The sequence below is a fragment of the Nocardioides sp. ChNu-153 genome (assembly GCF_030466625.1).
Lineage (GTDB): Bacteria > Actinomycetota > Actinomycetes > Propionibacteriales > Nocardioidaceae > Nocardioides.
In genome coordinates, this window is sequence record NZ_JADEVT010000003.1 from 268,188 (window position 1) to 324,018 (window position 55,831).

The 55,831-nt window shown below is 72.3% G+C and carries 59 protein-coding genes and 1 pseudogene; 37 read left to right on the forward strand and 23 right to left on the reverse strand.

Annotation, left to right across the window (positions count from 1 at the left end; all coding sequences use genetic code 11):
• A partial coding sequence (locus INN71_RS07265; RefSeq protein WP_301800010.1) for an NAD(P)/FAD-dependent oxidoreductase occupies positions 1-673 on the forward strand: 673 nt, incomplete at its 5' end.
• 299 nt (positions 674-972) lie between these two features.
• On the opposite strand, the gene INN71_RS07270 is transcribed toward INN71_RS07265, so the two are convergent.
• Positions 973-1,617: a DUF305 domain-containing protein gene (locus INN71_RS07270; protein ID WP_277501333.1), complete on the reverse strand. Its 645-nt coding sequence runs from the start codon at positions 1,615-1,617 to the stop codon at positions 973-975.
• Between the two features lie 780 nt (positions 1,618-2,397).
• Here INN71_RS07270 and INN71_RS07275 point away from each other — a divergent pair.
• Complete coding sequence (locus tag INN71_RS07275; RefSeq protein ID WP_277501334.1) at positions 2,398-3,093, forward strand: DUF4396 domain-containing protein; 696 nt, start codon at positions 2,398-2,400, stop codon at positions 3,091-3,093.
• 197 nt (positions 3,094-3,290) lie between these two features.
• Here INN71_RS07275 and INN71_RS07280 read toward each other — a convergent pair whose 3' ends face one another.
• Genes INN71_RS07280 through INN71_RS07295 form a run of 4 tightly spaced genes read right to left on the reverse strand, consistent with a single transcriptional unit; the run spans position 3,291 to position 8,030 of the window.
• Positions 3,291-5,456, reverse strand: coding sequence for an MMPL family transporter (locus tag INN71_RS07280; protein ID WP_277501336.1), 2,166 nt, complete (start codon positions 5,454-5,456; stop codon positions 3,291-3,293).
• 35 nt (positions 5,457-5,491) lie between these two features.
• Positions 5,492-6,310 (reverse strand): TSUP family transporter, encoded by an 819-nt coding sequence (locus INN71_RS07285; protein WP_277501337.1) that lies wholly within the window; start codon positions 6,308-6,310, stop codon positions 5,492-5,494.
• Positions 6,307-7,710: a rhodanese-like domain-containing protein gene (locus INN71_RS07290; RefSeq protein WP_277501338.1), complete on the reverse strand. Its 1,404-nt coding sequence runs from the start codon at positions 7,708-7,710 to the stop codon at positions 6,307-6,309. The genes INN71_RS07285 and INN71_RS07290 overlap by 4 nt, the downstream gene beginning before the upstream one ends.
• Positions 7,707-8,030, reverse strand: a complete 324-nt coding sequence (locus INN71_RS07295) for a rhodanese-like domain-containing protein (protein WP_277501339.1) — start codon at positions 8,028-8,030, stop codon at positions 7,707-7,709. The genes INN71_RS07290 and INN71_RS07295 overlap by 4 nt, the downstream gene beginning before the upstream one ends.
• 147 nt (positions 8,031-8,177) lie before the next feature.
• Between INN71_RS07295 and INN71_RS07300 the strand changes: the two genes are divergently transcribed.
• From INN71_RS07300 to INN71_RS07310, 3 genes are all read left to right on the forward strand, one after another.
• Positions 8,178-8,594, forward strand: a complete 417-nt coding sequence (locus INN71_RS07300) for a DUF302 domain-containing protein (RefSeq protein WP_277501340.1) — start codon at positions 8,178-8,180, stop codon at positions 8,592-8,594.
• Positions 8,591-8,863 carry a metal-sensitive transcriptional regulator gene (locus INN71_RS07305; RefSeq protein ID WP_277501341.1) on the forward strand — a complete coding sequence of 91 codons (273 nt, stop codon included), beginning with the start codon at positions 8,591-8,593 and terminating at the stop codon, positions 8,861-8,863. Before INN71_RS07300 ends, INN71_RS07305 begins: the two co-directional genes overlap by 4 nt.
• A 146-nt stretch (positions 8,864-9,009) precedes the next feature.
• Positions 9,010-9,507: a hypothetical protein gene (locus INN71_RS07310; protein WP_277501342.1), complete on the forward strand. Its 498-nt coding sequence runs from the start codon at positions 9,010-9,012 to the stop codon at positions 9,505-9,507.
• Between the two features lie 432 nt (positions 9,508-9,939).
• On the opposite strand, the gene INN71_RS07315 is transcribed toward INN71_RS07310, so the two are convergent.
• A complete protein-coding gene (locus tag INN71_RS07315; RefSeq protein ID WP_301800013.1) occupies positions 9,940-10,251 on the reverse strand; it encodes an ATP-binding protein in 312 nt (103 codons plus the stop codon).
• 34 nt (positions 10,252-10,285) lie between these two features.
• On the reverse strand, positions 10,286-10,675 hold the full coding sequence (locus tag INN71_RS07320) for a heavy metal-responsive transcriptional regulator (RefSeq protein WP_007928756.1): 390 nt from the start codon (positions 10,673-10,675) through the stop codon (positions 10,286-10,288).
• A 105-nt stretch (positions 10,676-10,780) separates the two neighbouring features.
• Here INN71_RS07320 and merA point away from each other — a divergent pair, with 105 nt between their 5' ends.
• The 4 genes from merA to INN71_RS07340 all read left to right on the forward strand — a co-directional run bounded on the left by merA (position 10,781) and on the right by INN71_RS07340 (position 15,197).
• Positions 10,781-12,181 carry a mercury(II) reductase gene (gene merA / locus INN71_RS07325; RefSeq protein ID WP_017838447.1) on the forward strand — a complete coding sequence of 467 codons (1,401 nt, stop codon included), beginning with the start codon at positions 10,781-10,783 and terminating at the stop codon, positions 12,179-12,181.
• Between the two features lie 220 nt (positions 12,182-12,401).
• Positions 12,402-13,004 (forward strand): recombinase family protein, encoded by a 603-nt coding sequence (locus INN71_RS07330; RefSeq protein WP_094364518.1) that lies wholly within the window; start codon positions 12,402-12,404, stop codon positions 13,002-13,004.
• A gap of 1 nt (position 13,005) precedes the next feature.
• On the forward strand, positions 13,006-14,385 hold the full coding sequence (locus INN71_RS07335) for a Mu transposase C-terminal domain-containing protein (RefSeq protein ID WP_094364517.1): 1,380 nt from the start codon (positions 13,006-13,008) through the stop codon (positions 14,383-14,385).
• A 2-nt stretch (positions 14,386-14,387) separates the two neighbouring features.
• Entirely contained in the window at positions 14,388-15,197 is an 810-nt protein-coding gene (locus INN71_RS07340) for an AAA family ATPase (protein ID WP_277501346.1), read from the forward strand.
• Positions 15,198-15,318: 121 nt separating this feature from the next.
• Here the strand turns inward: INN71_RS07340 and INN71_RS07345 are convergent, their stop codons facing one another.
• From INN71_RS07345 to INN71_RS07365, 5 genes are all read right to left on the reverse strand, one after another.
• Positions 15,319-15,747: a (2Fe-2S) ferredoxin domain-containing protein gene (locus tag INN71_RS07345; RefSeq protein WP_277501585.1), complete on the reverse strand. Its 429-nt coding sequence runs from the start codon at positions 15,745-15,747 to the stop codon at positions 15,319-15,321.
• A gap of 112 nt (positions 15,748-15,859) precedes the next feature.
• Entirely contained in the window at positions 15,860-16,717 is an 858-nt protein-coding gene (locus INN71_RS07350; protein ID WP_277501586.1) for a F510_1955 family glycosylhydrolase, read from the reverse strand.
• A gap of 110 nt (positions 16,718-16,827) precedes the next feature.
• A complete protein-coding gene (locus INN71_RS07355; RefSeq protein ID WP_301800014.1) occupies positions 16,828-17,445 on the reverse strand; it encodes a DUF3152 domain-containing protein in 618 nt (205 codons plus the stop codon).
• A 378-nt stretch (positions 17,446-17,823) separates the two neighbouring features.
• Complete coding sequence (locus tag INN71_RS07360; RefSeq protein ID WP_277501588.1) at positions 17,824-19,956, reverse strand: heavy metal translocating P-type ATPase; 2,133 nt, start codon at positions 19,954-19,956, stop codon at positions 17,824-17,826.
• A gap of 113 nt (positions 19,957-20,069) precedes the next feature.
• Positions 20,070-20,276 carry a heavy-metal-associated domain-containing protein gene (locus tag INN71_RS07365; protein WP_277501589.1) on the reverse strand — a complete coding sequence of 69 codons (207 nt, stop codon included), beginning with the start codon at positions 20,274-20,276 and terminating at the stop codon, positions 20,070-20,072.
• A 992-nt stretch (positions 20,277-21,268) separates the two neighbouring features.
• Between INN71_RS07365 and INN71_RS07370 the strand changes: the two genes are divergently transcribed.
• On the forward strand, positions 21,269-21,931 hold the full coding sequence (locus INN71_RS07370; protein ID WP_277501590.1) for a DUF305 domain-containing protein: 663 nt from the start codon (positions 21,269-21,271) through the stop codon (positions 21,929-21,931).
• Positions 21,932-22,328: 397 nt separating this feature from the next.
• On the opposite strand, the gene INN71_RS07375 is transcribed toward INN71_RS07370, so the two are convergent.
• From INN71_RS07375 to INN71_RS07385, 3 genes are read right to left on the reverse strand one after another with little or no spacing between them, the layout of a single operon-like run.
• Positions 22,329-23,147, reverse strand: coding sequence for an AAA family ATPase (locus tag INN71_RS07375; protein ID WP_277501396.1), 819 nt, complete (start codon positions 23,145-23,147; stop codon positions 22,329-22,331).
• The gene (locus tag INN71_RS07380) at positions 23,144-24,541 is read right to left on the reverse strand and encodes a Mu transposase C-terminal domain-containing protein (protein WP_168916591.1); all 1,398 of its coding nucleotides are present in this window, start codon (positions 24,539-24,541) and stop codon (positions 23,144-23,146) included. Before INN71_RS07380 ends, INN71_RS07375 begins: the two co-directional genes overlap by 4 nt.
• A gap of 7 nt (positions 24,542-24,548) precedes the next feature.
• The gene (locus INN71_RS07385) at positions 24,549-25,145 is read right to left on the reverse strand and encodes a recombinase family protein (protein WP_010534181.1); all 597 of its coding nucleotides are present in this window, start codon (positions 25,143-25,145) and stop codon (positions 24,549-24,551) included.
• Between the two features lie 193 nt (positions 25,146-25,338).
• Here INN71_RS07385 and INN71_RS07390 point away from each other — a divergent pair, with 193 nt between their 5' ends.
• Entirely contained in the window at positions 25,339-25,698 is a 360-nt protein-coding gene (locus tag INN71_RS07390; protein WP_277501402.1) for a helix-turn-helix transcriptional regulator, read from the forward strand.
• On the forward strand, positions 25,695-26,297 hold the full coding sequence (locus INN71_RS07395) for a cadmium resistance transporter (protein WP_016997609.1): 603 nt from the start codon (positions 25,695-25,697) through the stop codon (positions 26,295-26,297). The genes INN71_RS07390 and INN71_RS07395 overlap by 4 nt, the downstream gene beginning before the upstream one ends.
• Before the next feature lie 371 nt (positions 26,298-26,668).
• On the opposite strand, the pseudogene INN71_RS18110 reads toward INN71_RS07395, so the two are convergent.
• Together INN71_RS18110 and INN71_RS07405 are read right to left on the reverse strand one after the other, a co-directional pair.
• Positions 26,669-27,583: pseudogene (locus INN71_RS18110) on the reverse strand (HAMP domain-containing protein); the annotation flags it as partial.
• 3 nt (positions 27,584-27,586) lie between these two features.
• Complete coding sequence (locus tag INN71_RS07405) at positions 27,587-28,264, reverse strand: response regulator transcription factor (protein WP_277501415.1); 678 nt, start codon at positions 28,262-28,264, stop codon at positions 27,587-27,589.
• Between the two features lie 72 nt (positions 28,265-28,336).
• On the opposite strand from INN71_RS07405, the gene INN71_RS07410 reads away from it, so the two are divergent.
• Together INN71_RS07410 and INN71_RS07415 are read left to right on the forward strand one after the other, a co-directional pair.
• A complete protein-coding gene (locus INN71_RS07410) occupies positions 28,337-28,993 on the forward strand; it encodes a thymidine kinase (RefSeq protein WP_277501408.1) in 657 nt (218 codons plus the stop codon).
• Between the two features lie 55 nt (positions 28,994-29,048).
• On the forward strand, positions 29,049-30,146 hold the full coding sequence (locus INN71_RS07415; protein WP_277501409.1) for an FAD-dependent oxidoreductase: 1,098 nt from the start codon (positions 29,049-29,051) through the stop codon (positions 30,144-30,146).
• Here the strand turns inward: INN71_RS07415 and INN71_RS07420 are convergent.
• Both INN71_RS07420 and sepH read right to left on the reverse strand, forming a co-directional pair.
• Positions 30,109-32,145, reverse strand: a complete 2,037-nt coding sequence (locus tag INN71_RS07420) for an SDR family oxidoreductase (protein ID WP_301800018.1) — start codon at positions 32,143-32,145, stop codon at positions 30,109-30,111. The two genes, INN71_RS07415 and INN71_RS07420, sit on opposite strands and share 38 nt — an antisense overlap.
• Positions 32,146-32,205: 60 nt before the next feature.
• Positions 32,206-33,330: a septation protein SepH gene (gene sepH / locus INN71_RS07425; protein WP_277501410.1), complete on the reverse strand. Its 1,125-nt coding sequence runs from the start codon at positions 33,328-33,330 to the stop codon at positions 32,206-32,208.
• A gap of 154 nt (positions 33,331-33,484) precedes the next feature.
• On the opposite strand from sepH, the gene INN71_RS07430 reads away from it, so the two are divergent.
• A complete protein-coding gene (locus INN71_RS07430; protein WP_277501411.1) occupies positions 33,485-34,126 on the forward strand; it encodes a trimeric intracellular cation channel family protein in 642 nt (213 codons plus the stop codon).
• Between the two features lie 28 nt (positions 34,127-34,154).
• Here INN71_RS07430 and INN71_RS07435 read toward each other — a convergent pair whose 3' ends face one another.
• Both INN71_RS07435 and INN71_RS07440 read right to left on the reverse strand, forming a co-directional pair.
• Entirely contained in the window at positions 34,155-35,465 is a 1,311-nt protein-coding gene (locus tag INN71_RS07435) for a D-arabinono-1,4-lactone oxidase (protein WP_277501412.1), read from the reverse strand.
• A gap of 11 nt (positions 35,466-35,476) precedes the next feature.
• Positions 35,477-36,709, reverse strand: a complete 1,233-nt coding sequence (locus tag INN71_RS07440; RefSeq protein WP_277501413.1) for an MFS transporter — start codon at positions 36,707-36,709, stop codon at positions 35,477-35,479.
• Positions 36,710-36,783: 74 nt separating this feature from the next.
• Here INN71_RS07440 and INN71_RS07445 point away from each other — a divergent pair, with 74 nt between their 5' ends.
• From INN71_RS07445 to INN71_RS07455, 3 genes are all read left to right on the forward strand, one after another.
• Positions 36,784-37,944, forward strand: a complete 1,161-nt coding sequence (locus INN71_RS07445) for a ferrochelatase (RefSeq protein ID WP_301800019.1) — start codon at positions 36,784-36,786, stop codon at positions 37,942-37,944.
• A complete protein-coding gene (locus tag INN71_RS07450) occupies positions 37,941-38,957 on the forward strand; it encodes an inositol monophosphatase family protein (RefSeq protein ID WP_277501168.1) in 1,017 nt (338 codons plus the stop codon). The genes INN71_RS07445 and INN71_RS07450 overlap by 4 nt, the downstream gene beginning before the upstream one ends.
• Positions 38,958-39,077: 120 nt before the next feature.
• Entirely contained in the window at positions 39,078-39,368 is a 291-nt protein-coding gene (locus INN71_RS07455) for a DUF4193 domain-containing protein (RefSeq protein ID WP_277501169.1), read from the forward strand.
• Positions 39,369-39,462: 94 nt separating this feature from the next.
• Here INN71_RS07455 and INN71_RS07460 read toward each other — a convergent pair whose 3' ends face one another.
• Positions 39,463-39,831 (reverse strand): DUF4235 domain-containing protein, encoded by a 369-nt coding sequence (locus INN71_RS07460; RefSeq protein WP_277501170.1) that lies wholly within the window; start codon positions 39,829-39,831, stop codon positions 39,463-39,465.
• A gap of 59 nt (positions 39,832-39,890) precedes the next feature.
• On the reverse strand, positions 39,891-40,349 hold the full coding sequence (locus INN71_RS07465) for a DUF3093 domain-containing protein (protein ID WP_277501172.1): 459 nt from the start codon (positions 40,347-40,349) through the stop codon (positions 39,891-39,893).
• An 87-nt stretch (positions 40,350-40,436) separates the two neighbouring features.
• On the opposite strand from INN71_RS07465, the gene dut reads away from it, so the two are divergent.
• From dut to INN71_RS07560, 19 genes are all read left to right on the forward strand, one after another.
• Positions 40,437-40,967 carry a dUTP diphosphatase gene (gene dut, locus INN71_RS07470; protein WP_346813333.1) on the forward strand — a complete coding sequence of 177 codons (531 nt, stop codon included), beginning with the start codon at positions 40,437-40,439 and terminating at the stop codon, positions 40,965-40,967.
• A complete protein-coding gene (locus tag INN71_RS07475; protein ID WP_277501174.1) occupies positions 40,968-41,606 on the forward strand; it encodes a DUF3710 domain-containing protein in 639 nt (212 codons plus the stop codon).
• 62 nt (positions 41,607-41,668) lie between these two features.
• Complete coding sequence (locus tag INN71_RS07480) at positions 41,669-41,983, forward strand: OB-fold nucleic acid binding domain-containing protein (RefSeq protein ID WP_277501175.1); 315 nt, start codon at positions 41,669-41,671, stop codon at positions 41,981-41,983.
• Positions 41,983-42,723, forward strand: coding sequence for a DUF3159 domain-containing protein (locus tag INN71_RS07485; protein WP_277501176.1), 741 nt, complete (start codon positions 41,983-41,985; stop codon positions 42,721-42,723). Before INN71_RS07480 ends, INN71_RS07485 begins: the two co-directional genes overlap by 1 nt.
• The gene (locus tag INN71_RS07490; protein WP_277501177.1) at positions 42,720-44,117 is read left to right on the forward strand and encodes a replication-associated recombination protein A; all 1,398 of its coding nucleotides are present in this window, start codon (positions 42,720-42,722) and stop codon (positions 44,115-44,117) included. The genes INN71_RS07485 and INN71_RS07490 overlap by 4 nt, the downstream gene beginning before the upstream one ends.
• Before the next feature lie 25 nt (positions 44,118-44,142).
• Positions 44,143-44,709, forward strand: a complete 567-nt coding sequence (locus INN71_RS07495) for a hypothetical protein (RefSeq protein ID WP_277501178.1) — start codon at positions 44,143-44,145, stop codon at positions 44,707-44,709.
• Positions 44,706-45,089 carry a DUF6167 family protein gene (locus INN71_RS07500; protein WP_277501179.1) on the forward strand — a complete coding sequence of 128 codons (384 nt, stop codon included), beginning with the start codon at positions 44,706-44,708 and terminating at the stop codon, positions 45,087-45,089. Before INN71_RS07495 ends, INN71_RS07500 begins: the two co-directional genes overlap by 4 nt.
• Positions 45,089-47,791 (forward strand): alanine--tRNA ligase, encoded by a 2,703-nt coding sequence (alaS, locus tag INN71_RS07505; RefSeq protein ID WP_277501180.1) that lies wholly within the window; start codon positions 45,089-45,091, stop codon positions 47,789-47,791. The genes INN71_RS07500 and alaS overlap by 1 nt, the downstream gene beginning before the upstream one ends.
• Before the next feature lie 10 nt (positions 47,792-47,801).
• Positions 47,802-48,260, forward strand: coding sequence for a Holliday junction resolvase RuvX (gene ruvX / locus INN71_RS07510; protein WP_277501181.1), 459 nt, complete (start codon positions 47,802-47,804; stop codon positions 48,258-48,260).
• Positions 48,253-49,485: an endolytic transglycosylase MltG gene (gene mltG / locus INN71_RS07515; protein ID WP_277501182.1), complete on the forward strand. Its 1,233-nt coding sequence runs from the start codon at positions 48,253-48,255 to the stop codon at positions 49,483-49,485. The genes ruvX and mltG overlap by 8 nt, the downstream gene beginning before the upstream one ends.
• Positions 49,460-50,302: a shikimate dehydrogenase gene (locus INN71_RS07520; protein ID WP_277501183.1), complete on the forward strand. Its 843-nt coding sequence runs from the start codon at positions 49,460-49,462 to the stop codon at positions 50,300-50,302. The genes mltG and INN71_RS07520 overlap by 26 nt, the downstream gene beginning before the upstream one ends.
• A gap of 11 nt (positions 50,303-50,313) precedes the next feature.
• Positions 50,314-51,057, forward strand: a complete 744-nt coding sequence (locus INN71_RS07525) for an A24 family peptidase (protein ID WP_277501184.1) — start codon at positions 50,314-50,316, stop codon at positions 51,055-51,057.
• Between the two features lie 13 nt (positions 51,058-51,070).
• A complete protein-coding gene (gene aroC, locus INN71_RS07530) occupies positions 51,071-52,270 on the forward strand; it encodes a chorismate synthase (protein WP_277501185.1) in 1,200 nt (399 codons plus the stop codon).
• Positions 52,267-52,791: a shikimate kinase gene (locus INN71_RS07535; protein ID WP_346813339.1), complete on the forward strand. Its 525-nt coding sequence runs from the start codon at positions 52,267-52,269 to the stop codon at positions 52,789-52,791. Before aroC ends, INN71_RS07535 begins: the two co-directional genes overlap by 4 nt.
• Positions 52,784-53,917, forward strand: coding sequence for a 3-dehydroquinate synthase (aroB, locus tag INN71_RS07540; protein ID WP_277501186.1), 1,134 nt, complete (start codon positions 52,784-52,786; stop codon positions 53,915-53,917). The genes INN71_RS07535 and aroB overlap by 8 nt, the downstream gene beginning before the upstream one ends.
• Positions 53,914-54,372: a type II 3-dehydroquinate dehydratase gene (locus INN71_RS07545; RefSeq protein WP_277501187.1), complete on the forward strand. Its 459-nt coding sequence runs from the start codon at positions 53,914-53,916 to the stop codon at positions 54,370-54,372. The genes aroB and INN71_RS07545 overlap by 4 nt, the downstream gene beginning before the upstream one ends.
• Positions 54,373-54,439: 67 nt before the next feature.
• Positions 54,440-55,003 carry an elongation factor P gene (gene efp / locus INN71_RS07550; protein WP_277501188.1) on the forward strand — a complete coding sequence of 188 codons (564 nt, stop codon included), beginning with the start codon at positions 54,440-54,442 and terminating at the stop codon, positions 55,001-55,003.
• Entirely contained in the window at positions 55,003-55,407 is a 405-nt protein-coding gene (nusB, locus tag INN71_RS07555; RefSeq protein ID WP_277501189.1) for a transcription antitermination factor NusB, read from the forward strand. Before efp ends, nusB begins: the two co-directional genes overlap by 1 nt.
• Positions 55,408-55,594: 187 nt before the next feature.
• Positions 55,595-55,831 (forward strand): hypothetical protein (locus INN71_RS07560; RefSeq protein ID WP_301800022.1); only part of this gene is annotated, 237 nt, incomplete at its 3' end.

Here is a 55,831-nt window from a genome sequence, read left to right on the forward strand (position 1 = left end):
CTCGGGCTACCGCAAGCTCGGCATCGACGGCGAGGACCTCTACTCCGGCAAGGGCGTGTCGTGGTGCGCCACCTGCGACGGGTTCTTCTTCCGCGAGCAGGCCATCGCGGTCGTCGGCGGCGGTGACTCGGCCGTCGAGGAGGCCACCTTCCTCACCCGCTTCGCCTCGAAGGTGTACCTGATCCACCGCCGCGACTCGCTGCGCGCCTCCGCGATCATGGCCGACCGCGCGTTCAAGGACCCGAAGCTCGAGGTGCTCTGGAACTCCGAGGTCGCCGAGATCCACGGCGGCGACAAGCTGGAGAGCGTCACGCTGCGCGACACCGTGACCGGGGAGACCCGGCCGCTGGAGGTCACCGGCCTGTTCGTGGCGATCGGCCACGACCCGCGCTCGGAGTTGCTCGGCGGTCAGGTCGACCTCGACGACGAGGGCTACGTGCTGGTGCGCCACCCCTCGACGGCGACGAACATCCCGGGCGTGTTCGCGGCCGGCGACCTGGTGGACCACCACTACCGCCAGGCGATCACCGCGGCCGGCACCGGCTGCGCCGCGGCGCTCGACGCCGAGCGCTACATCGCCGACCTGGACCACGCCGCGGTGACGCCGCAGGAGGCCCAGGACGCGGTCGCGGAGTCCGCCGCCGTCGAGACCGTGCAGACCGCCGGCCTCTGACGGCAAACACGCGGAAACAGCGGTGTCTCACAGGTGAGATTCGACCAAACTGGAGCTCACATTGGTCGTTTCTGACCCACCCTGTGGTTCTCGCTCGTGGCCGGTTCAACTGGTGTGCTGCGGGTGGGCAGGTTGTGAGCCGGCGGGAATGGTCGGGGGGATTTGCCGGTGGGTCCGGGCGACGGCCCGGTGGCGAGGTGCGGGGGGTGCGGCACGAATCGCGTGGGGTGATCGTGCCGCACCCTTCGTTGCATCCCGGACCGGACCCTCGTGTGGTGCGGACTTGTTGCCGCTGGGGGTCAGGAGTTGAGCAGGGCCTGCATGGTCTCGATCTCGGCGGTCTGGGACGCGGTGATGTCGGCGGCGAGGTCGATGGCGGGCTGGAACTGGCCGTTGTCCTGCTCGGCTTCGGCCATCTCTACTGCGCCGGTGTGGTGCTCGATCATCATCGTCAGCCACAGCTCCTCAAATCGGGCGTCGGGTGCGGCCTCCAGGGCGCTCATGTCCTCGGCCGACATCATGCCGGGCATCTCGTGGTCCATGCCCTCCATCGAGTCCGTCGCATCGCCGGAATCGTGGTCGCTGTGGCCGCCGTTGACGTGGTCGCGCATCGTCTCCGGAACCTCCTCGCCCCAGTTGAGGAGCCAGTCGGTGAAGGTCTCGATCTCCGGGGCCTGGGCTGCCCGGATCTGTTCGGCCAGCTGGTGGACCGCGGGGTCGAGGTTGCGGCCTTCGGTGAGGTCGACCATGACGAGGGCCTGGGAGTGGTGTTGGAGCATGTCGGACGCGAATGCGATGTCGGCGTCGTTGTGCTCGGTGGTCGAGGTCTCGGAGGAGGTGTCGGCTCCTTCGTCGTCGGTGCCGCACGCTGCTGCGGTGAGGCTGAGGGACAGGCCGAGCCCGAGAACGGTGACGGCTCGACGGGTGGTGTAGCGGTTACGCATGGAGGTTCTCCTGGTTCAGGTCTGACAGGGGGGCGGAATGTCGTCACCGCCGGCGCAGAGGAGTACCCGAGGGCCGGGGTGATGCAACGCCTGTCAGCACCTGATGATCGAGAACCTCCACACCGCAGGCGGGCCCGTGCCTGTTGGTGCGACCCTGCGGGTGATCTGCCTGATGACGGCGGGGGCCAGTACCGCCCACAACCGCGGGAGCCTGCAGGCGAGAGCGCCGAGGGCGAGAAGAGCGGCGGCTGCAAGCATCGCGGCGCAGAGCATCATGACGTGTTCCGCCCCGCCGTCCCCATGTGCCCCGTGACCGGCGTCGCGGTCGGTTTGGCCGGTGGTGGGGGCGTGTGTCTCCTCTGCGTGTTGGGCGGCCATGGTGACCTGCGACGGCCCTGGAATTGTTGTCGAGGAGGCACTGTGGTGAGTCGTGTCGAGGGCGGGTAGCAGCGCGTGCGTTGCGCTGAGGGCAGTCGTGTGCCCTGGTGGCCCGTCGATGTCCTTGGTGGTGAGGGCGTGCATGCCCAGGATTCCGAACGCGATCGCAGCGATCACCACAACAGCCAGGCGACGGCGTCGAAGCGGGGAATGGGTGTGCCGCTGAGTCAGCCGGCTCCGAACCCCGCCGGGACTAGGGCCGTGACGAAGAAGGCTTCCGCCGGCGCTCGTCATGGGGCTCACCTCCTCCACCCCGCAGTTTACGGAACCGCTCACACCGAGAGGATACCCCCAGGGGGTATGTAGAGTGAGGACGACTCAATCGCTGAGGTGGGAAAAGAGATGAGCGAAGCGCCGCACCACCACGACCACGACGACCACCACGACCACCACGACCACCACGACCACCAGGGTGGGTCTGGGAGCTCGCGGTCGACGGCGGTCAGCGCGACCCTGCACTGCCTCACCGGGTGCGCGATCGGGGAGATCGTCGGACTGATGATCGGCACGGCGGTCGGCTTGAGCGCCGGGTGGACGATCGTGCTCGCCGTCGGTCTCGCGTTCCTGTTCGGCTACCTGCTCTCGACGCTCCCGCTGCTCAAGGCGGGCCTCGGGGTGGGGACCGCTCTCGGTGTCGTGCTCGCCGCTGACACCCTCTCGATCGCCACGATGGAGCTCGTCGACAACGCCGTCATGGCGCTCGTTCCCGGGGCGATGGACGCGGGCCTCGTCAACAGCACGTTCTGGCTCGCGATGATGTTCGCGCTCACGGTGGCGTTCTTCGCCGCGTACCCGGTCAACCGCTACCTGCTGGCGCGCGGCAAGGGACACGCCCTCACCCACCGCTATCACCACGCCGCCGGCGAGGTGACCGGCGCGCGTCGCTACATCCCCTCCCTGGAGACACCGGTGCTGGTGGGCGTCATCGCCGCCTTCATGCTCGGCGGTCTGGTCGTGTCGCTAGCCGACGAGCTGAGCACTGGGGGCGGCGCGCCCCCGCACGCGCTGCCGACGAGCGCCGCTCTGAAGCCCTTCTGAACTGGAGATTCGTCAGGACTTCCTGCTGAAGAGCCGGTTGAGCAGTCCGAATGCGGGCGCGGTCTCCTGGTGCCCGGTGCAGCGGTCCGCGCGAGGGACCCCGGTGAGGACCTGGTCTACGTGCTGGCCGCAGCCGGCCCAGGTCGTCCTGCCGCACTTCTTGCAGGTGACTGCTCGACACATGGTGGTCTGCGGGGTCAGCCGTGGGAGAACGTGATGGTGGGCAGGACGCGGCGCAGCCAGAAGGGGCTCCACCAGGCCGCGCGCCCGGTGAGGCGCAGCATCACGGGCAGCAGGACGAGCCTGACGAGGAAGGCGTCGAGCAGCACCGCGACGCCGAGCACGACACCCATCTCCTTCGGGGGGATCGGACCGGAAAGCGCGAAGGTGAAGAACACCGCGACCATCACCGCCCCGGCGGCGAAGATGACACGCCCGGAGCGGGCCAGCGCCTCGACCATGGCGACGTGGGCGTCGCCGGTCCGTTCGTACTGCTCCTTCGCGGAGGCCAGCAGGAACACGGTGTAGTCCATCGCGATCGCGAAGATCATCGCGAAGAAGAACACCGGTGACCACGCGTCGAGGAAGCCCTGGCTCTCGAAGCCGAGCAGGTCGGCGCCGATGCCGTCCTGGAAGACGAGCCGGGCGACCCCGAACGCGGCGGCCGTCGAGAGCAGGCTCGCGAGCGTGCCGAGCAGCGAGATCAGCGGCGCCTGCAGCGCCACGAGCAGCAGGAGGAAGCCGAGCACCAGGACGACGCCGATCACGAGCGGAGTGGACTCGTCCAGCTGCGCCTTCAGATCGAGGTTCTCCACCGGCGCCCCGCCCACGAGCGCGCTGTCGGGCAGGTCGGCGCGGAGCCGGTCGACCGTCTCGCCGAGCCCGGGGTCGGACGGGTCGACGGTGGGCACCGCCTGGAGGAGCACGAGCCCGCTGTCGTCGCTCGCCGGCATCGGCGGGAGCGCGGCGGAGATCCCGGCGTCGTCCGCGAGCACGGCGGACGCGGCGTCGGCGTCCGCGGCGTCGGCGACGACCTGCAGCGTCCCGGGCGCGCCTTCGCCGAAGGCGTCCTGCACGACGTCGTACCCGGCACGGGCGCTGGCGTCCTCGGGCAGCACCTTGATGGAGGGCATCGCCGTCGTGAGCCCCACGATCGGCGCAGCGAGCGCGAGCAGCACCACCGTGGCCGTCGCGCCCCAGAGGAGCGGGCGTCTCCAGAGCCGCTCGCCCCAGGCGGCGAACCTCGCGGAGCGGTGCTCCCCGGCGCCGAGGCGGGGCAGGGACAGCTTGTCGATGCGGTGGTCGAGCTTGGTGAGCACCAGGGGCAGCAGGGTGAGGGTGGCGCCCAGGATGAACACGACCGCGATCATGATGCCGCCGGCCATCGAGCGGAACGACGGTGACGGCACGAGCATCACCGCCGACAACGAGACGAGCACGGTGACCCCGGAGAGCAGGACGGCCTTGCCGGCGGTGTCCATGGTCTCGGCGACCGCCCCGCGCACCGAGCTGCCGGAGGCCGCGCGCGTGGCGCGGTAGCGGGCGACGAGGAAGAGGGCGTAGTCGATGCCCAGGGCGAGGGCGAACATCATGGCGAAGTTCATCGCCCAGATCGACACCGGCACGAGCTCGTTGACGAGCACCAGGGAGCCGGCCGAGGCGATGAGGCCGGCGAGGGTGAGCATCAACGGGAGACCGGCGGCGACGAGCGCACCGAAGGCGATCACGAGGATCACCATCGTGACCGGCCACGAGATCATCTCCGACGTCAGCATCGCCTCGAGGTTGGCCTCGTTGAAGTCCGACCAGAGCAGCGACGAACCGGTGGGTTTCACCTCCACGCCGTCGACGGAGAGCGCCTGCAGGTCGTCCTTGAGGTCGGTCGCGACCCGCACCATCTCGTTGGTGTCGACCCCGGCCCCGGCCAGGACGATCGCGGTGCTGCCGTCCTCGCTCAGCGTCGCTCCGGGCATCGGGGCGACGACGTCGGCGATGCGGGGCTCGGCCTCGAGCACCCGGGTCACCTCGTCGAGCACCGCGGCGCCGGCACCCTCGGTGACCGCACCCTCCTCGGCGCGCACGACGACCTGGATGGCCGAGGAGGCGTTGCCCCCGAAGCTCGCGCGGGCCAGCTCACGGGCGGCGACCGACTCGGAGCCGTCGGCCTGCCAGCCCGCGCCCGAGAGGTTGTGCTCGACCTGCGGGGCGAAGGCCCCGAGGCCGATGACGAGCAGGAGCCACACCCCGGTGACGATCCGGGCGTGGTCGGTGACCCAGACGCCGAGGCGTCCGAGGGGTCCGGGGCGGGGGCCCGGGGGGACGTCCGAGGCCTGGGAGGGGTGCTCGTGGGCGGTCGTGCTCATGGAGGGTCCGTTCTGGTGAGGGTGAGCAGGAGTGGTCAGACGAGGGCGGGCAGGGCCCGGGCCGCGGTGTAGCCCGCGATGGCGAGGACGAGGACGGTGAACCCGGCCGAGAGCCGACGGGGATCGACCCGGCCGGCGAGCCGGGCTCCGGCGACGGCGGCCAGCGCGGAGCTGAGGGTGAGCACCAGCACGACGCCCCAGTCCGGCGAGGTGCCGACCCCCGCCCGGGTCGCCAGGGCGGTCGCACTGGTGATCGTGATGACCACGAGCGACGTGCCGGCGGCGTACGGGAGCGGCAGGCCGAGGGCGAGCAGCAGCGCGGGTACGACGAGAAACCCGCCCCCGACGCCGAGGAAGCCGGTGAGCAGCCCCACCAGGGTGGCGGTGACCGCCACCTTGATCGCCCGCGGGCAGGCACAGGCGAAGGTCGGGCTGAAGGTGAGGATCGGGTCGTCCAGGGCGGGTCGCGCCGCGTGCGCGGGGCCGGCGGGCTGCCGCACCAGTCGCCACGCCATGAGCGTGCCGACCAGGAGCATCAGGGCCGCGAACGCGGCGAGCAGCGCGGCCTCGTCGACGAGGGCGGCCACCCTGGCCCCGACCACGGCGCCGCCGACGGCGACCGCCCCGAAGGTCGTGCCGCGGGCGAGCAGGACGTTGCCGGAGCGCCGAGCGGCCACGGCGCCCACGAGCGCGGTCACCCCGACCACGACCAGCGAGCCGGTCGTCGCCTGCGCGGGTGACTGGTCGAGCAGGAACATGAGCACCGGCACGGCGAGGATCGAGCCACCGCTGCCGAGCGCGCCCAGGCCCAGCCCGATCAGTACCCCGGCCACGACGGCCACGAGGAAAGTCACGTCGCGGGGCCCACGAGGTGCAGCCCGACCGCCTCGGCATGGTCGAAGGTGTCGTCGACGGCGACGGTGATGCGGCCGCGGGCGTCGAGCATCGAGGCGGCGACCGACGCTCGGTAGCCGCCGGCGCAGTGCACCCACACCTCACCGGCCGGCACCTCGTCGAGGCGGCCCCACAGCTCGTGGAGCGGGATGTTCACGGCACCCCTAATCGCCGCGGCGTCGTGCTCGTCGGCGCGGCGCACGTCGAGCACGACCACCTCGCGGTGGTGGCGCACCTGCGCGAGGTCGGCGAAGGTGCCCGTCGCGAAACCGGCCGGCGCGTCGCCTGCGGCGACCCAGTCCGCGGGCCCACCGGTCGCGTGGGCAGCCGGACGGTCGATGCCGATGCGGACCAGTTCGCGCTGCGCGTCGCTGACCTGCGCGGCGCTCTCCCCGAGGAGGGTGAGCGGGGTGCCCCACGGGATCAGCCAGCCGAGGTACGTCGCGAAGCCGCCGTCGAGGCCGAAGTTCAGGGCGCCCCGGGCATGCCCGGCAGCGAACGCGGTGCGGTGGCGCAGGTCGACGACCCACTCGCCGCCCTCGATGCGGCGCCGCAGCTCCTCGGCGTCGGCCCGCGCCGGAGCGCTCAGGTCCGGCGCCGAGGGCCCGGCCGCGTTGGCGGGTGCCATGTGGGCGTAGTACGCCGGCCAGGGGCCCAGCCCGGCGAGGAGCTCGCGGACGTAGCTCTCCTCGTCCTGCGTCAGCGCGGGATTGGTCGTCCGCTCGCGGCCGATGGTCGAGGACGTGGCGTCGGACTGGGTCGCGGAGCAGAACGACCCGAAACCGTGGGTCGGGAACACCTCGGCCGAGTCGGGCAGCAGCGTGGCCAGCCGGTGCGCGGAGGCGTGCTGGTGACGCACCAGGGCGTCGGTGTGCTCGTCGCCGAGCAGGTCGGGGCGTCCCGTGGCGCCGAAGAGCAGCGACCCGCCGGAGAACACGCCCACCTCGGTGTCGGGCCGGTCGTCGTCGCGGACCTCGCGGAGTGCGTAGGACACGTGGTGGAAGGTGTGCCCGGGCGTGGCCAGCACCGTCAGCACCATCCGGCGGCCGACCCGGATCTCGTCACCGTCCACCACGGGCACGCGCTCGAACGACACCTCCTCGGCGCCGTTGACGACGTACGACGCCCCGGTGGCGGACGCCAGGGCGAGGCCGCCCGTGACGTAGTCGTTGTGGAGGTGCGTCTCCAGGACGTGGGTGAGCCGCACCCCGTGCTCGTCGAGCAGCGCGAGTACACGGTCGATGTCGCGCTGGGGGTCGACGACGAACGCCGACTCACCGTCGTGCACGAGGTAGCTGCGATCGCCCAGCGTCGGGGTCTCGACGGGGACGATGGTGAGGGCGGTGAGCGCGGTGGTCACGTCTCCACCGCCCGGGATCCGCGGGCCAGCGGTCGCCCCGACCGCGCCCAGGCGCTGGTGCCGCCGCGCACGTTCACGGCGTCGAACCCCAGTGCAGTCAGCATCTCGACCACCGCCGCACTGCGGTTGCCCGAGGCGCAGACGACGTGGATCCGCGCGTCACGGTCGAGCTCGTCGATCCGGTCTGCGAGGCGGCCCATTCGAATGTGGTGGGCGCCCGGCACGTGGCCCTCGGCGTACTCGGCCGGCTCACGCACGTCGACGACCCTGGCGCCGCGCTCGATCGCTGCGGAGAGCTGCTCGACTTCGATCTCCTGCATGGGTCTTCATTCCTTTCAGTCTCGGAACCCCCTGGGGGGTTAATCGGAACCTAACAGAACCCCCCAGGGGGTTGTACAGTCAGAGTGGACGACGCCCCAGGGACCTCTTCGGCCCCACGCCCTTCACCGACGAAAGGCAGGACCCCAATGACGGACTACACGCTCTCGGTCACCACGGACCGCGGGTACGACGAGACGGTCGCGGCCGTGCGCGAGGAGCTCGCGGAGGCGGGGTTCGGCGTGCTGACCGAGATCGACCTGCGCGCCACCCTGAAGGCCAAGCTCGACGTCGACGTCGCCCCTCAGGTGATCCTGGGCGCGTGCCGCCCGCAGCTGGCCCACGAGGCGCTGCAGGCCGACCCATCGATCGCCGCACTGCTGCCGTGCAACGTGGTGGTGCGCTCGACCGGGGAAACGACGACCGTGGTCGAGGCCTTCGACCCGGCGGTCATGACCTCGTTCTCCGGCGACGCGGGCGAGGTCCTCCGTCGCGTCTCGCAGGACGCCCGGACCCGGCTCTCGTCGGCCCTCGCGGCCGTCGCCACCCGAGGAGAGCAGTCGTGACGGACCTCGACCCGACCGAGATCAAAGCGATCACCACCCGCATGAAGCGCGCCAACGGACACCTCGCGAGCGTCATCCGGATGATGGAGGAGGGCTCGTCCTGCGAGGACGTCCTGACCCAACTGGCTGCCGTCAACAAGGCGCTCTCACGCGCCGGCTACGCGATCGTCGCCACCGGCCTGCAGCACTGCCTGGCCGACGCCGGCGAGGAGGGCATCGACGCCGTCGACGTGAAGAAGATGGAGAAGCTGTTTCTAGCGCTCGCCTGACGGGGGCCGTGGAGTCGCGTGCCCCAAGGTGTGGTCCACAAACGGCGGTTTGTGATCTTCCAGACCGCCTGGCGGTTCCGCAGGCAAGGTCCCGGACAATCAATCGGCGCGACCGGGCGTCGACTTGGGCCTTGAGAGGATCAGTCATGCAGTTGGTTGGCCCGCGCGCTGGGGACCGATGGATTGCCAGGCAGGTCGTTCTGTCCGGCCTATGGTTCTTGCTGCCCCTAGCGCTGGCGGCAGTCGGCGTTTCCCTGATTGACGGCCCGCCGACCTGGGCTGAGCTACGCGCAGGCGCTGCGCCGCTTGCGGCCGCAGCCGGCTTGGGGCTGCTGTGGGGTGGGTTCCGGGCTTCGTACTGGTGCCGGAGGCTGGGCGACAACACGGTGGACCTCGCGGGCGATGAACTGGTTCTTTGCACCCGACGCGGCTCGCAGCGACTTGAGTTAGCCCGCATTCGAGGCGCGCGTGTCGACGGCCGGCTCCGATGGTTCGACTTCGTGCAGGTACCGGCTGGGGGCGAGGGGCCACCGCGCCTGCGGCTGTTCCATGATGGCGAGCTGGTGATGTCGGAGCCGTTGCTGATCTGGGGGGACCGCCGGGCTCAGCACATTCAGGACCTGTTGCGGGCCGAGACCGGCTGATTCCAGCACTGTCGATCTCAAGAATGCTCGATGGTCTTCGCCATCTTCAGCGGTCTGCAAGTCATTAGTGCGCCGAGCGGGACAGTGGTGCGCAATCGTTCTTTTCTGAGCCTGCCGTTCTTCGAGCGTTCCAGGGCCACATCGCGGTGGGTCAGAACCCGTAGCCGAAAACTACGGCTCACTAGAGGCCCGCCTACCGTTTGTGAACCTGACTGCCTCAAGTGGTGTGCCGCCGCCCAGCCCGCCGGCTGCTGAGCCGGTGCCGCCTCGGTGCAGACCCTGGTGCGCCGTGCGCGCGCGTACGACCGGCGACCAGCAGCCCGAGCTGCCGGTCGACGCGTCGGGCGCGGCACGTGTGGAGCGTGTGTCCGTGGAGGCCGTGACTGGGGCGGCGGCGTCCTGGCCGAGACCGACGCGGTGCTGGACCACCGCTCAGGAGGTGGGCAGGGTCACCACGAAGCGGGCGCCGCCGAGCGGTGAGGTCACGACGGCGGCGTCGCCGCCGTGCGCCCGCGCCACCTCGCGGACGATGGCCAGGCCCAGCCCGCTGCCGCCGTCGTCGCGGGCCCGGGCCTCGTCGAGGCGCACGAAGCGCTCGAAGACGCGGTCGCGGTCGGCCGGGGGCACCCCGGACCCGTCGTCGTCCACGACGAGCTCCACGACGCCGTCGGGCCGGGCGCCGGAGGACAAGGTGTGGCTTTCGCCGTTATATGGCGGGGTTCTGTCGACGCTCTGTGGCGGCATCTGCTCATGGCGATACACGCGAGCACCGGTCTGGTCACAGATAGCGGCAGACGGTCGTGGTGTCGCATTTGGTGGGGTCGCTGGTGGTGGCACTGTGGTGAAGGTGCGCGACGGTGTGTCGCAGTGCTTGCAGGTCGGCGATTTGGCGGTCCAGGTCGCCCAGGTGGGCTTCGAGCAGGGCGTGCACGTGCTGGCAGGGTGCGACTCCGGCGTCGCGGATGTCGAGGATCTCGCGAATCTGGGCCAGGGTGAGCCCAGCGGTGCGGCCGCGGCGAACGAAGTCCAGGCGCGCCAGGGCCGCAGGGGTGTAGTCGCGGTATCCGTTGGCGGTGCGCTCAGGCGCAGGTAGTAGGCCGGCTTCTTCGTAGAAGCGCAGCGTCTTGGTTGTGGTGCCGCTGGCCACGGCCAACTCACCGATGCGCACAGTGGCCCCTTTCTCGGCTCTCGTCCATGTTCGCCTTGACCTTCCCCTGCGCTGGAACGTCCACTATGGACGCTGAAGAGGGGTCACGCGAAGGAAGGTGGGCAAATGGGTGTGGACTACGACGTCGATCTGGCCGTGATCGGCTCAGGAGGCGCGGCGATGTCCGCCGCCATCGCGGCCAGCCAGGCCGGTAAGAGCGTCGTGCTGGTTGAGCGCGGTGTTCTGGGCGGGACGTGCGTGAACATCGGCTGCGTGCCGTCCAAGACGCTCCTGGCGGCCGCCGGGGCCCGGCACGCCGCGCTCACCAATCCCTTCAAAGGTGCCCCAACGTCAGCCGCACCGGTGAACCTCGGCGATCTGGTGGCCCAGAAGGACGCACTCATCGAGCGCCTGCGTGATGCGAAGTACGCCGATGTGGCCGCTGCCTACGGCTTCCAGGTCCGCCCAGGCCAGGCCAGCTTCCTGGACGGGGACACCCTGGCCGTCGACGGCCAGGCGCTGCGGGCCCGGGCCTATCTGGTCGCCACCGGTGCCACCCCCGCCATCCCGGAGGTGGTCGGTCTCGACTCTGTGGACCGGCTGACGTCCACCACCGCGATGCAGCTGACCGAGCTGCCTGAGTCCCTGGTCGTTATCGGTGGCGGGTACGTCGGGATGGAGCAGGCCCAGCTGTTCGCTCACCTCGGCACCCGGGTCTCTGTGGTCGGGCGTCTGGCGCCGCACGCCGAGCCGGAGCTGGCCCAGAGACTTCGGGAAGTCTTCACCGACGACGGCATCACCGTGGTCGAAGAGCGCGCGACCACTGTGGCCCGCGAACCAGGCCCCGCAGGAGAGGTGGTGGTGACCACGGACTCGGGCGAACAGGTGCGCGGCGCGCAGGTCCTGGTGGCCACCGGACGCCTGCCCCGCACCGACGGCCTGAACCTGGCCGCTGCCGGTGTGGACGTGGACGAGCGCGGCTTCGTCGTGGTCGACCAGACCCAGCGCACCTCCAACCCGCGCGTCTGGGCCGCCGGTGACGTCTCGGGGGCTCCCCAGTACGTCTACGCCGCCGCCGCCGGCGGTCGGGCCGCCGCGCTCAACGCCCTGACCGAGGACAGGTACCCGCCGGCAGCTCGGGTCGACTACGCCGGCTTTCCTGCGGTCGTGTTCACCCGGCCCCAGCTGGCCTCGGCGGGGTTGACCGAGGACGAGGCCCTCACCCGAGGGCACGCGTGCGACTGCCGCGTCCTGGACCTGTCCGATGTCCCCCGGGCGCTCGTCCAGCACGACACCCGCGGGGCGGTGAAGCTCGTCGCCGACGCCGTGAGCGGCAAGGTTCTGGGCGTGCACGCTCTGGCGGACGGGGCCGGGGAGATCATGCTGGCGGCCACCTACGCCATCAAAAGCGGCATGACCGTCGACGATCTGGCCGACACCTGGGCGCCGTACCTGACCATGAGCGAAAGCCTGCGCATCGTGGCCGGCCTCTTCCGAAACCAGATGCCGACGTCATGCTGCGCCTGAAACCCGCGGCCCCAGCGGGGTGGACGAGGGCTCCCGCGGCGGCCCGCCTGGCGCCGTGAATGTGCCTTAAAAACCTACAGTCTTATGAGACACCAGGCGGGGACCGGACGCCGAGACCGCTTCATGGGCCGATGGGCACCTTCTGCCTCTCGCGAAGTCGTCTCACCGTGAACTGTCGCAGGGTGGTGCTCGGTAGGGGTTTGTGAGTCATAATCATGTCATGAGGCTCTTGGGGTACACCCGCGTGAGCACTGCGAGTCAGGACGCGCAGTTGCAGTTGGATGCACTCGTGGATTCCGGGGTGCAGAAGCGGGATGTGTTCGCGGATGTGACCTCGGGTAGCCGGACCGCGATCGAACGCCCGGGGATGAAGCGCCTGTTGGACTATGCCGAGTCCGGCGACACGGTCGTGGTGTGGCGCATCGACCGGCTCGGCCGATCCTTGATCGATGTCCTCAACACCGTGAACCTGATGCGCGACAAGGGCGTAAAGATCAAGTCGCTTTCGGACGGCATCGACCCGGAGACCACTTCCGGCCGGTTAATGCTGGGCATGCTGGCCACGCTGGCCGAGTACGAGCGCGAGCTGATCACCGAGCGAGTCAATGCCGGCATCGCTGCGGCGAAGCAGAGCGGTACCCGGTTCGGTCGGCCGCCTGTTGACCCGGCGGTGATTGCGGAGAAACTCGACATCGCTCGGGACGCCCGCGCCAAGGGTCGCACCGCCGAGGAAGCCGCCCGATTGGTCGGATGGTCTCGCGCCACGCTGTACCGGCACCAACAGGCTGCCCGCGACCGCGACATGGTCTCCCAGCAGGTGTGACATGGACGGGCCGCAGCGGTGGCGAATCCTCCGGCTTCACGTCGAGGACGGCATCTCGCTGACGACCCTGGCCCGTGACACCGGCACCGGGCTGCGGACACTGCAACGCTGGCACCAGCTTTACAAGACCGGCGGCATCGCGGCGTTGGAGCCGCGGCCACGACGCGACACGGGATCTCGACGCACTCCGGCGGAACTGGTCACGTTTCTCGAGCACCTCGCGCTGACCCGCCCACGCCCGAGCACCGCTGCATTGCACCGGCTCACCACGGCCGAAGCGGGTCGCTTGGGTTTGGCGGCCCCGAGCTATGCCACGGTCCGCGCCATCGTCCACGCTTTGGACCCGGCCCTGGTGACGCTTGCTCTGGAGGGGCCGGCAGCATATCGGGACCGCTATGAACTGGTGTTCCGCCATCGCGCCGAACGGCCGAATGTGACGTGGCAAGCCGATCACACCGAACTCGACATCCTCATCACCGGCGCCAGCGGCACCCCCGACCGGCCCTGGCTGACGGTGGTGATGGACGACTACTCCCGCGCGGTCTGCGGGTACATGGTCTTCACCGGGGCGCCATCGGCGATGAACACCGCGCTGGTGCTACGACAGGCGATCTGGCGCAAGACCGAACCGGCCTGGGCGATGTGCGGACTACCCGACGTCCTCTATATCGATCACGGCAGCGACTTCACCAGCCGCCACCTCGAGTACACCGCGGTCTCACTGAAAATCCGCCTCATCTTCTCCACCGTCGGTCGCCCGCAAGGCCGAGGCAAGATCGAGCGGTTCTTCGGCACAGTCAACACCGAGCTCCTGGCCACCCTGCCCGGACATCTGGCACCAGGGGCCAAGACACCTCCATCTCTGGATCTACCTGCGCTCGATCAGGCGATCGCCGGTTTCATCGCCACCTACAACGAGCGGACCCACCGGGAGATCGGGACGAGCCCGAAGAAGGCGTGGATCGGTGACGGGTGGTTGCCACGCATGCCCGAATCCCTCGATGAACTCGACGGACTGCTGCTGACGGTGCCCAAGCACCGCACCGTGCAGCGTGACGGCATCCACTTCCAAGGCCGGCGCTACCTCGCGCCAACTCTGGCACCGTTCGTTGGCCGCCCGGTGACGATCCGCTACGACCCGCGTGACATCTCCGAGGTTCGCGTATACGACCGCGACACCTTCCTCTGCGTGGCCATCGATGAGGCGCACCCGAACCAACGGGTAAGCCTGCAAGAAGTCGAGACCGCACGCCGAGCCCGCCGGCGCCAACTGCGCAAAGACATCAACGACCGCATCCCGCGTATCGCCGATCGGGCCGAACCGCGCACCGCCGCCCCCGGAGCGCGGCCAACCAAGCTGCGCACCTACGAAGAGGACTAAGGATGGCCAAGGACTTCATCATCACCAAGGAACATCGCCGGTTCACCGAATTCGCCACCGCGGTACGCAAGGAACGCACCATCGGCATCTGTCACGGCGACGCCGGCATCGGCAAGACCCAATCGGCACGCCGATACGCCCACTGGGACACCGTGGAACCGTTCATCACCGAATGGGGGCCGCGCACCGAAGACGACGCCAAGCTTTATGCAACTGCGAACCGGTGCCGGACCGTGTTCTACACCCCCGAGGTGCTCCCCAGGCCCAAAATCCTCATGCACGAGATCGCGCACCTGCAGACAAAGCTCGGCATCTGCATCGACGAACACCAGCGCAACATCGGCAAAGTCACCGGCGCCCGCTCAGGTCACACCAACAAGTGGGTCGAGCTGCTCATCATCGATGAAGCCGAACGACTGGCCCCGACCGCACTCGAACTCCTCCGTGATGAACACGACCGCTACGACCTGGCGATCATCCTCATCGGCATGCCTGGCAGTGACCAGCGGTTTCGCCACTACCCTCAGCTCTACAGCCGCCTCGGATTTTCACACCGATACCGGGCACTAGGACGCGAGGAACTGCTCTTCGTCCTCGATCGCCATTGGAAACGCCTCGGCCGCACTCTTGACCCAGACGACTTCACCGACGCTCAAGCGATCGCCGCGATCGAACGCATCACCCGGGGCAACTTCCGCCTCCTCGAACGCCTCTTCCCTCAGATCGCCCGAGTGCTCACGATCAACCAACTCGAGACCATCACCGACGACGTCATAGAATCCGCCGCCAGCATCCTCGTGATCGGAAACTAACGCCCCCAAGCGATCACAGAAAACCGCCGCAAAGCACTCAAACCCACACCCGGGCCTCCGTCGGCGACAGGCTCAAAAACGACCGTTTGTGGAGCCTGCAGCTCGCGTGAGCATGGTCGGGCTAGGTGAGTTCCTCTTCGAGTTCGTGACGGTTGGCGCGCGAGGGGTGAAAGCGCTGCACCTCGACCGCCACCGGTTGGGGGGTAACGCCGGGCCCGCCGCGCGTGAGCCATGCGGCGATCTCGTGGGTGCTGAGGTCGTCGTTGCATTGTCCGATCCAGACCGGCGCCTCGCCGTTCGCGAGTTCCTGACTGGCGGGGATTAAGACGACCACGTTGGAGTGGTCGCACGCATCGAGGCAGCGGCTGGCGACGACGCGGCCGCCCCCCTCGATGGCGGCGGCGCGGAGTACCTCTAGTTGCCGGCGGTGATCGATGTCTGGGTGTTTGTGGCGGCTTCCGCAGTCGCCGCCCCGGCAGACCACCGCAACCATTTCCTCGGCGGCGCCAGTCGGTGCGCCCTTGGGCTTTCTGGGGTGTCGTCGAGGCACGCAGCTTCTCCGGTTCTTGTGTCGCAACGGGGTCACGTTGTGCGGGGCCAGGTGTCGCGTCGCGGTGCGATGGTCGGCCGGGATGCGCCGATCGCGCAGGTTGGCTGGTCGGTTAGACGAGTCGGCGGACGGTGAGGCCGAGGTCGGTGGTCGCGAAGACGTTCAGGTCGCTGACGGCGAGGACGTCGACCCCCGAGTCGGTGCGCGTAGCGCTGAGGGAGGTCAGGCCCGGCCCTACGGGGCCACCTGTGGTCCAGCTCTGGCCGGCGTTCTCGCTCAAGTACAGCTGCCCCTCGGGTGAGGCGGCGACGATGGTGGTGTCATCGGCGAACGTCGCCAGGGAGATGTCCGCAGGGGCAGGAGCGGTCGTCCAGGTGAGGCCTTGGTCCTGGCTGAGGTGGATGTCGGCGGCGGCCACGACCGCGATCGTGGTGCCGTCCGGCGAGAGCGCCAGGCCCGTGGGCGGGGCCGGCGGCACCAGAGTCTCCCATCGGGCGCCGTCGGTGGTGGCGCGGAGCTCGCTGTCGTACCCGACGATCACGTCGTTGCCCGCGGCGAGGCCGTGGAAGTCGGATTGGCCCCCGCGCGAGAGGGTGCTCCAGCTCTTGCCGCCGTCATCGGAGCTGATCAGGCCCATCGGCTCGTCGAAGTCGAGCTCGGGGCCGGCGTGCCCGGAGGCGTAGAACGTTCCGTCGGGCGCTCGGGTGAACCCCATGAGATCGAACGTGGGACTGATGAGGTCCAGCCGCGGAGCGTCGTCCTGACTGATGCCTCCATCTCCGCTTCGATCCGTAGGGGTCTTGGTGCGGTCCTCGAGCGCGAAGAGACCTTGGTGGGTGGCGAGGAGGACCTGGTTGGTCTCTGGGTCGCGGACCGCGGCGTGGATGTGCGTGATGGCGATGTCTTGCCCAGGACCTTCGTCCTCACCGCGGCTCGCGATCAGCTTGGTGGCGGTCAGCGCGGCGAGCACGAGGAGGGTGGCTACGCCTGCTCCAAGTAGCAAGCGGCGGCGGTTTGGTCGAGTGGTCGAGAAGACCGGGGCGCGTTCCGAGGCCTCAGGCTCAGGCGGTGGGGCGGGTGTCATGGGTGGTCGAGCTCCTCGGGCAGGGGCCAGACGTTGGGCTGGCAGCTGTCGAGGCCCTTGGTTTGCTGCTGCATCACGGGTGCCGGTTGGCCGGCGCCGGGGCAAGGACGATGGCCGTGGCCGAGGACGTGGCCGACCTCGTGGTTGATGACGTAGATGCGGTAGTTCTCGATCTGGTCGGCGTAGTCCGTGCTGCCGTGCTGCCAGCGCCAGGCGTTGATGACGACGTCGTCGCCGTTGCGGCACGACAGCCGCCCGCGGGTCTGCAGGGGAGCGCACAACGCGTCGGCGGTCTCGGGAGTGGCGATGACGATGCGGAAGTCCCCGTCGTCGACGTGCTGCGGGCGATGACCCCCGCCGTTCCATCCGCGGGGGTGGCTCAGGATGGTGTCGATCGTGGCCGCAGTGGAGGACACATCGAACGGCAGACCCTCTTCGACCTGAATCTCGTAGGTGACTGTGGGATCGGCAACGCTCGTGCTGTTCGTGGCGTCGGCCAGGACGAACTGACCACTTCCCGCTTCGGAAATCGGGGCCGTTGGCTCGCTGGTCTCCGCGGTATCGGACCGCTGCTGCGGGGCGCTGGAGCCGTCGTCGAGAAGATGGTGATGCACCAGCTCGGTTCCCGGCCCTCGTGACGCTGCTGGTCCTGGCAGTCCTGTTGAATCGGTTGGGTCGGCTAGACCCGCCGTTGCGGAGCCCGCAGGGCCACCGGAGCTCGACTCCGGCTCAGGGCTGTTCATCAACCATGGAGGCGGGGCGATCATTGCAGCCGACAGCGCGACGGCCGCTACGCCCGTCAGGGCGGCCCCAGCAGCCGTCTTGCCGCGCCACGCGAGGGGCTGGTCGCGCTCGCCACGGTGACGACCGGGTCGGCTTGACGCTTCGGACGTGCGCGAGCGTTCGGGGTCGGCGCCGGATGGCTGGTGGTGGCTCACCATCGGTTCCGGGTCCTCCCGCTCTCTTCGTCACTGCGTGTCGTCATCACCACGTCACAGTTGCTTGTTCGCCGTGAGGTCGAGTCGCCGCAGCAGCTGGGCGTTCAGTGCGACGACCACCGTAGAGGCTGACATGAGAATCGCTCCCACCGACATCGGCAGGACGAACCCGACGGGTGCGAGCACGCCGGCGGCGAGGGGCACCGCTGCGAGGTTGTAGCCGGCAGCCCACCACAGGTTCTGCTTCATCTTGCGGTAGGAGGCGCCGGAGAGCGTGTGCACGGCGACGACGGAGCGGGGATCGTCGCTGGCGAGGATCACTCCGGCGGAGGCGATCGCGACGTCGGTGCCGGCACCGATCGCGATGCCGACGTCGGCCTGGGCCAGGGCGGGGGCGTCGTTGACGCCGTCGCCGACCATGGCGACGCGTCGCCCCTCGGCCTGCAGCTCGGCGACCTTGGCTGACTTGTCTTCGGGACGGACCCCGGCGAAGTACCGATCGATCTGCAGGTCGCTGGCCACGCTAGAGGCCACGGCCTCGGCGTCACCGGTGATCATGACGACCTCGATCCCACGGCTGCGCAACTGCTCGACCGCCTGTCGTGACTCCGCTCGGACCTCGTCGGCGAGCTTGAGACCGCCGATCACGATGCCATCACGCACGACGTGCAGGATGATCGCCCCGTCAGCGCGCCATGACGCTGCCTCCTCGACCTCGGCCGCGCCAAGCTCCTCGAGCAGCCGTGGGCCACCCACCCGCACCTCCGCACCGTCGACGTGAGCGCGGACGCCGATCGCCGGGGAAGACTCAAAGCCCGTCGCCCGGGCCACCTCGAGGCCACGATCGTGCGCCGCGCGGACGATCGCCTGGGCGAGCGGGTGCTCGCTGTCGCTCTCCGCGGCGGCAGCCAACGTGAGGACCTCCTCCGGCGTCACCGACCCGCCCTGAGCGCCGGCACCCCGAGCCACTGCGGGGGCCACCTGCTCCACGACGGGCTCTCCCTTGGTCAGGGTGCCGGTCTTGTCGAACAGAACGGAGTTGACGGTGCGCATCTGTTCGAGCGCCAACCGGTCCTTGATCAGCACCCCCGCTCGTGCCGCTCGTTCGGTGGCGATCGCGACGACCAGTGGGATGGCCAGGCCCAGCGCATGGGGGCAGGCGATGACCAGAACGGTGATGGTGCGAACCACGCCGTCATCGGGCAGGCCGACCAACGCCCACGCCGCCGCGGTGATGGCCGCCGAACCCAGTGCGAACCAGAACAGCCACCCGGCCGCGGTGTCCGCGAGACGCTGCGCCCTTGACGAGGAGTTCTGCGCTTCCGAGACGAGTCGCTGAATGCCCGCGAGCGCGGTGTCGTCGCCGATCGCGGTCACTTCGATCCGCATGCCTGAGTCGGTGGCCACCGTTCCGGCCACCACGCTGTCGCCGACACCACGAGAGACGGTCCGTGACTCTCCGGTGATCATCGACTCATCCATCTCGGCGCGGCCATCGATGACCCGCCCGTCGGCAGGGACGTTGCCTCCCGGGCGCACGACGACGACGTCACCCACCCGCAGCTGCGCCGGGGGCACCCTCACTGTCTGACTACCTTCGACGCGTTCGGCTTCGTCGGGCAACAACGCGGCAAGCGAGTCGAGTGCGGAGCTGGTGCGAGCCAACGAGCGCATCTCGATCCAGTGGCCCAGCAGCATGATGACGACCAGCAGCGCCAGCTCCCACCAGAAGTCGAGCTCGTGGTGCAACAGCCCGAGGCTGGCGCCCCATGACGAGACGAACGCGACCGTGATGGCAAGCGCGATCAGCAACATCATCCCGGGGCGTCGCGCACGGACCTCCTCGACAGCGCCGGTCAGGAACGGCTTCCCGCCCCACACGTAGATGACTGAGCCGATCACCGGCGCCACCCACGTGAGCCACCCCCACCCAGGAAGGTCGTAACCCACGAGCATCGCGAACATCTCCGACGTCACCACCACGGGGATCGCCAGCACCAGCGTCACCCAGAACAACCGACGGAACTGCGAGACATGGTCACCGTGACCCGCGTGACCCGCGTGACCCGCGCCGTGCGAGCGGCCCGCATGCTCCGGGTGCTCACCGTGCTGATGCTCACCGTGCTGATGCTCACCGTGGTGGTGTCCGGCGCGTCCGGACGGGTCGTCGTGGTCGTGGTGCGGCATGTGTCTTCACCTTCGCTTAAGCGACAGCGCGTTCATCAGGTCCAGTGGCCCACCCGACCGAGCCCGGGCGGACCTGGCCGCGGGAGCGGCCGAGCCGACGAGGGTTATAGGTCTTAGGAGCGCTGCGCCTGGTAGCCGGCCTCCGCGACAGCTGCGAGGACCGTTGCGTCATCGACGCTGTTTCCAATCACGACCAGGGTGCCGCGTGCCGCGTCGACCTCGATCTGCTCGACCCCGGCCACCGCTGAGACCTCTTCGCGCACAGAGGCCTCGCAGTGTCCGCAGGTCATCCCCGTCACCGTGAACGTGGTCATGGACATCGTTCGCTCCTCGGCAGATTGGCGCCCCCTCGAGGAGCACCACCTCCGGCAAGATATACCCCCTGGGGGTATAACCCAAGTCGTCCTAGTCGTTGGCTACGCTCAACAGCGCAAGATGTGGTCGGCCCTGCACATGGGGCCGGAATTGGGGTTCCACGACGGGTTCGTACGGCTGCTTCGATCTGGAAAGTGGCAGTCCGCCCCCAGTGCTGCGGGAAGGATGGAGGTACGCGACTATGCGTGAAGCGCGTGTGCCCACACTCTCTCGGTCGCAGCGCCGCCCGGTTCACGCCCTGCTGCGCTCCGTGCTCGCGGTGGGCGACCTCGGGCAACGAAGTCGGCACAGGGTCCGGTTCCTTCAGTTGCTCGTCGGTGGGCTACTGACTCTCGGCGTGCTAGGGATGCACAGCCTCCCCGCGCCACCAACCACCGAAACGAAGAACCTGACGACGACGGCGGAACTCGCGCCCGCCACGCTCACTCCCTCGATCTCCAAGGCGGGCGAGGCGAGCGAGCACTCTGCAGCCGCCACTACCGAGCCAGCCGCCGCGACAACGGCCGCAACTGCAGCCGTGGCGTGCCACGAAACCGGCGATGCCGGTCACGGCACCCACGGCGCTCACGGGGGCCACGGGGGGGACTCAGGTGATGCCGGTTGCGGGGGGCATGACGTCTTGATGCTGTGCATCGCCCTCGTGGTCGGCATCGCGTCGGTGCTGATCGCCCTGGGACTGTTGAGCGCTCGGCCCTGGCGACCTCTGTTCATCGCGCCGCGATGGAGCGCGTTGCTCCAGACGCCGCCATCCCCGCAGCTGTTCAGCCCGCCATGGGCCCGGCGTGATCTGACGTGTGTGCACCGTTGCTGAGCGCCTCTCGCCAGCCCGACCGCGGAGCGTGACTGCTGATCGGCTGATCTGCAGTCGCTGCGCATGGTCGGAGCTGGCGCTCAGCAACCATCCACCAGCACACGTCACACCGCAGGAGACAAACTCATGCGCATTACCTTGAACCTTCACGCCTTCAAGCCCGCCTCGTCGCGGGGCGCCAAGCGGCGCGCCACGGCCGCGCTCGCCCTCGCCGCAACTCTCTCCCTCGGCCTGGCCGCGTGCGGCAACGGCGACAGCGATAGCAGCGGGGGCCACGGGGGTCACTCGAACAGCGACAGCAGTGGTTCAGCGGAGTCGGGCGCCGACTTCAACGACAGCGACGTGACCTTCGCCCAGCAGATGATCCCCCACCACGAGCAGGCCACCGAGATGGCCGCCCTCGCCGAAGGACGCACTCAGAACGCAGAGGTTCTCGCGCTCGCCCAGCAGATCGCCGACGCGCAGGGCCCGGAGATCGAGACCATGCAGGGCTTCCTGGAGGACTGGGGCGCTGAGGAAGTCGATCACGAAGGCATGGACCACGAGGGCATGCCGGGCATGGACGGGATGATGTCGGAGGAGGACATGGCTTCCCTCGAGGACTCCAGCGGCTCCGAGTTCGACGAGGCGTTCCTGACCATGATGATCGAGCACCACGAAGGTGCCATCGAGATGGCTGAGACCGAGCAGGAGGACGGCGAGAACCCCGAAGCCGTCGCCCTGGCGGGACAGATCGTCGAGGACCAGACCGCAGAGATCGCGACCATGCAGGAGCTGCTGAACTCCTGACAGTCTGAAGCACCACGCCACCGTGAGCCGACTGAAGACCGAAGATCGAGCTGCGGGCGGCACGAAAATTCAGTCCGGGGAGGAGCCGCAAGGGCCCTCCCCGGACTGCAGTAACTCCCGATCTCTCTGCCCGCGAGCTCAACAAACATCGGCGGGCATGGAACCGTCGCCTGGGCAACCACGGACGCGATACGCGTAGCCCGCCTCGCCCTTTAGCGACGCACGATCGCCCACCGAAGACGCTGTCCGGGGGCACGCCTGCGAGCGCAGGTTCGAAACCCGAGTCCTGAATCAAACCGGCTCAAAACCGACGGACGACGGAACAACGTTTCTGACCCGCCCCGCCTGTGACTTCGTCTGCTGAATGGCGGGGTTCTTCGGTCGCTTCGTGGCGGGGTCAGGTGGCACCGATGACCAGGGTGCTCTGTGCGGCTTCGATGACGTCGTTGGTGATGGTGTCGAGTTCGTTGATCTTCAGGACCCGCTGGATCTGGGGGAAGAGGCGTTCGAGGAGCCGGAAGTTGCCGCGGGTGATCCGTGCGATGGCTGCGATGGCTTGGGCGTCGGTGAAGTCGTCGGGGTCGAGGGTCTTGCCGAGGGATCGCCAGTGTCGGTCGAGGACGAACAGCAGTTCGTCTTGTCCCAGGGGCCGGTACTGGTGGGCGAAGCCGACTCGGCTGTAGAACTGGGGGTAGTGGCTGAACTGCTTCTCCAGGCCGGGCATGCCGATCAGGATCAGGGCGATGTCGTCGCGGTCGTAGCGATCGCGCAGCAGTTCCAGCGCGGCGGGACGCAGTCGTTCGGCCTCGTCGACGATGATCAGCTCCACGTAGTTCCTGCCGTGTCGCCATCCCCAGGCCTCGGGAGTGGCCGTGCCGGGAGGTACGAGGTGCTGCTCGATGCACATGTTGGTGCGGGTGATGGCTTGGGTCAGCTCGTCCTTCAGGGTCCGCGGGGTGGTCAGCACGCTGGGGGTGTAGAGCACGGTGCGGCTCCGGTTCAAGGCGGCGTAGATCTTGGCGTCGTTGTCGGAGCGCGGCCCCCAGTAGGTCAGCAGGTCATGAGCCTTCTCGTAGTGTGCGTAGCGGCGCGCGGAGAGTGTCTTTCCTACGCCGGCTGATCCGAAGCACAAACCGATGGTGTGCCCGCGGCGCACGGCGTCGGCGAACTCGGTGAAGCGGCGGTGCTCCTTGGTGACGATGAAGCGCTGGCTCACCTGAGGTCCTCCTTGTAGATCTTCAACGCCGACCTCGGCGCCGGAGCCGGTGCTTCGGTGATCCGTGGCGTCTCGGTAGGTGCGGCCACGAGGGCGATGCGTTCGTTGATGCCGGCTCGCAGCGCCCGGCGGCGGGCGTTGCGCGCGGCCTGGATCTCCTTGAGGCTGACCTTCTGGTCGTGGTGCTCTTGGTTGACGGCCTTGCAGACGAATTCGTCGTGATCGAAGACGCGGATCTCGGTGATGTCGCGGGGGTCGTAGCGGATCACGACCGAGCGTCCGACGTAGCCGGCCAGAGTTGGCGAGACGTAGCGCAGGCCCTGGAAGCGGATGCCATCGCGGCGCACGACGCGGGTCTTGGCGACGGTCAACAGCAGTCCGTCGAGGTCTTCCAGGCTCTCGGGCATTCGGGGCAGCCAGCCATCGGCGATCCACGCGCTGCGCGGGGAGGTTCCGAGCTCGCTGTGCGTGCGGTCGTTGTAGGTGGCCACGAACGCCTCCAGGGCGCTATCGAGTTCGGCCAGGGACAGTTTCGGTGTCGGCCAGGGGTGCCCTTCGGTGATGTGTCCGGGCAGGGTGGCGAGTAGCTCGGTGTTGATGGTGCCGAAGAACCGCTCGATCTTGCCGCGGCCCTGGGGTCGGGCGACGGTGGAGTGGATCAGTCGGATGTGGAGGTCGACGGCGGTGTGGGCGAGCTGGTCACTGGTGAAGTCGCTGCCGTGGTCGACGTAGAGCACGTCGGGCAGGCCGCACATCGGCCAGGCCGGGTCGGTCTTGTGCCAGATCGCTTGGCGCAGCGCCAGGGCGGTGTTCATCGCCGACGGTGCGCCCAGGAAGGCTGTGTAGCCGCAGACCGCCCGGGAGCAGTCGTCGAGGATCGTTGTCAGCCATGGCCGTGCGGGCTTGCCGTCGGTGCCCACCACCAGGATGTCGAGCATGGTGTGATCGGATTGCCACATCGCGTTGGGCAGCTCTGCTTGCCGGCGGAGCACCAGCTCGTGCTTGTCGCGGTAGGACGCTGCGCCCTCCAGGGCGAGGGTGACCATGCCGGGATCCAGGGTCCGCACGATGTCCCACACCACCGAGTAGGAGGGGACCGGCCACTTCCGGGCGGCGCAGATGCCGGTGACTTTGCGGTGGATGGTGGCGATGGCCGGCCGCGGCTTGCTCAGTGCCAGGCCCTCGATCAGGTGGACGAGGTCGGGCGGAAGGCGGCGGGAGCCGGTGTCCGCTCGCGAGGCTGTCTCCAGTCCGGCGTAGCCGTCGGCGCGGTAGCGGGCGTGCCAGCGCTCCAGGGTCCGCAGCCCTACATCGGTCTCGCGAGCTAAGCGCGCGAGGGGCACCTGGTCCTCGACGTGGAGCCTGAGGATTCGCCACCGCGCTCGAGCGTCCACGACGCACCTACTGCAAGGCGTTCTCGCGCCCGCGCTCGGCGCGCTGAAGGGCGCGGTAGACCGTGGAGCGGCCCACGCTGAACAGCTCGGCCAGCTCGCCCACGGTGTGCTCGTCGGCGGCATGTAGCTGGACGAGGTGAGCTTCTTGCCGGGGGGTGAGTTTCGGTGACTTCCCGCGCAGCCGGCCCTTGGCCTTGGCGACCTTCATCCCCTCGCGGGTGCGGGCACGGATGAGGTCGGCTTCGAATTCGGCGACCATCGCCAGCACGTTGAACAACAGTTTCCCCATCGGGTCGGTCGGGTCGTACACCGATCCGGCGATGCTCAGCTTCACTTCCCGCGCCGCGAGGTCGTCGGCGATCTGGTGGGCATCACGGACTGAACGCGCCAGCCGATCGAGCTTGGTGACCACGAATGTATCGCCGTCCCGACAGGCAGCCAGCGCCTGCCGCAGGCCCTCACGGTCGGCGTTGCGGCCCGTGAGCCCGTGATCGACGTAGATGCGCTTGGGATCGACGCCGAACGCCGCGAGTCCGTCACGCTGCGCGGTCAGGTCCTGCTCGTCGGTGGAGACTCGGGCATAGCCGACCTTCAAGGGGGACATGCTCCCCAGTGTGTCATATAGCCTCCCTTCACCGGACAGTTCACCGGACGGGTCTTACGGGACAGCCCGCCAGGCGTGCCGTCGTTCCTCTCGATAAGTAGCGGTGGTGTCCGGTGAGGGTTCCCCTTACGGGCATGCGATCTGGGCTGACGCCTGTGACCGAGTGTTCAGTGCGCGCTGTATAGTTCAGTCCATGCTGACTATTGCTTCGCGTCTCGACGTGATGAACCGCCTGGGTCGTGCACTGGCCGACCCCACTCGATCCCGGATCATCTTGACCCTGCTCGACCATCCCGCTTACCCGGCGGAACTGGCCCGAGATCTGGACCTGACACGCCCGAACGTGTCCAACCACCTGGCATGCCTGCGCGATTGCGGGATCGTCGTCTCCGAGACCGAGGGTCGTCGGACACGATATGAGATCGCCGATTCGCACCTGGCGCAGGCGCTGACGGCACTGGTCGATGCCACCCTGGCAGTGGACGAAGACGCCCCGTGCATCGATCCCGCCTGCTCGCTTCCCGGATGCGACGCAGCTGGGGAGGGCGCATGATCCTCACCTCGGTCTTGCAGGCGATGGGCCTGTTCGCAGCGACCAACATCGACGACATCATCGTGCTCTCCCTCTTCTTCGCGCGAGGGGCAGGCCAGCGCGGCACTACCGCCCGCATTCTGGCCGGCCAGTACCTCGGATTCGCCGGCATCCTCGGTGCCGCGGTCCTGGTGACCATCGGTGCCGGAGCATTCCTGCCCTCGGCAGCCATCCCGTACTTCGGTCTCATCCCTCTGGGCCTCGGCCTCTGGGCCGCATGGCAGGCCTGGCGCGGAGACGATGACGACGATGACGACGAGGCCAAGGTTGCCGGCAAGAAGGTCGGCGTGTGGACAGTCGCAGGCGTCACCCTTGCCAACGGCGGCGACAACATCGGCGTCTACACCCCTGTCTTCCTCAGCGTGGAACCTCTCGCAGTAGTCGCCTACTGCATCGTCTTCCTCGCGCTCGTCGCGGTCCTGGTGGCCCTGGCAAAGTTCGTCGCCACCCGCCCCCCGATCGCCGAAGTGCTCGAACGCTGGGAGCACATCCTCTTCCCCATCGTTCTCATCGGCCTCGGCATCGTGATCCTCGTCAGCGGCGGAGCCTTCGGACTCTGATGTAGCGGCAGCGATCCAAACGGCCCCGACCGGGCGCACCCCTCTCGGTTCAGACCGCGACACCTACCTGCAGCCAGCCCTGCGTGATCGCGGCAACAAGACCGCCACGGAGCGCTGCAAAAACCCCGCCACCAAGCGAACGAAGCCACAGACAAGGCGACCGTCCCGGTCGCGTGGCGCGCCGCGTTGTCGACGAGGTTGCGCACGACCTGGCCCAGGGCGGGTCCGTCGCCGGTGGTGCGCAGCGGCGTCACGCCCGCGCCGTCGACCCGGAGGTCGGGACGGTTGCGGCGCAGGCGCGCGACCTCGGTCAGGAGCAGGTCGTCGAGGTCGACCTCGGTACGCCGACGCGTCGCCGCCCCCTCCTCGGTGCGGGTGAGCACGAGCATCTGCTCCACGAGGTGCTGCAGGCGGGTGGTCTCCTCGAGCACCGCCGTCACGAGCTCGCCCTCGTCGAGCGCGCCCGGGTGGGCGCGGGCGACCTCCGCGGTCTGGCGCAGGCTCGCGAGCGGCGAGCGCAGCTCGTGGGAGGTGTCGGAGACGAAGGCGCGCTGGCGGTGCGCGGCCGTCTCGAGCCGCTCGAGCATCGCGTTCATCGTGGTGGCCAGGCGCGCGACCTCGTCGCCCGACGGGGGGACGGGGACGCGGCGCTCGAGGGCCCCGGAGCCGATCGTCGCGACCTCCGCGCGGATCCGCTCCACGGGGCGCAGGGCGCGCCCGGTGACGAGCCACGTGGTGACGCCCACCAGCAGCACGGCCACGGGGATCCCGGTGGCGAGCAGCGGCCAGAGCGCGGCGACGGAGTCCTCGGCGTCCTCGAGCGTCACGGCGACGGCCACGACGTGCTCCTGCTCGTCGTCGCCGGTGCCCACCTCCACGTCGTCGGTGCGCACGACGTACCGGTCGCCGTCGAGCCGGGTGGTGCCGTCGGCGCGGGGCAGGGTGAGGCCGCCCGTGCCCGACGACGCCACGAGCGTGCTGCCGCGCGTCACCTGCCAGGCGATGTCGTCGACGTCCTGCTCGTCGTCGCCGCCGTCGGGGTCGTCGGACGGCAGCGCCGCGACGCCGCCCTGCTCCAGAGCGGCAGCCAGCTCCTCGGCGCGGTTCTCGGCGGTGTCGCCGGCCGCGCCGCGCAGCGAGGCACCGAGGGCGAGCACGAGCGCGACCGCGCCGACGGCGAAGGCGAGGGCCACGACGAGCGTGGCGGCGGCCGTGGTGCGGGCGCGGACGCCGGCGCGCCGCCGTACCGGGGGGACGGCGGGTGGGGGCGTCGCGGGAGCGGACACGGCTCAGCCGCCGTCGCTGGAGAGGCGGTAGCCGGCGCCCCGCACGGTCTGGATGGCGGCGCGGTCGAAGGGCCGGTCGAGCTTGTTGCGCAGGTGCCGCACGTAGACCTCGACGATGTTGGGGTCGCCGTCGAAGTCGTCGTCCCACACCGAGTCGAGCACCCGCCGCTTGGAGACGACGTCTCCCTTGTGGCGCAGCAGGAAGGCGAGCAGCGACAGCTCGCGGGAGGTGAGCGACAGCTCGACGTCGCCGCGCCAGGCCCGCCGCGCCGCGGGGTCGAGCCGCAGGTCCCCGGCCTCGAGCACCGTGGGCCGCTCGCGCGCGCCGCGCCGGGCGACGGCCCGCAGCCGGGCCACGAGGACGGGGAACGAGAACGGCTTGGTGAGGTAGTCGTCGGCGCCGGTGTCGAGGCCCTCGACCTGGTCCCACTCGCCGTCCTTGGCGGTGAGCATGAGCACCGGCGTCCAGTTCTCCTCCGCGCGCAGCGTCGCGCACACGCGGTAGCCGTTGATGCCCGGCAGCATGAGGTCGAGGACGATCGCGTCGTACGTGTTCTCCCGAGCCATCCACAGGCCGTCGGTGCCGTCGTGCGCGACGTCGACCGCCATGCCCTCGGCCTCGAGACCCAGCTCCAGGGACCGCGCCAGGCGGCGCTCGTCGTCGACCACCAGCACGCGCATGGGCGTCATCGTGCCGCACCTCCGCTGAACGCGGGCTGAACGGTCGGCTCCCCGGGCCTAGGATGTTCCCTCGTGGCTGAACTGCACTTCTTCACCGGGACCATGGACTCGGGGAAGAGCACGCTCGCCCTGCAGACCAACCACAACCACGCGACGCGGGGGCGGGTGGGGCACATCTTCACGAGCCACGACCGCGCCGGCTCGGCGACCATCTCCTCACGGCTCGGGCTCTTCCACGACGCCGCCGAGGTGGCCGACGACTTCGACTTCTGGCGCTACGTGGTCGGGGAGCTGACCCGGGGCAGGCGCATCGACTACCTCATCTGCGACGAGGCCCAGTTCTACTCGGCGGAGCAGATCGAGCAGCTCGCCAAGGTCGTCGACGAGCTGCAGATCGACGTGTTCTGCTTCGGCATCCTCACCGACTTCCGCACCCGGCTCTTCCCGGGCTCGGCCCGGCTGGTCGAGCTGGCGGACCGCATGCAGGTGCTCCAGGTCGAGGCCCTGTGCTGGTGCGGCCAGCGGGCGACGCACAACGCGCGGACCGAGGACGGCGTCATGGTGACGGAGGGCGACCAGGTCGTCGTCGGCGACGTCGACCAGACCGGACAGCCGCCCGCCGAGGTGGCCTACGAGGTGCTGTGCCGCCAGCACCACCGCCGCCGGCTCACGGCCGCCCGTGCCAAGGCCGTCTCGCTCGTGTCCGAGCCGCTGCCGTTCGGGGAGTGAGGCGGTCAACCGGCGTGCCCGGGCACAAATGGACCCCGGTCCGCGTTCTCCGGGTGTGAGCACGACGCGCAGCCTCCACGACGCGGTGGTCGTCGGTGCCGGGCAGGCCGGGCTGTCGGCGTCGTTCCACCTGCGCCGGCTGGGCGTGGAGCACGTCGTCCTCGACGCGTACGCCGCGCCGGGCGGCGCGTGGCAGCACCGGGCCCACTCGCTGACGATGGCCGACGTGCACGGCGTCGCCGCGCTGCCGGGCCTCCCGCTGCCCGACGGCGACCCGCACGCACCCGCCCGGGAGGTCGTGCCGGCGTACTTCGCGGAGCACGAGGCCCGCTTCGCGCTGCCCGTCGAGCGGCCCGTCGACGTCACCCGGGTGGACCCGGAGCCGGACGGGACGCTGCTGGTCCGGGCCCGCGACGGGCGCGCCTGGCCCACCCGCACCCTGGTCAGCGCCACCGGCACGTGGCGCCGGCCCTTCGTGCCGCACGTCGCCGGGATCGAGACCTTCGCCGGTCGCACGCTGCACTCGTCGGCGTACGACGGGCCCGCGGACCTCGCCGGCCGCACGGTCCTCGTCGTGGGGGGCGGGGCCTCGGCGGTGCAGCTGCTCGGGGAGGTCGCGGGCACCTCGCGGACCCTGTGGGCCACGCGGCGCCCGCCGCTGTGGCGCGACGGCGAGGTGGAGCCGTTCGACGGTCGCGCCGCGGTCGCGCTCGTCGAGGAGCGGGTACGGCGCGGGCTGCCGCCCCGCAGCGTCGTGAGCGTCACCGGGCTGCACCTGCGCCCGCAGGAGCAGCGGGCGGTGGCCCTCGGCGCGTACGCGCGCCTCCCGATGCCGCAGCGCTTCGTGCCGGACGGGGCCGTCTGGGCCGACGGCAGCCACCGCGCGTTCGACGTGGTGGTGTGGGCGACCGGGTTCCGGCCGGACACGGGCCACCTGGCCCCGCTGCAGCTGCGGGCGCCCGGGGGCGGCATCGTGCTCGACGGCACCACCGTCGTGGCCGACCCGCGGGTGCAGCTCGTCGGCTACGGGCCCTCGGCCAGCACGATCGGGGCCAACCGCGCCGGCCGTGCGGCCGCCGTCGCGGTGCGCGACCGGCTCGCCGCGGGCGCCGACGTCACCAGTGCACGCCGCGGAACACCCGCGCCAGCATGAGCTGCTCGCTCTGCGAGCCGCCCTCCCCGCCCTTGCCGCCGCCCTCCCCGCCCGCCGTCCCGGCGGCCGGGCCGCGGGCCGCCGCCGAGTCGGGGAACACGTGGTACGCCATGTTGAGCACCCGGAACGCCAGCTTCGGAGCGAGCGTGTGCGCCACGGCGCCTGCGTTGCCGAGCGGGGTGTTGACCTCGTGGGGACGTTCGACGAGCGCCGTGACGACGAGGTCGGCGGCCTGCGCCGGCGAGATGGTCGGGAACCGGTCGTAGAGCTTCGTGGGCGCGATCATCGGCGTGCGCACGAGCGGCATGTGCACGTTCGTGAACGTGACGCCCTCGCCGACGAGCTCGGAGGCCACGACGGTGCTCCAGGCGTCGAGCGCGGCCTTGGAGGCGACGTACGCCGAGAACCGCGGCGGGTGGGTCTGCACCCCGATCGAGGAGATGTTGACGACGTGGCCGCCGTCGCCCTGCCGCAGCACCGGCACCAGCCCGATCACGAGGCGGATGGCGCCGAAGTAGTTGAGCTGCATCGTGCGCTCGAAGTCGTGGAAGCGGTCCTGGGACAGCCGCAGCGAGCGGCGGATGGAGCGCCCCGCGTTGTTGACGACGGCGTCCACGCCGGGGAGGTCGCGGATGAGCGCACCGCAGAGGTCGTCGATGGCGGTGAGGTCGGAGAGGTCGCAGGGGTAGACGTGGGCGGTGCCGCCCGCCCGCTCGATGTCGCGCCGCAGGGCGTCGAGCTTCTCCCGCCCGCGGGCGACGAGCACCGGCACGCCGCCGGCCTGGGCGACCTTGAGGGCGGTGACGCGCCCGATGCCCGAGGAGGCGCCGGTGATGACGACGTGGCGGCCGCCGAGCGCGGCCCGGGCGGAGCGGCTGCGCCCGACGTGGTCGTCGAGGTGCTCCTCCCAGTAGGTCCACAGCGTGGCGGCGTACGACTCGAAGCGGGGCACCGTGATGCCCGAGCCGGCCAGGGCCCGCGTGGTGCGGGTGGCGTCGAACACCGACGGGAACGAGGTGTGGGCGAGCACCGAGGCCGGCAGGCCCAGGCGTCCCACGGTGCGCTCCAGCACCGCCTGCGCGACCGGCGTGCCGAGCACCGTGGCGGCGACGTCGGCGGGCCGCAGGCCGCGGGGGAGCAGCCGCCCCAGCGACGGACGTCCGGTCGTCGCCGACCCGGCGAACCGGGGCGCGCCGGCCGCCGCGCACAGCGCGTTCACCATCTCCAGCACGGGCTGCGGCTCGGGGTCGACGAGGTGGAACGTCTCCCCGTCGCGCCCCGGCAGGTGCGCGAGGTGGTCGAGCGCGGCGGCGACGAAGTCGACCGGCACCACGTTGGTGTCGCCCAGGTCGACGCCCAGGAGCGGCGTCCACCCCGGGAGGGTGTCGCGCAGGCGGCGGATCATCGGTAGGAAGTAGTAGGGCCCGTCGACCTTGTCCATCTCCCCGGTGCGGGAGTGCCCGACGACGACCGAGGGTCGGTAGATGCGCCACGGCACGGACGCGGTCTCCCGCACGATGCGCTCGGACTCGAACTTCGTGCGGTGGTACGGCGAGGAGAACCGCTGCCCCACGTCGACGTCCGTCTCGCGGAACGGCCCGTGGTGGTCGCCCGCTGCGGCGACCGAGGAGACCTGGTGGAAGCAGCCCGCGTCGAGGGCGGCGGCCAGCTCGAGGGCGTGGCGGGTGCCGCCGAGGTTCAGCCGGTCGTTCGTCGCGGCGCTCGCGGCCATGTCGTAGCTCGCGGCGAGGTGGAGGAAGTGGTCGACGGTCCCGGCGTGCTGCGCGACCCAGTCGGCCTCGACGCCGAGGCCCTCCTCGTCGAGCGAACCGACGACCGGGTGGACCCGGTCGCTGCCCCACTCCGCGGCGTACCGCTCGAAGCGGGGGAGCGAGGTGCGGCGGACGAGGACGTGGACGTCACCCTCGCGCCGGCGGAGCAGCTCGGCCACGAGGAAGCGGCCGATGAACCCGGTGGCACCGGTGACGAAGTAGGACATGGGCCGCAGCGTAGTGGTCTGCGTCACGTCCGTGGGGTGCTCGGAGGGGTGGTGCGGGGCCTACTCGCCCCGCCCGCCGCCGAACATGATCTCGTCCCAGCTCGGCACCGAGGCGCGGCCGCGGGCCTTGCGGGCCGGCCGGCGCGGCGCGGGCGCCGGCTCCGGCTCGGCGGGCTGCTCGCCCTGGTCCTGATGCGGGTCCGTCGGGTCCGCGTCGGTGGGGTCCGGGTCGGCGCGGTCAGCGTCGGACGGGGCCGCCGGGGTGTCGAGGTCGCCCGCGGGCTCCCCGACGGCCTCGACGTGGTCGGCCTCGGACGGGCCGAGGTCGTCCTCCGGCGCCGCGGCTCCGGTGACGGCGGCACGCAGCTCGCCGAGGTCGCCCAGGTCGACGGTCGCCTCGCGGTCGGCGTCGCCGGCCCCGTCGCCCGCCCCGTCGTTGGCCAGGTCGAGCGCGTCGGCGCCGAGCCCACCCGGCTCGGCGGCGGGCCCGGCGGGGGAGTCGTCGTACGGCAGGTCGAGCAGTGCGTCCGCGGTGCGGGAGCGGGCTCCGGCGGCGCGGCGTCGGCGGGCCTGCTGCAGGTCGTCGCGGACGGGGTCGCTCGGCGCGTCGGGCACCTCGCCGATGAGCCAGCGGGCGTCCTCGTCGTCGGCGACCACGTAGCTGCCGCGCAGGTCGAACGTGAAGGTGGCGGTGCCGCGCCGCTTGCCGGCGACGAAGGTGCCGCTCAGGGTCCAGCGGCCGTCGTCGCGCCGCCACGCGTCCCACGTCACGGCGTCGGGGGACAGGGCGCGGGAGCGCAGGTGGGCGGCGACCGCCTCGCCGAGGGTGCGGGCGGCGGTGGCGCCGTCCCCGCGGCGGCGCAGGGAGGAGGCCTGGGCGCGCTCGGCGACGTGGGCACGCTCGGCGAGGACCGGCGCGACGAAGCCCATGATGCGCTCGACCGTCGTCTGCGCGGCCTGCGCGACGTCGTCCGGTGACGCCCCGGCCCGGATCCGGGCCTGGATGTCGCGGGGACGCAGGGTCGATTCCATCGTGATCTCCAACTGGCCGAGTCGGTCCGTGTCGCCGCGCAGCGCCGCGCGGAGTCGGGCGTCGACGTCGAGCGTGAACTCGACGCCCGCGTCGCTGACCAGCACCAGGCGACGCTTGTCCTGGCTGAGGCCCGTGAGCGTCAGGTGGACCATCGGGATGGCTGCCTCCTGCTCGCGGTCGCTGGTCGTCGGTCGTGCCGCGACGGCGCCGCGCGGTGGGGTCGCCCCGCGGGGTCCGTCGTGACCGCCGAGCCTACGCCCCGGGACCGCCCCGGCGTGGGCGACCGGCCGGGGCTACGCTCCCGCGGTGGGATCGTGGGACCTCGACAGTGCCGTGCTGCTCGTCGTGCTCGACCTCGTCGGCATCTTCGTGTTCGCGATCTCCGGGGCGCTCGTCGCCGTGCGCGGGCGGCTCGACCTCTTCGGCGTGCTCGTGCTCGCGGGCACGACGGGCCTGGGCGGCGGGTTCCTGCGCGACGTGCTCATCGGCGCCGTGCCCCCGGCCGCGCTCGCCGACTGGCGCTACCTGCTCGTGCCGGTGGTGGCCGGGCTCGTCACCTTCCGCTTCCACCCCACGCTGGGCCGCCTCGAGCGGCCCGTCGGCGTCTTCGACGCGTTCGGGCTGGCGGTCTTCTGCGTGGCCGGCGCCGTGAAGGCCCTCGACTACGGCCTGGGCCCGCTCCCGGCGGCGCTCCTGGGCATGGTGACCGGGATCGGCGGCGGCATGGTGCGCGACCTGCTGGCCGGGCAGGTGCCGGTCGTCTTCCGCGGCGAGCTCTACGCCACGCCCGCGCTCGCCGGGGCCGCCGTCGCCGTTGGGGGGCTCGAGCTCGGACTGCCGCTGCTGCCGGTCGCCGTGGTCGGCGCCGGGACCTGCCTGGTGTGGCGGCTGCTCGCGATGTGGCGGGGCTGGCGCGCGCCCCTGCCGGCCGGGCCGTCCGCCGCCTGAGGGGCGCGGGCGCGGGGAGCGGCGGGGTTCAGTCGCCCAGCACCCGGCGGGTGTAGGCGTTCGCCAGCACCCGGTCGGGGTCGAGGCGCTCGCGCAGCGCGAGGAAGTCGTCGAACCGCGGGTACGCCGGCGCGAGGTCGGCCGCGGTCCGCGTGTGCAGCTTGCCCCAGTGCGGGCGCCCGTCGTGGGCGCGCAGCACCGGCTCCACCCCGGCGAAGTACGCCGTGTGGTCGACCGCCGCGGGCACGTGGAACGCCAGGTAGAGCGAGTCCCGCCCGTACGCCGTCGACAGGGGCACGTCGTCGGCGCGGGCGGCCCGGATCTCGACGGGGAACCCGATGCGCCAGTCCGCGGCGGCGATGGTGCGCCGTACCTCCGCCAGCACGGCGGGGCCCGCGGCGCGGGGCACGGCGTACTCCATCTCGCGGAAGCGCACCCGGCGCGGCGACGTGAGAACGCGGTGGGGGACGTCGGAGAACGTGCGCGGCGACAGCGCCCGCGCGGCCACCCGGTTGAGGGTGGGCACGAGCGCGGGGACGCGGTTGCCCAGCGCGACGACGCCGCCGAAGACGGTGTTCGCGAGCAGCTCGTCGTCGACCCAGCCTCGCGCCCGACCCAGCGGCCGGGCCTCGTCGAGGTCGGCGTCGAGACGGTTGTCCCGCTTCGTCAGCAGGCGGTCGGTGTGGGGGAACCAGTGCAGGTCGACGTGGTGGTTCTCGTCGAGCAGCGCGTCGAGCGAGCCGATCGCCTCGTCCCACGTCATCGGCTGCTCGACGGCCTCGAGCAGGAGGAGCGGCTCGACGGCGAGGGTGACCCGGGTGAGGACCCCGAGGGCGCCGAGGGAGACGCGCGCGAGGTCGAGCACGTCCGCGTTCTCGGTGGGCGTGGCCACCACCACCTCGCCGGTGCCGGTCACCAGCTCGAGGCCGACGACCTGGGCGCCGAGCCCGGCCCACGTGCCCCCGCTGCCGTGGGTGCCCGTCGACACGGCGCCCGCGACCGTCTGCTCGGCGATGTCGCCCATGTTGTGCAACGTGAGGCCGAGGCGCTCGAGCTCGGCGTTGAGCACCTTCAGCGGCGTGCCCGCGAGCACGGTCACGGTCATCGCCGCGCGGTCGACGTCGACCACGCCGACGAGCCCCTCGGGGTGCAGCAGCTCGCCGTCGGTGAGCGCCACGTCGGTGAAGCTGTGGCCGGTGCCGACCATCCGGACGGTCGAGCCGTGCGACCGGGCCCGGTGCACGGCCGCGACGACGTCACCGACGTCGCGGGGGGTGCTCGTCGTCGCGGGGTGGGCGGTCGCCGTCCCCGCCCAGTTCGACCAGCTCGCAGCGCCCATGGGGCGGGAGCCTAGGGCGTCGGCACGTCGCGCGGCAGGGGCGCAGCGGCCCCGGCCTCGGGGACCGTCGCGGGGACGGGCGTCGCCCAGGCGGCGACGGTGGCGACGACCCCGGCGACCACCGGCACGGCGTACGCGGCCTGCGCGCCCCAGGTGTCGATGCACACGCCCGCCAGGGCCGCGCCGGGCGCGATGCCCGCGGCCATGCCGGTGTGGAGCACGGCCATGGCCTCGGTGACGCGGGTGGCCGGCGCCGCCTGCTGCACCAGGCTCATGGCGCTGATGAGGGTGGGGGAGATGGCGGCGCCCGCCACCAGCAGGCACACGCCCAGCACCAGGACGGAGGGCACCACGAGCAGGGGCGCCATGGCGACGGTGAGGGCGAGCGCGGCCCAGCGCATCCGCGCGTGCGGCCCGACGCGCCACTGCACGGCTCCGACGACGACGCCGGCGGCGAGGCTGCCGAGGGCCCAGGCGGCCAGCAGCACACCGGCCCACGCCTTCGCGCCCTGCTCCTCCGCGAACGCGACGGTGGCCACCTCGGCCGAGCCGAAGACGGCTCCGAGGCCGAAGCTCGACGCGGTGAGCGCGGCGATGGTCGCCCACGGCATCCGCGGACGGGCCGCCGACATCGTCGTACGGCGCTCGACCGGGGGCTGGGTGCCCCGCTGGCCGGTCAGCGCCAGGGTGCCGAGCACGCCGGCGGCCACCGCGACGAGCAGCCCGGCGGCGGGGTCCCACGCGGTGGCCAGCACCGTGACGAGGATCGGGCCGGTGATGAAGACCGCCTCGTCGACGACCGCCTCGAGCGCGAACGCCGTCTGCACGCCCGCGGTGTCGCCGCGCAGCACGTGGGCCCAGCGGGCCCGCACGCACGAGCCGACCTGGGGCAGGGCGGCCCCGGCCACGGCGGCCGCGACGTACGCGGTCCACAGGGGCGCCTCGGTCCCGACCGCGGCGACCAGCGCCGTGCCGGCGATCCCGAACACGACGATGGCCGGCGCGAGGGCCCGGGCCTGCCCCAGCCGGTCGGCGAGACGGCCGTGCACGATCGCGAGCGCGGCGTTCGCCAGCACGTAGACGGCCGACACGGCGCCGGCGACGCCGTACGAGCCCGTGTGCTCCGAGACGAGCAGCACGATGCCGAGCGAGACGGTGGAGATGGGGATGCGGGCGACCAGCCCCGTGAGGCTGAACGCGAGGGCTCCCGGCAGCCGCAGGATCCGGGTGTACGACGTCAGCACGACGACCGAGCCTAGGCCGCCCGGGCGTCCCTCCCGGCATCAGCGCGTGCCCTCCGCCTCCCTACGATGGCGCCATGCCGAGCGACACGTCCCCGCCCCCCACCGACGCCCCCGACGTCAGCCCGTACGACGCCCTCCTCCTGGTCGGTTTCGGCGGCCCCGAGGGTCCGGACGACGTCGTGCCCTTCCTGGAGAACGTCACCCGCGGGCGCGGCATCCCGCGCGAGCGGCTCGTCGAGGTCGGCGCCCACTACGACCTGTTCGGTGGTCGTTCGCCGATCAACGACCAGAACCGGGCGCTGCTGGCGGCCATCCGCGAGGACCTGGCGGCCCACGGCATCGACCTGCCCGTCTACTGGGGCAACCGCAACTGGGACCCCTACCTCGACGACGTCGTCACGCAGATGGCGCGCGACGGGGTACGGCGGGCCGCGGCCTTCGTGACGTCGGCCTACTCGTCGTACTCGTCGTGCCGGCAGTACCGCGAGAACCTCGCCGGCGCCGCCCGCGCCGCCGCCGACGCGGGCCTGGAGCCGCCGGTGCTCGACCGGTTCCGGGTCTACTTCAACCACCCCGGCTTCGTGCGCCCCAACGTGGAGGCGGTGCTCGCCGCGCTGCGCGAGCTGCCCGAGGAGGCCCGCGCGGGGGCGCGGATCGTCTTCGTCACGCACTCGATCCCGACGAGCATGAACGACGGCAGCGGTCCGACGGGCGACGCCTACCGCACGCAGCACCTCGACGCCGCGGGCGTGATCGCCGACGAGGTGGCGCGCACCACGGGCACCACCCACGCGTGGGACCTCGTCTACTGCTCGCGCTCCGGCCCGCCGCAGGTGCCGTGGCTCGAGCCGGACGTGAACGACCACCTCACCGAGCTGTCGGCCGCGGGCGTCCCCGGCGTCGTGCTGGCCCCGATCGGGTTCGTGTCCGACCACATGGAGGTCATCTACGACCTCGACACCGAGGCGCTCGCGACCGCCGCCGAGCTCGGCCTCCCGGCCGCCCGCGCGGCGACGGCCGGCACGCACCCCTCCTTCGTGTCGCTGGCCCGCGACCTGCTCCTGGAGCGGGCCGCGGTCGAGCGCGCGGCCGCGGCCGGGAGCGACGCCCCCGAGGCCGCGCTGCCCGACCGGCCCGCGCTCGGCGAGCTGGGCCCGCGGTGGGACCGGTGCGCCGTCGACTGCTGCCCCAACCCCCGGCAGTGGCAGCCCGTCGCCGGCGGGGTGGACGCGTGAGCGCCCCGGCCCGCGGTGCCCGCGCCCCCAAGCCGGGCACGGCCCCCGACGGCACGCCGTACGCCGACCTGCGCGACCTCGCGGTCGGCATCGCCCAGCAGGCCGCCGGCCTCGTGCGCCGTGCCCGCGCCCAGGGTGTCGCGGTTGCCGACACCAAGACGAGCGCCGTCGACGTCGTGACCGAGGCCGACCGCGCCAGCGAGGCCCTCGTCACCGACCTCCTCGCCCGCCTGCGCCCCGACGACGGGATTCTCGGCGAGGAGGGTGCCGACCGCGCCGGCACCAGCGGCGTGCGCTGGGTCGTCGACCCGATCGACGGCACGGTCAACTTCCTCTACGGCATCCCGCAGTACGCCGTCTCGATCGCCGCCGAGGTGGAGAGCGCCGAGGGCCGCCGGGTCGTCGCGGGCGCCGTGGTCGACGTGGCGGCGGGCACCGTGCACGAGGCGTACGCCGGCGGCGGCGCGCGCACCGACGGCGTGCCGATCCACGTGCGCGACGCCGCACCGCTCGCGGAGCGGCTCGTGCTCACCGGGTTCTCGTACGACGCGGAGCAGCGCCGCCGTCAGGCCACGGCGCTCGTCGGGCTGCTCCCGCGGGTGCGCGACGTGCGGCGGATGGGCTCGTGCGCCCTCGACCTGTGCGCCGTGGCCGGCGGGCGCGCCGACGGCTACCTCGAGGAGGGCACCCACCCCTGGGACCACGCGGCCGGCGTGCTCGTCGCCCGCGAGGCCGGCGCACGTGTGGCGACCGCGACCGGGGTCGGCGGACGCGAGCTGCTGGTGGTCGCGCCCGCCGAGGGCTTCGACGAGCTGTACGACGCCGTCGTCGCCGCCGGGTTCACCGAGGCGCCGCCCGCCGAGGCCCCCGTCGGGGCGGCCGCCGAGACCTCCGCGGAGACCCCCGCGGAGACCCCCGCCGAGACCCCCGCGGAGACCTCCGCCGAGGCCCCCGCGGAGGCGGCCGACGAGCCGTCGGTCACGCCGGTGACGAGCGGGAATAGCGGTGCCTAGACCACTGTTGGTGGCACCGGTGTCCGCAGACGGGACACCGGTGTGCGGGACCGGGCGGCGATGGTGCATGATCTGCCGCGCCCAGCACAGGCAACGAGCTACTTCCGGGGATGGGATCTGATGGCAACCGACTACGACGCACCTCGCAAGACCGAAGAGGACCAGAGCGAGGAGAGCATCGAGGAGCTCAAGGCTCGCCGTCACGACAAGAACTCCGGCAAGGTCGACGAGGACGAGACCGAGGCCGCCGAGTCGTTCGAGCTGCCCGGCGCGGACCTCTCGCACGAGGAGCTGGCCGTCGAGGTCAAGCCCCGCCAGGAGGACGAGTTCACCTGCATGAGCTGCTTCCTCGTGCACCACCGCAGCCAGCTCGCGGACTCGACGCGGCTCATCTGCCGCGACTGCGTCTGAGCGCGAGCCGACGCACCGGCCCGCAGGGCCCCGGCAACGCAGAGGCGCCGCCACTCCCGAGGGAGGGCGGCGCCTTCGTCGTCCTACGACACGCTCAGTGCGTGGGGGCCTTCGCCTTGTCCGCGCGCTGGCCGTCGGCCCGCAGCTCGCCGGGCAGGTGGCCCGTGGAGCGCGCGTAGTACTGCGCCGCCTTGCGGGCCGCGAGCATGCGCGCCAGCGCGATGATCGTGCCGCTGGCCACGGCCCAGGCGACGGCCTCCCACAGCTCGACGTCGGGGTCGGCCGGGTTGGCGGGCGGGTTCTTCCCGGTCGCGGCGCGCCACGACGTGGTGAGGCCCTTCTTGGCGACGGCGGCGGCGGCGATGGCGGAGACCGCCGATCCGGCCGTCCAGACCTTCGAGCTCTTCCCGACCTCGTTCGAGCTCTTCGACATGTGCTCCTCCTCGCGGGGCGGTTCGTCCACCGACCGCCCCTCGGGCGGCCGTGCCACCCAACCCTAGGGGGTGCCCGGAGCGGGACCGCTCAGCCGAGCTGACGGGCGCTCGCGACGGCGGCGGCGAGCCGCTCGGGGCGCCGGCAGCTCACGAGCCAGTACGGCGTGGGGTCGGCCGGGTCGGTGATGGTCACCTTGACGCTGCGCCGCAGGTAGGGCCGCAGGACGAGGTAGGCGCGGGCGTCGGCGTGCCGGCCGGCGACGAGCCGGGTCTGCTCCGCGTCGAGGGTGACGACGTCGCCGACGTGCTCCAGCCCGACCTCGGCGCGCCCGGCCACGAGGGTGCCGTGCTCGGTGACGGCGACGCGGGCCCCGCCGTACGTGGCGAGGCCGAGGGCCACGAGGGCGAGCACCAGGACCGCGATGGCGGACGGCACCCACGCCAGGTGCACCGGGAAGGCGACGACCGCCGCGATCCAGAACGAGGCGACGAGCATGGTGCCCTGCACCCACCACCGCAGCGGGACGGTGAGGCGTTCGGCGTACACGTCGCAGAGTTTCCCATCCCCGGGCGACCCGGGCGGCACCGGGCCCGCCCGCGCCGGGACGGGGGCGGCGGGGGCTATGTTCCCGGCGTGGCCGAGACCCCCGACGCACCGCCCCGCCCGGCGGACCCGACCGTCGCGCTCCTGCGCCTGGACCCCGGGCTGGAGCCGCCGGCGTACGCCCACCCGGGTGACGCCGGCGCCGACCTGCGCACGGCGGTCGACGTCGAGCTGGCGCCGGGGGAGCGGCGGCTCGTGCCCACCGGCGTGGCTCTCGCGCTCCCGGACGGCTACGTGGGGCTCGTCCACCCCCGCTCGGGCCTGGCGGCCCGGCACGGCCTCTCCATCGTGAACACGCCGGGGACGGTCGATGCGGGCTACCGTGGTGAGGTCAAGGTGCTGCTGGTCAACCTCGACCCGCGGGAGCCGATCGTGCTGCGGCGCGGCGACCGGATCGCCCAGCTCGTCGTCCAACGGGTGGAGCGCGCCTTCTTCGTCGAGGTCGACGCCCTTCCGGCGTCGGTGCGGGGCGCGGGCGGCTACGGTTCCACGGGGGGATTCGGCGCGACCACCGCGCCCGAGGGTGATGGACCGGCCCCCACCCACGCAGAGGAGAAGTGAGTGAAGTTCCGCCGCAAGCCCCGTGTCGAGGGTGACGGCGTCGCCGGTCCCACCGCGCTGACGCCGTCGTTCGGCGCGCCGCAGCGCACCGACGTGGTGACGACGGGCCCGTTCGACGAGAAGGACGCGCCGGAGGCCGAGCGCGCCGACCTGGGCTCGCTCCTCATCGCACCCGGCCCCGGTCGCGACGTGCGGCTGCAGGTCGACCAGAAGACGCAGCAGGTCCAGGCGGTCATCATCACCGGAGCCGAGGGCGCCATCGAGCTGCGGGCGTTCGCGGCCCCGCGCAACGGTGACCTGTGGGCCGAGACGCGTCCGCTGATCGCGGCCGAGACCGTCCGGCGCGGGGGCTCGGCCGTCGAGCAGGAGGGTCGCTTCGGCCCCGAGCTGCGCTGCGAGGTCACCGTGCAGCGCCCCGACGGCACGAAGGCGCAGCAGCCGTCCCGCGTCGTGGGCGTCAACGGTCCGCGCTGGATGCTCCGCGCCACGATCCTGGGCCGCCCGGTGGCGGACGCGGAGGCCGCCGCGGAGTGGGAGGACGTGCTGGCCGGTGTCGTCGTCCGCCGTGGCGAGGAGGCCATGGCGGTCGGGGACGCCCTGCCCATCACCGTCCCCGAGCAGGCCCGCCGGGTGCAGTAGTGGCGAGCGATGACGCGGCCCGCCGACGCTTCGGTCTCAGCGCGCGGCCGCACGGCCGGGAGGTGCTGGACCAGGAGACCTCCGATCTGCGCCGCGACCACGGCGGCGAGGGCCGCACCTGCATCGGCGACGCCCCCGACCGCGAGCGCGTCCAGCTGTTCGGCATCCTGCGCACCGTCACGCTCCAGCCGCGCGGGGGCGTGCCCGCGCTCCAGGCCGAGCTGGCCGACGGCACCGGATCCCTGACGCTCGTGTGGCTGGGGCGCCGCTCGATCCGCGGCATCTCCGCCGGCCGGTCGATCTCGGTGACCGGGCGCGCCGGCGTGCAGGACGGCGTCCGGGTGATGTTCAACCCCCGCTACGAGCTGAGGCCCTGATGAGCGAGCCCACCGCCGCCCGGGCAGTGGTCGACGTGGACACGGTCGAGGCACTCGTGCGCCGCCAGCTGGCGGCGGCCTTCGGGGGAGCGCGCGGCATCGTGGAGGCGGCCGTGCCCACGGTGCTGTTCACGGTCCTGTGGCTGAGCACGAAGGACCTGCAGCTCGGGCTCGTCACCAGCCTCGCCGTCACGGTGGTGCTCCTGCTCGCGCGGCTCGTGCAGCGCTCGACGGTGCAGTACGTCGTGAACGCGCTGGTGGGCATCGGGATCGGCTGGCTCTTCGTGCACCTCTCGGCCCGGTCCGGGGGCTCCGTCGACGACCAGGCCCTCGCCTACTTCCTGCCCGGCATCCTCTACAGCGCCGGCTACACCGTCCTGGTGGGAGCCAGCTGCGTCGTGGGCTGGCCGCTGATGGGGTTCCTCATCGGCAGCGTCACCGGCGACGCGACGGCCTGGCACCAGGACCGCGGCATCGTGCGCCTGTGCACCCGCCTGACGTGGCTGCTCCTGCTCCCCGGCGCGATCGGCGTGCTGCTGCAGGGCCCGGTGTGGCTGGCCGGTCACTCGGGGGCCCTGTCGGCCGGCACGGCCGTCGCGGTGCTCGCCGCGCTGCGCCTGGGGCTGGGCTGGCCGCTGCGCATCGCGTCCTTCGCCGCCATGATCTGGATGCTCTCGCGCGACCGCACGCCGCTGGCCGACCCGGCCGCGCCCGACGCGCCGGCCGCACCCGCCGGATGAGCGACGTACCCGAGGCCGACGGCCTGTTCGAGGTCCCGGGTGCCCGGCCGCCCGCCCGGAGCGGGTCGGGCTCGCTGAGCTCCGCCGACCACGCCGCCGCGCCGCTGGCGGTGCGGATGCGTCCGCGCACCCTCGACGAGCTGGCCGGCCAGGAGCAGCTGCGCGCCGCCGGCTCCCCGCTGCGCCAGCTGATCGAGGGCGACCGGTCGCTGAGCCTCCTGCTGTGGGGCCCGCCCGGGACGGGCAAGACCACGATCGCCTCGATCGTGTCGCAGCAGACGCAGCGGCGCTTCGTCGAGGTCTCGGCGGTCTCCGCCGGCGTCAAGGAGGTGCGGGCCGCCATCGACGCGGCGCGCGCCGACCTGGTGCGGACCGGCACCGAGACCGTGCTCTTCGTCGACGAGGTGCACCGCTTCTCCAAGGCGCAGCAGGACGCGCTGCTGCCCGGCGTGGAGAACCGGTGGGTGACGCTCGTGGCGGCCACGACCGAGAACCCCTACTTCTCCGTCATCTCCCCGCTGCTCTCGCGCTCGCTGCTGCTGCGCCTGCAGTCGCTCACCGACGAGGACGTGGCCGCGGTGATGGACCGGGCGCTGGGCGACGAGCGGGGTCTCGCCGGCGCGCTCACCATCACCGACGAGGCGCGCGCGCACCTCGTGCGGATGGCCGGCGGCGACGCCCGCCGCTCGCTCACCTACCTCGAGGCTGCAGCCGCAGCCGCGACGTCGCGCGGCTCCGACGAGATCGACCTCGCGACGACCGAGACGGCGGTCGACCAGGCCGCGGTGCGCTACGACCGGCAGGGCGACCAGCACTACGACGTCATCAGCGCCTTCATCAAGTCGGTGCGCGGCTCGGACGCCGACGCGGCGCTGCACTACCTGGCCCGCATGTTCGAGGCGGGGGAGGACCCGCGCTTCATCGCCCGCCGCCTCGTGGTGCTGGCCAGCGAGGACGTCGGGCTGGCCGACCCCACCGCCCTGACGACGGCGGTCGCCGCGGCCCAGGCGGTGCAGCTCATCGGGATGCCCGAGGCCCGGCTCAACCTCGCCCAGGCCACCGTCGCGCTCGCCGTCGCGCCGAAGTCGAACGCCGTCTACAAGGCCATCGACGCCGCGCAGGCCGACGTCCGTGCGGGCAAGATCGGCACGGTGCCGCCCCACCTGCGCGACGCCCACTACGCGGGCGCCAAGAAGATCGGCCACGGCGCGACGTACCAGTACGCGCACGACGCGCCCTACGGCATCGCCACCCAGGTCTACGCCCCGGAGCCCGTCGCCGACCGCACCTACTACGAGCCGACGGCGAACGGCGCCGAGGCCGCGCTGGGGGAGCGCTGGGCCCGCATCCGCCGGATCGTGCGCGGGCAGCCCGGCGACGGCGCGACGCGTTGAGCACCCCGCGATAAGGTCACCCTCCATGAGCGACGTACTGACGACGCCCTGGGTGCTGCCGTGCCTGGTGCTCGCCGCCCTGGCCGTCGTCCTCGTGCTCACCGTCGTCGTGCTGCGCCGCCAGGCGCGCACCCGCGCCGAGCTCGCCGCCGCCCGTGCCGACGCCGCCGAGCTGCGCGCCCAGGTCGCCGCGGTGGAGCGCCGGGAGGCGGAGCGGGACCGTGCGGCCGGTGACGTCGCCCGCAGCGAGGTGGCCCCCGCCGCGCGCCGCCGGCCGGCCCCCGACTACGTCATCACCCGCCTCGGCGCCGAGCCCGCGGCCCCCGTCGCACCGGCCGGCCCCCGGCGCACCGTCGAGGTCGCAGGTCGCGTCGACGGCCGGCTCTTCGCCGACCTCGTGCTGCGCGAGACGCTGGTGCGGGCCGCGGCGGTGACCTACGGCGTACGGCGCGCGCTCGCCCCCGAGACCCGCAACCGCGTGCGCTTCGAGGTACGGCGTGAGGTCAAGCGGTCGCGCCGCGCGCGCCGCGCCGAGCTGAAGCAGGCCCGCCGCGACCTCCACGCCCGCCAGCGCGCGGAGGAGGCGGCGTGAGGGGCGGCATCTGGTTCGTCACCGGCGCGGGCGCCGGCCTGTGGGCCGCGGTGCGCGCCCGGCGGGCCGCCGAGGCGCTCACGCCCGACGGGGCCCGCGACCGGCTCGCGGGGCTCCGGGTGGGCGCCCGCATGCTCGCCGAGGAGTTCACCGCCGGCGCCGCGGAGAAGGACGCCGAGCTGCGCGAGCGGTTCGGGCTCGTGCCCCACGGCCTGCCCGAGCTGACCCCGGGTGCGCGCGGCGCCACGGTGCCTGGCAGCATCACCGCGCCGGATCAGGCCCCCGACGGCCCCGCCGGGGTCGCCGGTGCCGCCCCGGCCCCGCACCACCCCCTCGACTCGACCCCCGGCCCCCGCGCCGGGCAGGAAGGCAGCAGCTGATGGACACCGCGGAGATCCGCCGCCGGTTCACCGACCACTTCGCGAGCAACGCGGCGGTCGGCGAGCACACGGTCGTGCCCTCGGCCTCGCTGCTCCTCGACGACCCGAACCTGCTGTTCGTCAACGCGGGCATGGTGCCGTTCAAGCCGTTCTTCCTCGGGCAGGAGACCGCGCCGTACCCGCGAGCCACCAGCATCCAGAAGTGCGTGCGGACCCTCGACATCGAGGAGGTCGGCAAGACCACCCGCCACGGCACCTTCTTCGAGATGTGCGGCAACTTCTCCTTCGGCGACTACTTCAAGGAGGGCGCCATCACGCTCGCCTGGGAGCTGGTCACCAAGGCCCAGGCCGACGGCGGCTTCGGGTTCGACGAGTCGGTGCTCTACCCGTCGGTGCTCGACGGCGACGAGGAGGCGGTGGCGCTGTGGAAGCGCATCACCGGGCTCCCCGACGACCGCATCGTGCGGCTGCCGCCCAAGGAGAACTACTGGTCGATGGGCGTGCCGGGCCCCGGCGGTCCCTGCTCGGAGATCCTCATCGACCGTGGGCCGGCGTACGGCGCCGACCGCGACTGGGACGCGGGCGACCGCTACCTCGAGTTCTGGAACCTCGTCTTCATGCAGGACGAGCTGTCCGCGGTGCGCAGCAAGTCCGACTTCGACGTCGCCGGCTCCCTGCCCCGCAAGAACATCGACACGGGCATGGGCCTGGAGCGGGTCGCGTACCTGCTGCAGGGCAAGGACAACATGTACGAGATCGACGTGGTCTTCCCCGTCATCGAGCGCGCCCAGGAGCTCACGGGCCGCCGGTACGGCGCGGACCCGGCCGACGACGTGCGCTTCCGGGTCGTCGCCGACCACGTCCGCTCGTCGATGATGCTCATCAACGACGGCGTGACTCCGGGCAACGAGGGCCGCGGCTACGTGCTGCGCCGCCTCCTGCGCCGCGCCGTCCGCTCGATGCGCCTGCTGGGGTACGGCGACCCGTCGCTGCCCGAGCTGCTCCCCGTGAGCCGCGACAAGATGGGCGAGGGCTACCCGGAGCTGCTCACCGGGTGGGACCGGATCAGCCGCGTCGCGTTCGCCGAGGAGGAGGCGTTCCGCAAGACGCTCCAGGCCGGCACGCAGATCTTCGACCTCGCGGCCGGCGAGGTGAAGCAGTCCGGCGGTGACCGGCTCTCGGGCGCGAAGGCGTTCGCGCTGCACGACACCTACGGCTTCCCCATCGACCTGACGCTCGAGATGGCCTCCGAGGCCGGCCTCAGCGTCGACGAGCAGGGCTTCCGCGGCCTCATGCAGGCGGCCCGGGAGAAGTCGAGGGAGGACGCGCGCCGCAAGAAGGGGCAGCACGCGGACACCTCGGCGTACCGCGGGGTGCTCGACGCGCACGGCCCGACCGAGTGGCTCGCCTACGAGACGCTCGAGACGGAGTCGCGGCCGCTGGCGCTGCTCGCCGACGGCGCCCCCACCGACGTGCTCACCGCGGGCCAGGTCGGCGAGCTGGTGCTCGACCGCACCCCGTTCTACGCGGAGTCCGGCGGCCAGGCCGCCGACGCCGGCACCATCGAGTTCGACGGCGGGCGCCTCGAGGTGCTCGACGTCCAGCGACCGGTCAAGGGTCTCGTGGTCCACCAGGTGCGCGTGGTCGACGGCGAGCTGGCGCTCGGCTCGCGCACCGGCGGCACCCTGCAGGCCCGCGTCGACCCGGACTGGCGCATCGGCGCCCGCCAGGCCCACTCCGGCACGCACGTGGTGCACGCGGCGCTGCGCGAGGTGCTCGGCCCCTCCGCGCTGCAGTCCGGCTCCTACAACCGCCCGGGCTACCTGCGGCTCGACTTCGGCTGGACCCAGGGCCTCACGCCGGGCCAGGTGCACGACATCGAGCAGGTGTCGAACCAGGCGCTGCGCGCCGACCTCGCCGTCGCGGCCCAGTTCATGACGCTCGGCGAGGCCCGCGAGTGGGGCGCGCTGGCGCTGTTCGGCGAGACCTACGACGAGACGAAGGTCCGCGTCGTCGAGATCGGTGGGCCGTGGTCGCGCGAGCTGTGCGGTGGCACGCACGTCGACCACTCGTCGCAGATCGGCACCCTCGTGGTGACCGGCGAGTCTTCGGTCGGCTCCGGCAACCGGCGCATCGAGGCCTTCACGGGCGTCGAGGGCTTCGCCTACCTCGCCCGCGAGCGCGACGTGGTGGCCCAGCTGACGGGTCTGCTCAAGACCCAGCCCGACGACCTCGTCGGCCGGGTGGGCGACCTCGTCGAGCGCCTGCGCGCTGCGGAGAAGGAGCTGGAGCGGGCCCGCCTCGTGCAGCTCCTCGCCGGGGCGGGCGAGCTGGCCGCCGGCGCCCAGGACGTGGGCGGGGTGGCCGTGGTCGCCACCCGTGCGCCCGGCGCGGCCGGGGGCGACGTGCGCACCCTGGCGCTCGACGTGCGGGGCCGCATCGCACCGTCGCGACCCGCGGTCGTCGTGGTCGTCGGCGACGGGGGCGGCAAGCCCGCCGTGGTCGCCGCGGTCAACGACGCGGCGCGGGAGCGCGGCCTCAGCGCCAACGCGCTCGTCCGGGCCGCCGGCCCCCACCTGGGGGGCAAGGGCGGCGGCAAGGACGACGTGGCCCAGGGCGGCGGCACCGACGTCGGCGGCATCGACGCGGCGCTCGCGGCGGTGCTCGACCAGGTCCGCGCCACCGCGGGCGACGGCGCCTGAGCGGGCCACGATGAGCGGAGTGCGGCTGGGGATCGACCCGGGGGACGCCCGCATCGGGGTCGCCCGGTGCGACCCCTCGGGCATCCTCGCCACACCCGTCGAGACCGTGCGGCGCGGGCCGGGCGACCTCGCCCGACTCGTCGCGCTGCGCGACGAGGTCGAGGCCGTGGAGGTCGTGGTCGGCCTCCCGCGCTCCCTGTCGGGCCGCGAGGGCCCGGCGGCGGCGAAGGTCCGCAAGTTCGCCACGCAGCTGGCGTCCCGGCTGGGTGGCACCCCGGTCCGGCTCGTCGATGAGAGACTCACGACCGTGTCCGCGGAGAGCATGCTGCGCGCGAGCGGTCGCAAGGCCAAGAACCAGCGGTCGGTCGTCGACCAGGCCGCTGCCGTGCTGATCCTGCAACACGTCCTGGACACCGAGCGGCGCACGGGGGTCGCGCCCGGCCGACTCCTCGAGGAGAACGATGTCTGACCCGTCCCCGCACCACGACGACCGCCTGGACGTGCTGGGTGCCGACGACCCGTACGACGAGCACCACGCGTACGACGAGCACGCCGGCTACGACGAGGTCCACCACGACGAGGAGGCCTACGAGCCCCGCCGTCAGGGTGGCTCGCGCCGCGCGAAGAAGAAGCGCAGGCCCGTGGGCTGCCTGCTGGGCTTCCTCGTCGTCATGGCGCTCGTCGTGGGTGGCCTCTACCTCGGCGTGAGCTGGGTGGCCGACCGGCTGGGCGGCGGGGGCGACCCCGAGGACTTCGACGGCGTCGCCTCGGTCGAGGAGTGCGCGACCTCCGGCGAGGTCGAGATCACGGTCCCGGAGGGCTACCTCATCGGGCAGATCGGTCGCCTGCTCGCGGACGAGGGGGTCGTCGCCTCGAGCGGCGCGTTCACGTCGGCGGTCGGGGCCGGCAGCGTCCGGGACGGCACGCGGACCATGTGCGAGGGCATGAGCGGTGCCCAGGCCGCCGAGCTGATGACGAACGCCGACTACATCGGCGGCGGCAACGGCATCACGATCACCGCGGGCCGGACGGCCGAGCAGACCTTCGCGCTCCTCGCGGAGGCGACCGGACTCCCCGTCGAGGACTTCGCCGCGGCCGCGGAGGACCCCGCCATCGGGCTGCCGGAGGGCGCCGACAGCGTGGAGGGCTACCTGTTCCCGGACAGCTACGACTTCGGGCCCGAGCCCACGGCCGTCTCGATCGTGACGCAGATGGTCGAGCGCTGGAAGGAGGTCGCGGCGGAGGTCGGTCTCGTCGACGACGCGGTCCCGGGCTACACCCAGGCCGAGCTGCTGACGGTGGCCAGCATCATCGAGAAGGAGGTGCTGCTCCCCGAGGAGCGGCCCGCCGTCGCGGAGGTCATCTACGACCGGCTGGCGGACCAGTGCGTCGGCGTGCCCGCCGGCCTGCTGCAGATGGACTCGACCGTCAACTTCATCAAGGGCGAGACCGACACCCCGTTCACCACCGACGAGGACCGCGCCGTCCAGAGCCCCTACAACACCTACGTCGAGCCGGGCCTGCCCCCGGGCCCCATCTCCGCCCCGGGGCGCAGCGCGATGGAGGGCGCGGTCAACCCGACGTCGGAGGGCTACTGCTACTTCGTCGCAGCGGGGGACGGGTCGAACTCGTCCGACTTCGCCGTGACCTACGCCGACCACCTCGAGAATGTCCGGCGCGCCCAGCAGCAGTGACCGCCTCGGGCGGTGCGCGGTCGTGGGCGACCCGATCGCGCACTCGCTCTCGCCGGTGCTGCACACGGCGGCGTACGACGCCCTCGGCCTGAGCGGGTTCAGCTACGTCGCCGAGCGGGTGCCGGCGGGCGGTCTGGCCGACTTCGTGGCGGGGCTCGACGCCTCGTGGCGCGGGCTGTCGGTGACGATGCCGCTCAAGCGCGAGGCGGCCCGGCTGGCCGACGAGGTCACGCCGCTCGCGGCGGCGGCCGGTGCCGTCAACACGCTGGTGCTCGACGCCGGCCGGGTGCGGGGCGACAACACCGACGTGCCCGGGGCGGTGAACGCGCTGCGCGAGCGGGGCGTCGACACGGTCCGCTCGGCCACCGTGGTGGGGGGCGGCGCGACCGCGACGTCGGTGTCGCTGGCGCTGGCCGACCTCGGCGTCCGGTCCATCACGCTGGTGGTGCGCTCCGCGGAGCGGGCGGCGGAGACGCTGGCCGCGGTGCAGGCGCACCCGTCGGCCCCCGACGTGGCGGTCGCCGGCGCGGAGGACGTGGCGCCGCCGGGCGAGGTCGTGGTCTCGACCGTGCCCGTCGAGGCGCAGGGGCCCGAGCTCGTGGAGCGCCTGGCGGTGGCGCCGGTGGTCTTCGACGCCGTCTACGACCCGTGGCCCACCCCGCTGGCCGAGGCCGCCGAGCGGCACGGCGCGGTGCTCGTCAACGGGCTCGACCTCCTCGTCCACCAGGCGCTGCTGCAGCTCGAGCAGTTCACCGGCGAGCGCGTGGGCGTCGACGTCATGCGCGACGCCGGCCTCGCGGCGCTGCGCGAGCGCTGAGGGGCCCAACCGTGGTGGTCGAGGTCGGTGCGGTGCTCGTCGGGGCGACCGCCGCGGCCGCCCTGGCCGCCGTGCTGCCCGCCGCCCTGGCCCGGGTGCCCGACCCGCCGCCGTACGAGGACGACGACGAGGCGGACGTCGGCATCGGTGCCGCGGCGCCCGACGCGCCGACGTACCCGACCTTCGGCGAGCTCGCCGCCGCGCCGGCCCTGCCGTTCGGTCTCGCCGTCGTCGCCGCGCTGGCGGGCGGGCTGCTGGGGGCGCACACCGGCTGGGCGTGGCCGCTGGCCTGGCTCGTGGTGCTGGCCGGCGTGGGCACGCTGCTGTCGTGGGTGGACCTGCGGACCTACCTGCTGCCGACGCGGATCATCTACCCGACGTACGCCGTGGTGGCCCTGCTCATGGCGACGGCGTGGCTGGTGGAGGGCGACGGTGCGCCGGTACGGCGCGCCGCCGTCGGGCTCGCGGTCGCGCTCTTCTGCTACTGGCTGCCGTGGCGGATCAACGCGAGCTGGATGGGCTTCGGCGACGTGCGCCTCTCGGGCCTGCTCGGCGCCGTGCTGGGCTGGGCCGGGTGGGCCGAGCTGGCGCTGGGCCTCTACCTGCCGTTCCTGCTCGGCGGGGTGGTCGGCGGGCTGCTGATGCTGCTGCGGGTGCTGGGCCGCTCGTCGTACCCGCTCGGGCCGTTCATGTTCCTCGGCACGCTGCTCGGTCTGCTCCTCGGGCCGTCGGTGCTGCCGGGCCTCGCGGCGTGAAAGACTCGCCCCCATGCTCCGATGGCTCACCGCGGGGGAGTCGCACGGCCCCAGCCTGGTCGCGATCCTCGAAGGTCTTCCCGCCCACGTCCGCGTCACGTCCGGCGACGTCGCCGACGCGCTCGCGCGCCGCCGCCTCGGCTACGGCCGCGGCGCGCGCATGAAGTTCGAGCAGGACGAGGTGCGCTTCGTCGGCGGCGTCCGGCACGGCGCGACGCAGGGCGGACCGGTGGCGGTCGAGGTCGGCAACACCGAGTGGCCCAAGTGGGAGAAGGTCATGTCGGCCGACCCCGTCGACCCCGCCGAGCTGGAGAACAGCGCCCGCAACGCCGCGCTGACCCGGCCCCGCCCGGGCCACGCGGACCTCGTGGGCATGCAGAAGTACGACTTCGACGAGGCCCGGCCCGTGCTCGAGCGGGCCTCGGCCCGCGAGACCGCGGCGCGCGTCGCGCTCGGCGCCGTCGCGGCCGCGTTCCTCGAGCAGACGACGGGCGCGCGCATCGTGTCCCACGTCGTCGAGCTCGGCGGCGTGCCCGCCCCGGCCGGCTCCGTGCCCGGCCCGGACGACGTCGAGCGCCTCGACGCCGACCCCGTCCGCTGCCTCGACGCGGCGGCGAGTGCCGCGATGGTCGAGCGCATCGACCAGGCCCACAAGGACGGCGACACCCTCGGCGGCGTCGTCGAGGTCGTCGTGCACGGCCTGCCGCCGGGCCTGGGCTCGCACGTGCACTGGGACCGCCGCCTCGACGCGCGCCTCGCCGGCGCGCTCATGGGCATCCAGGCCATCAAGGGCGTCGAGGTCGGCGACGGCTTCGAGCTGGCCGCCACGCCGGGCTCGCAGGCCCACGACGAGATCGTCGCCGACACCCCCGGCGCCGCCCCGGACCAGCTCGGCCTGCGCCGGGCCACGGCCCGCGCGGGCGGCATCGAGGGCGGCATGTCGACCGGCGAGGTGCTGCGCGTGCGCGCGGCCATGAAGCCGATCGCCACCGTGCCCCGCGCCCTGCGCACCGTCGACGTCGCCTCGGGCGAGGCGACCGTCGCGCACCACCAGCGCTCCGACGTCTGCGCCGTGCCGGCCGCCGGCATCGTCGCGGAGGCCATGGTGGCGCTCGTGCTGGCCGACGCCGTGACCGAGAAGTTCGGCGGCGACTCCGTCGGCGAGACCCTGCGCAACGTGGAGGGCTACCTCGCGGCGCTGAGGGTCCGGTGAACCCCACGACCCGCCCCCGGGCGGTGCTCGTCGGCTCGATGGGCGCCGGCAAGACCACGGTGGGCGCCGAGCTGGCGCGCCGGTGGGGCGTCGGGTTCCGCGACACCGACGCCGACGTGGTCGCCGCGGAGGGCCGCGAGGTCGCCGACATCTTCGTCACCGACGGGGAGGCGCACTTCCGCGCCCTCGAGCGCGAGGCCGTCGCCCGCGCGCTGGCCGAGCACGACGGCGTGCTCGCGCTCGGTGGGGGTGCGGTCGTCGACCCCACCACCCGCGCGCTGCTCGAGGGCCACGTCGTCGTGTTCCTTGAGGTCGGTCTCGCCGAGGCCGTGCAGCGGGTCGGGCTCGGCGCGTCGCGGCCGATGCTGCTCGGCAACGTCCGCGGGCGGATCAAGGCGCTGCTGGACGAGCGCACCCCGGTGTACGCCGGGCTCGCCACCGTCCGCGTCCCCACCGACGGCCTCGACCCGGCGCAGGTGGCCGACGAGGTCGAGGCCCGGCTGGAGCACGCCCGTGCCTGAGACCGCCCCCGTCGTCGGTACGACGACCCTCCACGTCGGCGGCGCGTCGCCGTACGACGTCGTCATCGGCTCCGGGGTGGGCGAGCACGTCCTCCCGATGCTCGGCGACGGCGTGCGCCGCGTCGCCGTGCTGCACCCCGAGGGCCTGCGCCACCTCGCCGCACCCGTCGTGGAGCGTCTCGAGGCCGCCGGACTCGCGGTGCTCGAGCTGGCCCTGCCCGAGGGGGAGGGCGCGAAGACCGCGGCCGTCGCCGTGCGGGCCTGGGACGCGCTGGGCGAGGCGGGCTTCACCCGCTCCGACGCGGTCGTGACCGTCGGCGGCGGCGCCACCACCGACATGGGCGGCTTCGTCGCCGCCACCTGGTTGCGCGGCGTGCGGGTCGTGCACGTGCCGACCACGCTGCTGGGCATGGTCGACGCGGCCGTCGGCGGCAAGACCGGCATGAACACCGCCGCCGGCAAGAACCTCGTGGGCTCGTTCCACGAGCCCGCCGGCGTGGTCTGCGACCTGGCCACCCTCGCGACGCTGCCGCACGACGAGCTCGTCAGCGGGCTCGGCGAGGTCGTCAAGTGCGGCTTCATCGCCGACCCCGAGATCCTGCGGCTCGTCGAGACCGACCCGGCGGGCGCGGTCGACCCTGCGAGCCCCGTGCTCGCCGAGCTGGTGCGCCGGGCGGTGCAGGTGAAGATCGACGTCGTGGTCGGCGACCTGCGGGAGACCGCGGGCACCAGCGGCGCCGAGCACCCGGGGCGCGAGGCGCTCAACTACGGCCACACCCTCGCGCACGCGGTGGAGCGCGCCGAGGACTACACGATGCGCCACGGCGAGGCGGTGGCCATCGGCATGGTCTTCGTCGCCGAGCTCGCCCGGCGCACCGGGCACGTCGACGACGCCCTGGCCGACCGGCACACGAGCGCGCTGGCCGCCGTGGGGCTGCCCACGTCGTACGACGGCGCCCCCTTCGAGGAGCTGCTGGCCACGATGCGGCTCGACAAGAAGTCGCGCGGCGACCAGCTGCGCTTCGTCGTGCTCGACGGGCTGGCCCGGCCCCGGATCCTGGCCGGGCCCTCCGAGGCCGACCTGCGGGCCGCGTACGACGTGGTCCGCACGGGCGGCCGGGGGTGAGCGGCGCGCGGACGGGCACGCCCGTGCTCGTGCTCAACGGCCCCAACCTCGGGCGTCTCGGGCGCCGGCAGCCGGAGATCTACGGCCGCACGACGTACGACGAGCTGGTCACCGCGTGCGAGCGGTGGGGGGCGGAGCTCGGGCTGACCGTCGAGGTGCGCCAGACCAACCACGAGGGCGTCCTCGTCGACTGGCTCAACGCGGCCGCCGACGACGCGGTGCCGGTGGTGCTGAACGCGGCCGCGTGGACGCACTACTCCTACGCGGTCTTCGACGCCTGCGCCCAGCTCGCGGCGCCCCTCGTCGAGGTGCACCTGTCGGACCCGACCACCCGTCCCGAGAGGTGGCGCCACACGTCCGTGGTGACGCCGCACGCGGCAGCGGTGGTCGCGGGCAAGGGTGTCGACGGCTACCGCGAGGCACTGGAGTTCGTGGCCGCCGCGGTCGCTCGCTAGACTCGCCCGCTGGCGTGCGCTGCGGCGTACCCGACCCCCACCCGTCGAGAGAAGGCTGACCGAGCGCATGGCATCCACGAACGACCTCAAGAACGGCATGGTCCTCAACATCGACGGTCAGCTCTGGGCCGTCGTCGAGTTCCAGCACGTCAAGCCGGGCAAGGGTCCCGCGTTCGTCCGCACCAAGCTGAAGAACGTCGAGTCCAACAAGGTCGTCGACAAGACCTTCAACGCCGGCACGAAGGTCGAGACCGCGACGGTCGACCGCCGCACGATGCAGTACCTCTACAACGACGGCACCAGCTACGTCTTCATGGACACGGGCACGTACGACCAGATCGAGGTCGCGCCCGAGATCGTCGGGGACGCCAAGAACTTCCTCCTGGAGAACCAGGAGGCGATCGTCGCCACCAACGAGGGCCGCGTGCTCTTCATCGAGCTCCCCGCCTCCGTCGAGCTGCTCATCACCTACACCGAGCCGGGCCTGCAGGGCGACCGCTCCACGGGCGGCACCAAGCCGGCCACGCTGGAGACGGGCCACGTCATCAACGTCCCGCTGTTCATCAGCAACGGCGAGAAGGTCAAGGTCGACACCCGCGACTCCTCCTACCTGGGCCGCGTCTCCAGCTGATGGGGGCTCGCACCAAGGCGCGCAAGCGTGCCCTCGACGTGCTCTTCGGTGCGGAGATGCGCGGCGAGGACGCCGTCGAGGCCCTCGACGCCGCCATCGCGGCCGGCGAGGCGCCGGGCAACCCCTACACGGAGGTGCTGGTGCGCGGCGTGCACGAGCACCGCGCCGAGATCGACGGGGTGCTGTCCGCACGGGCACAGGGCTGGTCGCTCGAGCGGATGCCCGCCGTCGACCGCAACGTGCTGCGCATCGGGGTGTGGGAGATCCTCCACGCCGACGACGTCGACGCCGCCGTGGCCATCAGCGAGGCGCTGACGCTCGTCGGCGAGCTGTCCACCGACGAGTCGCCGGGCTTCGTCAACGGCGTGCTCGCCTCCGTCGTGCGCGAGCAGCGCCAGGCCTGAGCCGCGGCTCCACCCCGGCTCCATCCGGGCTCCACCGCACGTCCGCCGACCCGGCGCCCCTCCACGGGGTGCCGGGTTCGTCGTGTCCCGGGATGGCCCGCGTTTGTCGGCCGGGGCCCGCGGGTAGGCCGGGCCGGCAGCCGTGCCCGCGCCGCCGCTCGGGACCGTGGACGACAGGAGGAGCCCGGTGACCCTGCCCGACCCGCACCCCGGCACCGGGGAGCACACGAGCGAACGGCTCTACACGACCGACGAGCTCGAGGCCTACACCGTCGAGCGGGACCGGGCCCAGGGTCGTCGCCGCGCCGACGTCGCCGCCGAGGCGCCGGCCGCCGACCCGGGCGACCCCGCCGGGCTCGTGCCCCCACCCCCGCTCGCCCCGCCCGTCGCGCCCGCGGGTGCACCCGCGCCGCCGCTCGGGTAC

Excerpts from the sequence above, each read along its gene's own strand:
- INN71_RS07270 (WP_277501333.1), bottom strand. The coding sequence starts at position 1,617 with ATGCGTAACCGCTACACCACCCGTCGAGCCGTCACCGTTCTCGGGCTC.
- aroC (WP_277501185.1), top strand. The coding sequence starts at position 51,071 with ATGCTCCGATGGCTCACCGCGGGGGAGTCGCACGGCCCCAGCCTGGTC.
- alaS (WP_277501180.1), top strand. The coding sequence starts at position 45,089 with ATGGACACCGCGGAGATCCGCCGCCGGTTCACCGACCACTTCGCGAGC.
- INN71_RS07340 (WP_277501346.1), top strand. The coding sequence starts at position 14,388 with ATGGCCAAGGACTTCATCATCACCAAGGAACATCGCCGGTTCACCGAA.
- INN71_RS07390 (WP_277501402.1), top strand. The coding sequence starts at position 25,339 with ATGCTGACTATTGCTTCGCGTCTCGACGTGATGAACCGCCTGGGTCGT.
- INN71_RS07395 (WP_016997609.1), top strand. The coding sequence starts at position 25,695 with ATGATCCTCACCTCGGTCTTGCAGGCGATGGGCCTGTTCGCAGCGACC.
- INN71_RS07455 (WP_277501169.1), top strand. The coding sequence starts at position 39,078 with ATGGCAACCGACTACGACGCACCTCGCAAGACCGAAGAGGACCAGAGC.
- INN71_RS07405 (WP_277501415.1), bottom strand. The coding sequence starts at position 28,264 with ATGCGCGTGCTGGTGGTCGACGACGAGCGCCGCCTGGCGCGGTCCCTG.
- mltG (WP_277501182.1), top strand. The coding sequence starts at position 48,253 with ATGTCTGACCCGTCCCCGCACCACGACGACCGCCTGGACGTGCTGGGT.
- INN71_RS07330 (WP_094364518.1), top strand. The coding sequence starts at position 12,402 with ATGAGGCTCTTGGGGTACACCCGCGTGAGCACTGCGAGTCAGGACGCG.
- INN71_RS07490 (WP_277501177.1), top strand. The coding sequence starts at position 42,720 with ATGAGCGACGTACCCGAGGCCGACGGCCTGTTCGAGGTCCCGGGTGCC.
- INN71_RS07295 (WP_277501339.1), bottom strand. The coding sequence starts at position 8,030 with ATGCAGGAGATCGAAGTCGAGCAGCTCTCCGCAGCGATCGAGCGCGGC.
- INN71_RS07335 (WP_094364517.1), top strand. The coding sequence starts at position 13,006 with ATGGACGGGCCGCAGCGGTGGCGAATCCTCCGGCTTCACGTCGAGGAC.
- INN71_RS07300 (WP_277501340.1), top strand. The coding sequence starts at position 8,178 with ATGACGGACTACACGCTCTCGGTCACCACGGACCGCGGGTACGACGAG.
- INN71_RS07280 (WP_277501336.1), bottom strand. The coding sequence starts at position 5,456 with ATGAGCACGACCGCCCACGAGCACCCCTCCCAGGCCTCGGACGTCCCC.
- INN71_RS07310 (WP_277501342.1), top strand. The coding sequence starts at position 9,010 with ATGCAGTTGGTTGGCCCGCGCGCTGGGGACCGATGGATTGCCAGGCAG.
- sepH (WP_277501410.1), bottom strand. The coding sequence starts at position 33,330 with ATGGTCCACCTGACGCTCACGGGCCTCAGCCAGGACAAGCGTCGCCTG.
- INN71_RS07435 (WP_277501412.1), bottom strand. The coding sequence starts at position 35,465 with ATGGGCGCTGCGAGCTGGTCGAACTGGGCGGGGACGGCGACCGCCCAC.
- INN71_RS07385 (WP_010534181.1), bottom strand. The coding sequence starts at position 25,145 with ATGTCCCCCTTGAAGGTCGGCTATGCCCGAGTCTCCACCGACGAGCAG.
- INN71_RS07315 (WP_301800013.1), bottom strand. The coding sequence starts at position 10,251 with ATGCCGCCACAGAGCGTCGACAGAACCCCGCCATATAACGGCGAAAGC.
- nusB (WP_277501189.1), top strand. The coding sequence starts at position 55,003 with ATGGGGGCTCGCACCAAGGCGCGCAAGCGTGCCCTCGACGTGCTCTTC.
- INN71_RS07485 (WP_277501176.1), top strand. The coding sequence starts at position 41,983 with ATGAGCGAGCCCACCGCCGCCCGGGCAGTGGTCGACGTGGACACGGTC.
- INN71_RS07275 (WP_277501334.1), top strand. The coding sequence starts at position 2,398 with ATGAGCGAAGCGCCGCACCACCACGACCACGACGACCACCACGACCAC.
- INN71_RS07420 (WP_301800018.1), bottom strand. The coding sequence starts at position 32,145 with ATGTCCTACTTCGTCACCGGTGCCACCGGGTTCATCGGCCGCTTCCTC.
- ruvX (WP_277501181.1), top strand. The coding sequence starts at position 47,802 with ATGAGCGGAGTGCGGCTGGGGATCGACCCGGGGGACGCCCGCATCGGG.
- INN71_RS07520 (WP_277501183.1), top strand. The coding sequence starts at position 49,460 with ATGTCCGGCGCGCCCAGCAGCAGTGACCGCCTCGGGCGGTGCGCGGTC.
- efp (WP_277501188.1), top strand. The coding sequence starts at position 54,440 with ATGGCATCCACGAACGACCTCAAGAACGGCATGGTCCTCAACATCGAC.
- INN71_RS07365 (WP_277501589.1), bottom strand. The coding sequence starts at position 20,276 with ATGTCCATGACCACGTTCACGGTGACGGGGATGACCTGCGGACACTGC.
- INN71_RS07360 (WP_277501588.1), bottom strand. The coding sequence starts at position 19,956 with ATGCCGCACCACGACCACGACGACCCGTCCGGACGCGCCGGACACCAC.
- INN71_RS07495 (WP_277501178.1), top strand. The coding sequence starts at position 44,143 with ATGAGCGACGTACTGACGACGCCCTGGGTGCTGCCGTGCCTGGTGCTC.
- INN71_RS07445 (WP_301800019.1), top strand. The coding sequence starts at position 36,784 with ATGCCGAGCGACACGTCCCCGCCCCCCACCGACGCCCCCGACGTCAGC.
- merA (WP_017838447.1), top strand. The coding sequence starts at position 10,781 with ATGGGTGTGGACTACGACGTCGATCTGGCCGTGATCGGCTCAGGAGGC.
- INN71_RS07370 (WP_277501590.1), top strand. The coding sequence starts at position 21,269 with ATGCGCATTACCTTGAACCTTCACGCCTTCAAGCCCGCCTCGTCGCGG.